Origin of the sequence: Cytobacillus sp. Hm23 (assembly GCF_051842895.1) — a bacterium.
Classification (GTDB): domain Bacteria; phylum Bacillota; class Bacilli; order Bacillales; family SM2101; genus Nanhaiella.
The window spans coordinates 1-57671 of record NZ_JBPXRQ010000026.1 but is presented as its reverse complement, the minus strand read 5'-3'; the positions used below and the strand labels follow the sequence as shown (position 1 = coordinate 57671).

At 33.7% G+C, this 57671-nt stretch carries 54 protein-coding genes, 1 other RNA gene, 1 pseudogene and 1 riboswitch (1 of these 57 running past the window's edge); of the genes and pseudogenes, 35 read left to right on the top strand and 21 right to left on the bottom strand.

The window, feature by feature from the left end; all coding sequences use genetic code 11:
• From ACSVDA_RS16155 to ACSVDA_RS16135, 5 genes are all read left to right on the top strand, one after another.
• A protein-coding gene (locus tag ACSVDA_RS16155) for a pyridoxal phosphate-dependent aminotransferase (protein ID WP_485884440.1) crosses the window boundary here: on the top strand, positions 1 to 391 show its 3' portion. The gene continues 797 nt to the left of window position 1, outside the view; only the last 391 of its 1188 coding nucleotides appear in the window; its start codon lies off the left edge, out of view; it ends in the stop codon at positions 389 to 391.
• Between the two features lie 528 nt (positions 392 to 919).
• The gene (asnS, locus tag ACSVDA_RS16150; RefSeq protein WP_485884439.1) at positions 920 to 2212 is read left to right on the top strand and encodes an asparagine--tRNA ligase; all 1293 of its coding nucleotides are present in this window, start codon (positions 920 to 922) and stop codon (positions 2210 to 2212) included.
• A 406-nt stretch (positions 2213 to 2618) separates the two neighbouring features.
• Complete coding sequence (locus tag ACSVDA_RS16145) at positions 2619 to 3314, top strand: DnaD domain-containing protein (protein ID WP_485884455.1); 696 nt, start codon at positions 2619 to 2621, stop codon at positions 3312 to 3314.
• A 289-nt stretch (positions 3315 to 3603) separates the two neighbouring features.
• A complete protein-coding gene (gene nth, locus ACSVDA_RS16140; protein WP_485884438.1) occupies positions 3604 to 4275 on the top strand; it encodes an endonuclease III in 672 nt (223 codons plus the stop codon).
• A gap of 26 nt (positions 4276 to 4301) precedes the next feature.
• Positions 4302 to 4790, top strand: a complete 489-nt coding sequence (locus ACSVDA_RS16135) for a YpoC family protein (protein WP_485884437.1) — start codon at positions 4302 to 4304, stop codon at positions 4788 to 4790.
• Positions 4791 to 5091: 301 nt separating this feature from the next.
• Here the strand turns inward: ACSVDA_RS16135 and ACSVDA_RS16130 are convergent, their stop codons facing one another.
• Together ACSVDA_RS16130 and recU are read right to left on the bottom strand one after the other, a co-directional pair.
• Entirely contained in the window at positions 5092 to 7638 is a 2547-nt protein-coding gene (locus ACSVDA_RS16130) for a transglycosylase domain-containing protein (protein WP_485884436.1), read from the bottom strand.
• A 40-nt stretch (positions 7639 to 7678) separates the two neighbouring features.
• On the bottom strand, positions 7679 to 8278 hold the full coding sequence (recU, locus tag ACSVDA_RS16125) for a Holliday junction resolvase RecU (RefSeq protein WP_485884435.1): 600 nt from the start codon (positions 8276 to 8278) through the stop codon (positions 7679 to 7681).
• Between the two features lie 666 nt (positions 8279 to 8944).
• Between recU and ACSVDA_RS16120 the strand changes: the two genes are divergently transcribed.
• The 3 genes from ACSVDA_RS16120 (at position 8945) to thiC (ending at position 11765) form a co-directional block, all read left to right on the top strand.
• Positions 8945 to 9154 (top strand): hypothetical protein, encoded by a 210-nt coding sequence (locus ACSVDA_RS16120; RefSeq protein ID WP_214481252.1) that lies wholly within the window; start codon positions 8945 to 8947, stop codon positions 9152 to 9154.
• Positions 9155 to 9261: 107 nt separating this feature from the next.
• Positions 9262 to 9630, top strand: coding sequence for a DUF1798 family protein (locus ACSVDA_RS16115; protein ID WP_485884434.1), 369 nt, complete (start codon positions 9262 to 9264; stop codon positions 9628 to 9630).
• A gap of 77 nt (positions 9631 to 9707) precedes the next feature.
• Positions 9708 to 9822: riboswitch (TPP riboswitch) on the top strand.
• Positions 9823 to 9998: 176 nt separating this feature from the next.
• Positions 9999 to 11765 (top strand): phosphomethylpyrimidine synthase ThiC, encoded by a 1767-nt coding sequence (gene thiC, locus ACSVDA_RS16110; RefSeq protein WP_485884433.1) that lies wholly within the window; start codon positions 9999 to 10001, stop codon positions 11763 to 11765.
• A gap of 91 nt (positions 11766 to 11856) precedes the next feature.
• Here thiC and ACSVDA_RS16105 read toward each other — a convergent pair whose 3' ends face one another.
• Complete coding sequence (locus ACSVDA_RS16105; RefSeq protein ID WP_485884432.1) at positions 11857 to 12024, bottom strand: hypothetical protein; 168 nt, start codon at positions 12022 to 12024, stop codon at positions 11857 to 11859.
• Positions 12025 to 12280: 256 nt separating this feature from the next.
• On the opposite strand from ACSVDA_RS16105, the gene ACSVDA_RS16100 reads away from it, so the two are divergent.
• Positions 12281 to 12820 (top strand): hypothetical protein, encoded by a 540-nt coding sequence (locus ACSVDA_RS16100; RefSeq protein WP_485884431.1) that lies wholly within the window; start codon positions 12281 to 12283, stop codon positions 12818 to 12820.
• A gap of 175 nt (positions 12821 to 12995) precedes the next feature.
• On the opposite strand, the gene ACSVDA_RS16095 is transcribed toward ACSVDA_RS16100, so the two are convergent.
• Entirely contained in the window at positions 12996 to 13193 is a 198-nt protein-coding gene (locus ACSVDA_RS16095) for a YppF family protein (RefSeq protein ID WP_214481247.1), read from the bottom strand.
• Between the two features lie 458 nt (positions 13194 to 13651).
• Here ACSVDA_RS16095 and ACSVDA_RS16090 point away from each other — a divergent pair, with 458 nt between their 5' ends.
• The 4 genes from ACSVDA_RS16090 (at position 13652) to ACSVDA_RS16075 (ending at position 19870) form a co-directional block, all read left to right on the top strand.
• The gene (locus ACSVDA_RS16090) at positions 13652 to 16822 is read left to right on the top strand and encodes a hybrid sensor histidine kinase/response regulator (RefSeq protein ID WP_485884430.1); all 3171 of its coding nucleotides are present in this window, start codon (positions 13652 to 13654) and stop codon (positions 16820 to 16822) included.
• Entirely contained in the window at positions 16822 to 17925 is a 1104-nt protein-coding gene (locus tag ACSVDA_RS16085; RefSeq protein WP_485884429.1) for a response regulator, read from the top strand. Before ACSVDA_RS16090 ends, ACSVDA_RS16085 begins: the two co-directional genes overlap by 1 nt.
• A 339-nt stretch (positions 17926 to 18264) precedes the next feature.
• Positions 18265 to 19065 (top strand): FxLYD domain-containing protein, encoded by an 801-nt coding sequence (locus ACSVDA_RS16080; RefSeq protein ID WP_485884428.1) that lies wholly within the window; start codon positions 18265 to 18267, stop codon positions 19063 to 19065.
• A 379-nt stretch (positions 19066 to 19444) separates the two neighbouring features.
• Positions 19445 to 19870: a YppG family protein gene (locus tag ACSVDA_RS16075; RefSeq protein ID WP_485884427.1), complete on the top strand. Its 426-nt coding sequence runs from the start codon at positions 19445 to 19447 to the stop codon at positions 19868 to 19870.
• Between the two features lie 159 nt (positions 19871 to 20029).
• Here ACSVDA_RS16075 and ACSVDA_RS16070 read toward each other — a convergent pair whose 3' ends face one another.
• Genes ACSVDA_RS16070 through ACSVDA_RS16060 form a run of 3 tightly spaced genes read right to left on the bottom strand, consistent with a single transcriptional unit; the run spans position 20030 to position 20760 of the window.
• Positions 20030 to 20272, bottom strand: coding sequence for an Acb2/Tad1 domain-containing protein (locus ACSVDA_RS16070; protein ID WP_320210077.1), 243 nt, complete (start codon positions 20270 to 20272; stop codon positions 20030 to 20032).
• A gap of 36 nt (positions 20273 to 20308) precedes the next feature.
• The gene (locus ACSVDA_RS16065) at positions 20309 to 20560 is read right to left on the bottom strand and encodes a sporulation protein (RefSeq protein WP_485884426.1); all 252 of its coding nucleotides are present in this window, start codon (positions 20558 to 20560) and stop codon (positions 20309 to 20311) included.
• Positions 20561 to 20577: 17 nt separating this feature from the next.
• Entirely contained in the window at positions 20578 to 20760 is a 183-nt protein-coding gene (locus tag ACSVDA_RS16060; RefSeq protein ID WP_485884425.1) for a hypothetical protein, read from the bottom strand.
• Positions 20761 to 21042: 282 nt separating this feature from the next.
• On the opposite strand from ACSVDA_RS16060, the gene ACSVDA_RS16055 reads away from it, so the two are divergent.
• Positions 21043 to 21192: a hypothetical protein gene (locus ACSVDA_RS16055; RefSeq protein ID WP_485884424.1), complete on the top strand. Its 150-nt coding sequence runs from the start codon at positions 21043 to 21045 to the stop codon at positions 21190 to 21192.
• Between the two features lie 218 nt (positions 21193 to 21410).
• Here the strand turns inward: ACSVDA_RS16055 and ACSVDA_RS16050 are convergent, their stop codons facing one another.
• On the bottom strand, positions 21411 to 21881 hold the full coding sequence (locus ACSVDA_RS16050; RefSeq protein WP_485884423.1) for an Hsp20/alpha crystallin family protein: 471 nt from the start codon (positions 21879 to 21881) through the stop codon (positions 21411 to 21413).
• 220 nt (positions 21882 to 22101) lie between these two features.
• Between ACSVDA_RS16050 and hcp the strand changes: the two genes are divergently transcribed.
• Positions 22102 to 23397, top strand: coding sequence for a hydroxylamine reductase (gene hcp / locus ACSVDA_RS16045; protein WP_485884422.1), 1296 nt, complete (start codon positions 22102 to 22104; stop codon positions 23395 to 23397).
• Positions 23398 to 23596: 199 nt separating this feature from the next.
• On the opposite strand, the gene ACSVDA_RS16040 is transcribed toward hcp, so the two are convergent.
• Positions 23597 to 24289: a Crp/Fnr family transcriptional regulator gene (locus ACSVDA_RS16040; RefSeq protein WP_485884421.1), complete on the bottom strand. Its 693-nt coding sequence runs from the start codon at positions 24287 to 24289 to the stop codon at positions 23597 to 23599.
• A gap of 145 nt (positions 24290 to 24434) precedes the next feature.
• On the opposite strand from ACSVDA_RS16040, the gene ACSVDA_RS16035 reads away from it, so the two are divergent.
• The 9 genes from ACSVDA_RS16035 to ACSVDA_RS15995 all read left to right on the top strand — a co-directional run bounded on the left by ACSVDA_RS16035 (position 24435) and on the right by ACSVDA_RS15995 (position 36107).
• Positions 24435 to 26681: a DEAD/DEAH box helicase gene (locus tag ACSVDA_RS16035; protein ID WP_485884420.1), complete on the top strand. Its 2247-nt coding sequence runs from the start codon at positions 24435 to 24437 to the stop codon at positions 26679 to 26681.
• 301 nt (positions 26682 to 26982) lie between these two features.
• Positions 26983 to 28215, top strand: a complete 1233-nt coding sequence (locus ACSVDA_RS16030; protein WP_485884419.1) for a ribonuclease H-like domain-containing protein — start codon at positions 26983 to 26985, stop codon at positions 28213 to 28215.
• A gap of 612 nt (positions 28216 to 28827) precedes the next feature.
• Positions 28828 to 29037, top strand: coding sequence for a spore coat protein (locus ACSVDA_RS16025; protein ID WP_320210085.1), 210 nt, complete (start codon positions 28828 to 28830; stop codon positions 29035 to 29037).
• 324 nt (positions 29038 to 29361) lie between these two features.
• Entirely contained in the window at positions 29362 to 29928 is a 567-nt protein-coding gene (locus tag ACSVDA_RS16020) for an SLOG family protein (RefSeq protein WP_485884454.1), read from the top strand.
• A 223-nt stretch (positions 29929 to 30151) separates the two neighbouring features.
• Complete coding sequence (gpsB, locus tag ACSVDA_RS16015; RefSeq protein ID WP_485884418.1) at positions 30152 to 30445, top strand: cell division regulator GpsB; 294 nt, start codon at positions 30152 to 30154, stop codon at positions 30443 to 30445.
• A 68-nt stretch (positions 30446 to 30513) separates the two neighbouring features.
• Positions 30514 to 30903: RNase P RNA component class B (gene rnpB / locus ACSVDA_RS16010), an RNA gene on the top strand.
• A 385-nt stretch (positions 30904 to 31288) separates the two neighbouring features.
• Positions 31289 to 32428, top strand: a complete 1140-nt coding sequence (locus tag ACSVDA_RS16005; protein WP_485884417.1) for a THUMP domain-containing class I SAM-dependent RNA methyltransferase — start codon at positions 31289 to 31291, stop codon at positions 32426 to 32428.
• A gap of 140 nt (positions 32429 to 32568) precedes the next feature.
• Positions 32569 to 34503 (top strand): ATP-dependent DNA helicase, encoded by a 1935-nt coding sequence (locus ACSVDA_RS16000; protein WP_485884416.1) that lies wholly within the window; start codon positions 32569 to 32571, stop codon positions 34501 to 34503.
• Between the two features lie 83 nt (positions 34504 to 34586).
• Complete coding sequence (locus ACSVDA_RS15995; RefSeq protein WP_485884415.1) at positions 34587 to 36107, top strand: carboxypeptidase M32; 1521 nt, start codon at positions 34587 to 34589, stop codon at positions 36105 to 36107.
• Between the two features lie 128 nt (positions 36108 to 36235).
• Here the strand turns inward: ACSVDA_RS15995 and ACSVDA_RS15990 are convergent, their stop codons facing one another.
• The 4 genes from ACSVDA_RS15990 to ACSVDA_RS15975 form a co-directional block, all read right to left on the bottom strand.
• Positions 36236 to 37885: a b(o/a)3-type cytochrome-c oxidase subunit 1 gene (locus ACSVDA_RS15990; RefSeq protein WP_485884414.1), complete on the bottom strand. Its 1650-nt coding sequence runs from the start codon at positions 37883 to 37885 to the stop codon at positions 36236 to 36238.
• Complete coding sequence (locus ACSVDA_RS15985) at positions 37885 to 38355, bottom strand: cytochrome c oxidase subunit II (protein ID WP_320210091.1); 471 nt, start codon at positions 38353 to 38355, stop codon at positions 37885 to 37887. The genes ACSVDA_RS15990 and ACSVDA_RS15985 overlap by 1 nt, the downstream gene beginning before the upstream one ends.
• A gap of 18 nt (positions 38356 to 38373) precedes the next feature.
• Positions 38374 to 38520 (bottom strand): cytochrome c oxidase subunit 2A, encoded by a 147-nt coding sequence (locus tag ACSVDA_RS15980; RefSeq protein ID WP_320210092.1) that lies wholly within the window; start codon positions 38518 to 38520, stop codon positions 38374 to 38376.
• Between the two features lie 497 nt (positions 38521 to 39017).
• Positions 39018 to 39530, bottom strand: coding sequence for a chemotaxis protein CheX (locus ACSVDA_RS15975; RefSeq protein WP_320210093.1), 513 nt, complete (start codon positions 39528 to 39530; stop codon positions 39018 to 39020).
• 876 nt (positions 39531 to 40406) lie between these two features.
• Here ACSVDA_RS15975 and ACSVDA_RS15970 point away from each other — a divergent pair.
• The 4 genes from ACSVDA_RS15970 (at position 40407) to ACSVDA_RS15955 (ending at position 45907) form a co-directional block, all read left to right on the top strand.
• Complete coding sequence (locus ACSVDA_RS15970) at positions 40407 to 44087, top strand: dynamin family protein (RefSeq protein ID WP_485884413.1); 3681 nt, start codon at positions 40407 to 40409, stop codon at positions 44085 to 44087.
• 11 nt (positions 44088 to 44098) lie between these two features.
• Positions 44099 to 44377 (top strand): YpbS family protein, encoded by a 279-nt coding sequence (locus ACSVDA_RS15965; protein ID WP_485884412.1) that lies wholly within the window; start codon positions 44099 to 44101, stop codon positions 44375 to 44377.
• Positions 44378 to 44858: 481 nt separating this feature from the next.
• Positions 44859 to 45683, top strand: a complete 825-nt coding sequence (locus ACSVDA_RS15960) for a sulfurtransferase (RefSeq protein ID WP_485884411.1) — start codon at positions 44859 to 44861, stop codon at positions 45681 to 45683.
• Positions 45684 to 45769: 86 nt separating this feature from the next.
• Positions 45770 to 45907 carry a hypothetical protein gene (locus tag ACSVDA_RS15955; protein WP_320210097.1) on the top strand — a complete coding sequence of 46 codons (138 nt, stop codon included), beginning with the start codon at positions 45770 to 45772 and terminating at the stop codon, positions 45905 to 45907.
• 144 nt (positions 45908 to 46051) lie between these two features.
• Here ACSVDA_RS15955 and sspL read toward each other — a convergent pair whose 3' ends face one another.
• Entirely contained in the window at positions 46052 to 46201 is a 150-nt protein-coding gene (gene sspL, locus ACSVDA_RS15950; protein WP_485884410.1) for a small, acid-soluble spore protein L, read from the bottom strand.
• A 396-nt stretch (positions 46202 to 46597) separates the two neighbouring features.
• On the opposite strand from sspL, the gene ACSVDA_RS15945 reads away from it, so the two are divergent.
• Positions 46598 to 46876, top strand: coding sequence for a DUF6123 family protein (locus ACSVDA_RS15945; protein WP_485884409.1), 279 nt, complete (start codon positions 46598 to 46600; stop codon positions 46874 to 46876).
• Positions 46877 to 46922: 46 nt separating this feature from the next.
• On the opposite strand, the gene ACSVDA_RS15940 is transcribed toward ACSVDA_RS15945, so the two are convergent.
• Complete coding sequence (locus ACSVDA_RS15940; protein ID WP_485884408.1) at positions 46923 to 47840, bottom strand: DMT family transporter; 918 nt, start codon at positions 47838 to 47840, stop codon at positions 46923 to 46925.
• A gap of 308 nt (positions 47841 to 48148) precedes the next feature.
• On the opposite strand from ACSVDA_RS15940, the gene ACSVDA_RS15935 reads away from it, so the two are divergent.
• Together ACSVDA_RS15935 and ACSVDA_RS15930 are read left to right on the top strand one after the other, a co-directional pair.
• Complete coding sequence (locus tag ACSVDA_RS15935; RefSeq protein ID WP_485884407.1) at positions 48149 to 48802, top strand: ribonuclease H family protein; 654 nt, start codon at positions 48149 to 48151, stop codon at positions 48800 to 48802.
• Between the two features lie 32 nt (positions 48803 to 48834).
• A pseudogene (locus ACSVDA_RS15930) lies at positions 48835 to 49032 on the top strand (zinc-finger domain-containing protein); the annotation flags it as partial.
• 241 nt (positions 49033 to 49273) lie between these two features.
• On the opposite strand, the gene ACSVDA_RS15925 reads toward ACSVDA_RS15930, so the two are convergent.
• Together ACSVDA_RS15925 and cspD are read right to left on the bottom strand one after the other, a co-directional pair.
• On the bottom strand, positions 49274 to 49543 hold the full coding sequence (locus ACSVDA_RS15925) for a DUF2564 family protein (protein ID WP_320210102.1): 270 nt from the start codon (positions 49541 to 49543) through the stop codon (positions 49274 to 49276).
• Between the two features lie 313 nt (positions 49544 to 49856).
• Positions 49857 to 50057, bottom strand: a complete 201-nt coding sequence (gene cspD / locus ACSVDA_RS15920; RefSeq protein WP_320210103.1) for a cold-shock protein CspD — start codon at positions 50055 to 50057, stop codon at positions 49857 to 49859.
• A gap of 309 nt (positions 50058 to 50366) precedes the next feature.
• Between cspD and ACSVDA_RS15915 the strand changes: the two genes are divergently transcribed.
• On the top strand, positions 50367 to 51344 hold the full coding sequence (locus ACSVDA_RS15915) for an HD-GYP domain-containing protein (protein ID WP_485884406.1): 978 nt from the start codon (positions 50367 to 50369) through the stop codon (positions 51342 to 51344).
• Positions 51345 to 51389: 45 nt separating this feature from the next.
• Here the strand turns inward: ACSVDA_RS15915 and ACSVDA_RS15910 are convergent, their stop codons facing one another.
• A complete protein-coding gene (locus ACSVDA_RS15910; RefSeq protein WP_485884405.1) occupies positions 51390 to 53558 on the bottom strand; it encodes a DNA topoisomerase III in 2169 nt (722 codons plus the stop codon).
• Between the two features lie 451 nt (positions 53559 to 54009).
• Complete coding sequence (locus ACSVDA_RS15905; RefSeq protein ID WP_485884456.1) at positions 54010 to 54141, bottom strand: hypothetical protein; 132 nt, start codon at positions 54139 to 54141, stop codon at positions 54010 to 54012.
• Between the two features lie 173 nt (positions 54142 to 54314).
• Here ACSVDA_RS15905 and ACSVDA_RS15900 point away from each other — a divergent pair, with 173 nt between their 5' ends.
• Positions 54315 to 55004 (top strand): class I SAM-dependent methyltransferase, encoded by a 690-nt coding sequence (locus ACSVDA_RS15900; RefSeq protein ID WP_485884404.1) that lies wholly within the window; start codon positions 54315 to 54317, stop codon positions 55002 to 55004.
• 143 nt (positions 55005 to 55147) lie between these two features.
• Here the strand turns inward: ACSVDA_RS15900 and yjcZ are convergent, their stop codons facing one another.
• The gene (gene yjcZ / locus ACSVDA_RS15895) at positions 55148 to 55258 is read right to left on the bottom strand and encodes a sporulation protein YjcZ (RefSeq protein WP_214481214.1); all 111 of its coding nucleotides are present in this window, start codon (positions 55256 to 55258) and stop codon (positions 55148 to 55150) included.
• A 440-nt stretch (positions 55259 to 55698) separates the two neighbouring features.
• Between yjcZ and ACSVDA_RS15890 the strand changes: the two genes are divergently transcribed.
• Positions 55699 to 55998, top strand: a complete 300-nt coding sequence (locus ACSVDA_RS15890; protein ID WP_413785544.1) for a DUF4870 domain-containing protein — start codon at positions 55699 to 55701, stop codon at positions 55996 to 55998.
• 394 nt (positions 55999 to 56392) lie between these two features.
• On the top strand, positions 56393 to 57178 hold the full coding sequence (locus ACSVDA_RS15885) for a nucleotidyltransferase domain-containing protein (RefSeq protein ID WP_485884403.1): 786 nt from the start codon (positions 56393 to 56395) through the stop codon (positions 57176 to 57178).
• Between the two features lie 87 nt (positions 57179 to 57265).
• On the opposite strand, the gene ACSVDA_RS15880 is transcribed toward ACSVDA_RS15885, so the two are convergent.
• On the bottom strand, positions 57266 to 57394 hold the full coding sequence (locus tag ACSVDA_RS15880; protein ID WP_485884402.1) for a hypothetical protein: 129 nt from the start codon (positions 57392 to 57394) through the stop codon (positions 57266 to 57268).
• Positions 57395 to 57671: the final 277 nt, after the last annotated feature.

Here is a 57671-nt window from a genome sequence, read left to right as displayed (position 1 = left end):
TACATCTAACCCAACGTCAATTTCACAATATGCCACTCTTGCGGCATATAATGGTTCTCAACAGCCTGTTGAAGATATGCGTGTAGCGTTTGAAGAACGTTTGAATATTATTTATGAAAAATTGATTCAAGTTCCGGGCTTCACTTGTATTAAACCTAAAGGGGCATTTTACCTTTTCCCTAATGCCAAGGAAGCAGCTAAATTAGTAGGTTTAAAAGACGTAGATGAATTAGCTAAAGCTCTTTTGGAAGAAGAAAAAGTTGCAATCATTCCAGGGTCAGGATTTGGAGCTCCTGACAATTTACGACTTTCATACGCAACATCACTTGACCAATTAGAAAAAGCAATTGAAAGAATTAGTCATTTTATGAAAGTGCAATGTCATGCATAATGATTTCTAATATGGACCTGAAAATATAAGCGCTTGTTAAACATTTATACTTAAGATATGAGGAATTAATATATTTATTTTATTTTTCAAAGTAAAATCACAACTGCAGAATAAGGATATTTTTTAATTTTCTAAAAAATGTATAGCTGTTTTTTGGTTGCACGAAAAGCAACAAATCATTTGAAAACGGTGAAATAAAAAAAGGGTTTGACTCAAAAAACGTGTTAGTTTGTACTTTAGCAATGTATTGTGCAAATAATAATGAGTCAGGCCCTTTTTGTTGGCGAATCATCCACTTTTATCCTGGTTGTATAAGGGCCGTTTAGGCAATGTCTTATTGTCCTACCTCAACGTAAAGTTGCTATAGGCTCTTCTGTGCTAGTAGCTAATAGCAGTGGGAATCACGCTTTTCTGCCTTGCAACAATTTTTGTCGAAATGTATAATGTAATTTGGATACATATAAAAAGAGGCAAGCAACTAGTTTACCTCTGCAAACGGATGTATTGTATTTTGGAGGGAATTTTATAGTGAAAACGACAATTACTGAAGTAAGTAAGTATGTTGGACAAGAAGTAACCATTGGAGCTTGGTTAGCTAACAAACGTTCAAGTGGAAAAATCGCTTTTCTACAGTTAAGAGATGGCACAGGATTCATTCAAGGGGTTGTAGTTAAGGCTGAGGTTGAAGAAGAAGTATTTAAGCTTGCTAAATCAATCACACAAGAAACTTCATTGTTTGTAACAGGTACAGTTCAAGAAGATGAACGGTCACCTTTTGGATATGAATTAACAGTAACTAATATTAAAGTGATACGTGAATCGGTTGACTACCCGATAACACCTAAAAAGCATGGTACAGAATTTTTAATGGACAATCGTCATTTGTGGATACGCTCGAAACGACAGCATGCTGTTATGAAAATACGTAATGAAATCATTCGTGCAACGTATGAATTTTTCAATAACAATGGCTTTGTCAAAGTAGATCCACCAATTTTAACTGGAAGTGCTCCTGAGGGAACAACGGAATTATTCCATACTAAATATTTTGAAGAGGATGCTTATCTATCCCAAAGTGGTCAATTATATATGGAGGCTGCTGCGATGGCTTTAGGAAAAGTATTTTCTTTTGGCCCTACTTTCCGTGCAGAAAAATCTAAGACTCGTCGTCATCTAATCGAATTTTGGATGATTGAACCCGAAATGGCATTCTACGAGTTCGAAGATAATTTACAAGTACAGGAACAATATGTAGCCTATATCGTTCAAGCAGTGTTGAAAAACTGTGCACTTGAATTGAAAATTTTAGGGAGAGAAACTGAAACACTTAGTAAAATTACAGCACCTTTCCCACGTATTACGTATGATGATGCAATTAAGTTTTTACACGACAAAGGCTTTGACGATGTTGAATGGGGAGATGATTTTGGTTCTCCTCATGAAACTGCAATTGCCGAAAGTTTTGATAAACCAGTATTTATAACACACTATCCGACAGCATTAAAACCATTTTATATGCAGCCAGATCCTAATCGTGACGATGTTGTGTTATGTGCGGATTTAGTTGCTCCAGAAGGATACGGTGAGATAATTGGTGGCTCTGAACGCATACATGATGCTGAATTATTAGCTCAACGTATGAAGGAACATGATTTATCTCCAGAAGCTTATCAATGGTATTTAGATTTACGTCAATACGGTTCGGTTCCTCATTCTGGATTTGGTTTAGGATTAGAAAGAACAGTAGCATGGCTTAGTGGTGTTGAGCATGTACGTGAAACGATACCATTCCCACGTTTATTAAACCGTCTATATCCTTAATTTTAGTTAACTTTTAATGTTCTCCGGCTCCTATCTCAATAGGTGGGAGCTTTAAATGGGCTATGGTCTTCACCAGAAAGTTTAGAGTGAAGGATTGGTTTCACTGTAATAAATGGTATTCATAAATAATTAAGTTAAAATATAAACTATAATGATTATGTTTGTCTGTCATTTGCGATTTAGCATATTATGTCTGACAAATTTCCTTAGAGGGTGACTCTAAAGGATCTAACTTACATTTCATCTAATATTTAAGGAAGAATCTCCTTATTGCAAGAAATTGTATGTCAGATCGTTTACTTTTGAGACATCCTTTTTGTATATATATGATGAGCTGTGAAATGGTTTGTATACGGTCATCACGTTTTCTTGTTCATGTTATACTAAGGACGAGGTGTCATAAATGATAAGTAAAGATAAAATGCTTGACTGGCTTGACCAAGGCAGTATCTCTATCCCAAAATTGCTGTTACAAAACTACGTACAGATTGGTCTTAATGAACAGGAACTTATGTTAATTTTACATGTATATTCTTTTATAGAACAAGGAAACAAATTTCCTACTCCAAATGAATTAGCTAATAGAATGACACTTTCAACAGAAGAGTGCACGGATATATTACGATTGTTATTAAAAAGAGCGTATATTCGTATTGAAGAAGGCAGTGATGAACATGGGAAAATTAATGAGCAGTATTCATTGCAGCCACTGTGGGAAAAAGTTTTAATGAGTTTTGTATCAGAGACTGCGATCGAAGAACCTAGCCAAGAAGATATAAATTTATATGTGATGTTTGAAGAAGAGTTTGGTCGACCTTTATCCCCATTCGAAGGTGAAACATTATCTATGTGGCTTGATCAGGATCAATATAATCCAATCATTATAAAGACAGCATTGCGTGAAGCAGTACTATCAGGAAAATTAAATTTTAGATATATTGATCGCATATTATTTGAGTGGAAAAAGAATGGGATAAAAACTGTTGAACAAGCTCAAAGTTACGGTAAAAATATTCGTAAGCATCAACAAAAACGTTCAAGTACACAGGAAGGGGAATATAAGCGGACCATTCCTTTTTATAATTGGCTTGAACAGCAGTGATTTTTTGTGATAAAGTAGCGAACAATCAGGTGAGCTATTTGCAGCCTGATTTTTTTATGTCCTACCTGCTTCAGTACATTGATTAACAAAACTGATCCGCATTACAAAGAGTACTACTTTACAGTGTTGTAAAATAAACTAACAATCAAACGGAGACTGTGTAATATTGATTTTTTTGAAAGATGAATAGACGTCACTAATGATAGGTTTTTTAAGTACTTATAGTTCGTAGGGAAAAGAACAATTATTGCGGAGCAGTCAATAATTAAAATTGGGTGTGAAATATGCTATGTTAAATAATACACAAATTAGGTTTTGTTTAGATAAAATGGGGGAAATGTTTCCTGATGCACATTGTGAACTAAACCACTCAAATCCATTTGAGCTTGTGGTTGCTGTTGCTCTATCAGCGCAATGCACAGATGCACTTGTAAATAAAGTAACTAAAAAGTTGTTTGCAAAATATAAGAAGCCTGAAGATTATTTGGCAGTCTCATTAGAAGAGCTACAACAGGATATTCGTTCTATTGGTTTATTTCGAAATAAAGCGAAAAATATCCGTAATCTATCTCAGTTGTTAATAGAACAATATGGAGGTATTGTTCCTAATGACCGTGACGAGCTAACGAAGTTACCAGGTGTAGGTCGAAAAACAGCAAATGTAGTCGTCTCAGTTGCGTTTGACATACCGGCGATTGCAGTTGATACACATGTTGAACGTGTTAGTAAACGTTTAGGGATATGTCGTTGGAAGGATAGTGTTTTAGAAGTAGAAAAAACATTGATGCGAAAAGTACCAAAGGATGAATGGTCTGTGACCCATCACCGTATGATATTTTTCGGTAGATATCATTGTAAAGCACAATCGCCTCAGTGTGAAGTATGTCCACTCCTAGATTTGTGCAGAGAGGGTAAAAAAAGAATGAAAAAGAACAATAAAATTACCAAAGGGGAGAAATAAGGTTGGAACTTAATATTCCTTACCATATGAAAAATACACTCTTTTTCCCTGATTCTATTACAAAACTAAATATTAACCTACATAATTCATTTGAATTGAACTTTGATATAAATTATTTTGGTTACGACATTGCCGCACATAACGATGTAGATACTATTAAGCCATGGCTGTCGATAGAGCAATATATTCCTTTAGTAATAACTAAATGGAAGGGGATTGAACCAGAGTTAACTCAACACTTTCAGCAGAGGAAAAAAACGAATATCAAACAAGCGATTGTTCAATCATTAGGTTTGTTCTTATCTATGCTTTTTTGGATGAACAGCAGGCCTGTAACGAATCTTATTAATATCCAAGAACCAATTCAACAATTTAAATACAAACCGATCAATGTAAGTGAAAGAATTGATTTTATAATGAAAAAACCACATCAATTTCATTCTTTTATACAGCTTTGTGAGTTATTTCAAGAAAGTACTAAAATATATTATAAGATTATTGCATTACAAAAATAACGTTCATACTTATAGTAGAAATTAGCTAGTAAGAAAGGCTCTTCTCTTTTCGTAAACTTTGTTGCTATTGTTACAGGATTATACATAGTTATCATCAACTTACATAAGAAATGATGTCACGAGTGATAGGTGTATACGTGAATAACGAAAAACTATGATCTATGCGAAAACAACTTTAGTTAAAAACCTTCTTTCTACAGGTCAAATTTTATAAAAAAATGACTTTTGTTCAACCTCCATTTGGACAAGCTTCCCCACAAAAAAACAACAGGCTACCTCTCATAGCCTGTTGTTTTTTTATTTATTCTTCATTATTATCCTCTTCACTTGGAGGTGGTTCAGGTGGACGTTCATCATGGTCACCTTCATCAATCAATGGGTCTCCAATTTCTCCTTCATCATCAGTTCCCGGCTCTTCATCAAATAAGTCATCAAACGGATTTTCTATTTCTTCCTCAAATATCGGAATCTCAACAGAGGCACTTAATGGGTCACTTCTATTTTCTGGATTGCTGTCACTAACTGCTGAGATCTGATAAGAGTAGATAGCCCCTTCAATCGGATCAGGAACTAGGTAACTAAACTCTTTTGTAGTACCTATTACTTCATACGGGCCTTCATCAATTGATTGTTTAATTTCAAATGATATGTCACTTAACTTTTCCTCAGGTCCATCTAACGTGTAGTCCCACAATAATTGTAATGCATTAGCTCTTTCATCATATAAAGCTTCAAAACCATTAGGTGGGTCTATCTTATCGTATTTTTCTGAGACCTTAGTTGGTTCTGTGCCTTTCACAAAGTATTCGTAGACAATTTCATTTTGTGGTGTGAATTCACTAGGTAATTTTGCGGGATTTGACCCTTTTTCAACCTTTTGTTGAACAACACTGTTAGGTACAGTGAAATCAGCAGATTCACCACCTGATATGTGGGTGAATAGATTTTTAAATAGTTTACGCGCAATTTTTTCTTCATCTACGCTTTTAAAATATGCATCTTCACTAATTCGATTAAATCCTGTCCATATCGCTGCTGTATATTCTGTTGTATAGCCTGCAAACCATACGTCTTTCGTTGCATTTTCTGGTAAACCGTATTTTTGTATTTCTTCTATAGGGTAGTTAGTAGACCCTGTTTTACCGGCAACTGGGACTGCATTGCTAACAAAGGCATCCCGACCTGTCCCATTGGTGACAACCGATTTTAACATATCAGTTATCATAAAAGCAGTGTAATCTGACATTGCTTCTTCAGTTTCTGGCGTTAAATCTATTTCCCTTCCATCAGGAAAAACAATTTTAGTAACAGCATGAGGTTGATTATAAAACCCTTCATTACCAAAGGCACTGAATGCACCTGCCATGTCTAATGTAGATACACCAGTACTAAATCCACCTATAGCATATGGTTCGTAAATTTGTTTTTCTAGTGGGATTCCTAACCCAACCGCAAAGTCTCTTGCTTTATCGAGACCGACTTCTCTCAATGCTTTAACTGCTGGAACATTAACTGACTGTTCTATAGCGTATCTCATAGACATCCAGCCTCTATATCCATCATACCAATTATATATTTGTTTATTAGAATCAGCATATGTCATTTGTTCGTCATTAATTTGTTCATATGTCGACCATTTTAAATGTTCAATTGCAGGACCATAATCAAGAACAGGTTTTATGGAAGATCCAGGTTGTGCTTTTGTATCTATAGCATAATTCCAACCTCTTGCAGCGTCTTGGTTACGCCCACCACCGATGGCTCGTATTTGACCTGTTTTCGTATCAAGTAATGTAATTCCTGCTTGAAGGTTCTCGTTTGGGAAGTTGACAACATTATTCGATTGTAACAGCTCATTAGTGTATTTTTGTGCTTCTGTATCTAACGTCGTATAGATTTCTAGGCCACCTGAATATAGATCGTAATCTCCAGATTCATTAATTTCCTCTATAACATAATCTAAAAAGGAGTCATAAGGTTCGGATTCTATTGTTGTTACATTCAGTGATTCTTCAACAGGTATTGCTTTGGCTTGTTCAGCCTGTTCAGCTGAAATAAAGCCATGTTGAGCCATTAAAGATAGTACAACATTTCTTCTTTCTTCTGCTGCTTCAGGATTTTTAATAGGATTGTAATTATTTGGACTTTGAGTCATTCCTGCTAGTAAAGCAGCCTGATGTAGTTGCATTTCATTTAAATTATCTTTATCAAGGCCGAAATATACTTCAGCTGCTTTGCCTACTCCGTACGTACTTCCACCTAAAAAGATTTTATTTAAATACAGTTCTAATATCTCTTCTTTTGATTTAATTTGTTCAAGCTTATATGCTAACCATGCCTCTTGAACTTTTCGACTAATTTTTTTTTCAGATGTTAACACATAGTTTTTGACAACTTGTTGTGTAATTGTACTGGCCCCTTCAGCACCGAAGCCTTCTGTAATATTAGCAAGAACAGCTCCACCTATTCGAATGGGGTCAATTCCATGATGTTCAAGAAAACGAGCGTCTTCAACGGCTAGAAATGCATCTTGAAGTACTGTTGGAATTTCGTTATATTTTACATACGTGCGTTTCTCTATCCCAAGCTCAGCAAATTCATTGCCATCTTTATCAAATACCTTTGAAGAGAATGAGGCTTGAAATGCTTGTTCATCTAATGGAGGTACATCTTTAATGATTACATAAAAGGCGATTGCTCCAACAATAGCACCAATAATACCTAACGTAAAAAATACTAAAATAAGTTTCTTAATAAATTGAAAGATACTTTTTTTAGGTTTTTGTTTACTTTTATGGTTACGTTCAGCTTGTTTACGTGCTGTTCTTGACTGTGATTGACTTGCCATGTGGTATTCCTACCTTTCAACTTAATAATTCGTAGCATAGTTATGAGAAATAAATATTATCTAATATGTTAAGATAGTCAATACGGGGCTTATAGCCTAGCGGGACATCATGACCTAAATCCACTATCTCTTGTTTTGTTATTGATTTTCTATCTCCTTTTTTCATACGGTCCCAAAAACTTAACAGGTGGGTAGCTTCTAGCAGAAAGATCTGCTCATTTTTAGTAAATCGTAAAATGACAAAACACAATCCATTATGATTTATTACATCACGCATATGTTTAATTTGATGGTCGTGAAAGTTTTGCAAAGGGAATGATGTTTTGTTTCTAGTTTCTTTAGCTTCAAAATCTATATACCTACCTTTGTAAATACCATTATAGTCAGTAGTTGAAGCTTGCTTAAAATACGCTTCTTTAATAACAGCAGCACTTCTTTTCGGATAGTCAACTTGTACGATTTGAACTGGCGTTGGCTTTTTGTGAATAACCGCTATATTGTGTAGTAAATAATAATTATTAGAGTCATTAATATCCTCTTCCAAAGTCATACCACGATTACTGTATGAAGCTTTTTTAGCGGTATTAGTATCTTTATTTTGATTTTCTTTATATAATTTACCATTCGGATAGCGAATCACTGATTCATCCTCCTCACCTAACTTCACCAACTATCATAACAAATAATAAAACTACATTGTAACGATTTTAACAAAGTGTCATCATAATGATGTTAAAAAAAAAGTATAGGTGTTTTTTTAAGTTATGGCAAGTGATAAACTTCTTGTTACACGTTATTTAGCCTCAAACAATTAGACGAATGAACGTATAAAAATGTTACAAATATAATTTTTGAGTGAGGTAAACTATTGGAGAGTGTACTATGAGGACATGTATTTGAGGTGATTCACACGTAATATATTAAGATGAGGGAAGGCTAGCCCTCATCTCTTAGTTTCAAGTTAAGTAGCAGGTTTATTAGGGCCTTCTAGTTTTGGGTTACCATATCCCGTTGCTTTCTGTTTATTTTCTCGCGTATTTTGCTGCTGTTTGTTTTTATTTTTGGCCAACTAAAACACCTCCTAACAATTAGTGTAAACAATCCTGCTATTTTCATGCGAACTGCGTTGTCGAATTGTTGCAAATATAAAATTGTCGACTTTCTTTGTTGAATTACTTCTAGTTTTGTCAATCGTGGAGGTGTAGAGCTTAACATCACGAAACTATAACGTATAAGTCAAAGGAAGATATGTTTAGTTCAATGATTGTAAGTAAGTTAAATATACTGACGAGGAGGAAGAAAATAAATGGAATTGACCAATAAAGAATTGCAGAATTCGGTGTTTGATGAATTGCTTGACTATCTTGAATTAATAGATCAAAAGCTAGTTAATCATGTTGAAGAACACATAGGTATATATGTTGAGCAACAACAAAGGAATATTAAAACTATATCAAATAACCTTCATAAAATAGAAAATATATATGACCATAACATCATCGACATTGCACTCTAATCCCACAAAGAAATTCAGCAAAAGATACCCTCGCTATCCTTTCAATCAATCCATTGAATTGATATAATAATACTGGAAACTTAAGTAGATTAATTGGAGAAAATAATATGGAAAATTACGAAAAATTAATAAAATTAACAAATATGTTAAAGACATTTAATAATAAATGCATAGATATACTGGAGCAAAGAAAAGAGCTTACTCATGTTGAAGTTGATTTTTATCGTGAGGTATATCCGTTTGCTAATGAAGTTAATAAAATTCTTGATATGTGGAAAATCAGTGCTTTGCAATGGATTAATGAACAAAACCCTAAATATATTTATCCATTGCAAATTGAATCGACTATTGAAAATTTACAAACATTGTCTGTTCAAGCTTTTTATAATGAAGGTAAGGGGAAGCGTTTGTTAAACCTTCATCAATCAGTTGATTATTTATTGAATGCGATGATAAGTGAACTTAAAGAAAAATAATAATAAATTGTATAATTTCTTTTTTCTCTATTCACAACAATATTAATTGTGTTATAGTATTAACGATAACAACATATGTTCACTACTAGGGGGGTCCAATAGCTTGGACTGAGAGAAGAGCGCGGTAAAGTTCTTTGACTCTTAGAACCTGATCTGGCTCATACCAGCGTAGGGAAGTAGAATTCGACCAGCTTATTATTACTTTAGCTATGTCATAAATTACTTTCAACAAAAGGGTTCTCAATTTTGAGAACCCTTTTTTAGTTGGTATGGGTTAGCAATTTCATAAGATAGTTGGAAGATGTATACTTCATTCAGACCGACTATCTGACAGTTGATTCATTCATATTATTGAGGAGGAATTTTCAATGACAAAAGAAAGTATTGCACAAAATATGACATTTCCTTGTAGCAAGAAGGTTTATGTACAAGGGCACCAAGCTGGCGTAAAAGTTCCGATGAGAGAAATTGAGCTTCACCCTACTAGTGGCACTTTTGGCGAGGAAGAAAATGAACCTGTGAGAGTATACGATACGAGTGGACCGTATACAGACGTTGCATATGCTGTCGACATACGAAAAGGTCTTCCAAAGCTACGAGATGACTGGATTAATAAACGAAATGATGTAGAACAGTATGAAGGCCGTGAAATACAGCCAGAGGATAATGGATATTTAGAATCAGATCCTCGTTCAAATCTTGAACAATTTCCACATATTAACAAGCAGCCTCTACGAGCAAAAAGTGGCGGATGCGTTACACAATTGCATTATGCAAGAAAGGGTATAATAACCCCTGAAATGGAATTTATTGCTATACGTGAAAATATGAGCCCAGAGTTTGTACGAGATGAAGTAGCTAGTGGACGTGCGATCATTCCAGCAAATATTAATCATCCAGAAAGTGAACCGATGATTATAGGTAAAAACTTCCACGTGAAAATTAATGCGAATATTGGCAATTCGGCCGTCTCGTCATCCATCGATGAGGAAGTAGAAAAAATGACATGGGCTATTCGTTGGGGTGCAGATACGATGATGGACTTGTCTACAGGGAAAAATATACATACAACGAGAGAATGGATAATTAGAAATGCACCAGTTCCAGTCGGTACAGTTCCTATTTATCAAGCGCTTGAAAAAGTAAATGGCATTGCGGAAGACTTAACGTGGGAAGTATATCGTGACACATTAATTGAGCAGGCTGAACAAGGTGTAGATTACTTTACGATTCATGCAGGGGTACTTTTGAGATATATACCAATGACTGCAAAGCGTACTACAGGAATTGTTTCTAGAGGTGGTTCCATTTTAGCGCAGTGGTGTTTAGCACATCATGAAGAAAACTTTCTATATACTCATTTTGAAGATATTTGTGAAATCTTAAAAACATATGATATATCAGTTTCTTTAGGAGATGGTCTCCGTCCAGGTTCCATTGCTGATGCGAATGATGAAGCGCAGTTTGCTGAATTGGAAACATTGGGTGAATTAACGAAAATTGCTTGGAAGCATGATGTTCAAGTGATGATTGAAGGACCTGGTCATGTTCCGATGCACCTTATAAAAGAAAATGTGGATAAACAACAAGAAGTTTGTCACGATGCGCCATTTTACACACTAGGACCATTAACGACAGACATTGCACCTGGCTATGATCATATTACTTCTGCAATAGGTGCTGCAATGATAGGCTGGTTTGGAACGGCGATGCTATGCTATGTAACACCTAAAGAACACCTAGGCTTACCGAACAAAGAAGATGTTCGCGAAGGAGTTATTGCTTACAAAATTGCTGCCCATGCAGCAGATCTTGCGAAAGGACATCCTGGTGCTCAAAATCGAGATGATGCACTTTCTAAGGCACGCTTTGAGTTTAGGTGGCACGATCAATTTAACCTTTCGTTAGACCCAGAGCGAGCACGTGAATATCACGATGAAACATTGCCTGCCGAAGGTGCTAAAACAGCCCATTTTTGCTCAATGTGTGGGCCTAAGTTTTGTTCAATGAGAATATCTCAAGATATTCGAGATATGGCAAAAGACCAAGGTAAAAATGAGTCTGTAGTGATAGAAGAAGGAATGAAGCAAAAGGCAGAGGAATTTACGCAAACAGGCTCTAATATATACGGCTAAATCTTCTATATAGTGAGAAGTAGGCGAATAGCGCTTACTTCTCATTTGTTTTTACTATGAACTTTCATTAACAGACTATTTCTAACAAAACTTATTCTTTTTCCACGTGAATTGAAACTGGACGATCTTTCCTCGTAGCTACTGTTTCGATTGCAAATTCTGCTTCTTCTTTATGTTTTGCTGCTACATTTTGTCCGAATTTATGTTTGGTGTTTTTATAACCTTTCCGTTTATGATTAAAATGCTTACCACGACCCATCCTTAATTCCTCCTATGTATAGTTTTCCATCTTTATTACTATTGGGTAAAAAGGCGATAAATATAACTTTTATTCAAAATAAAATGGAATTTAATGATAAAATAAGATCAAACTTCATTAATATCCATAAAAAGAAAAAAATGAAAATATTTCCTATGGATCTTTTGAACTGATCTCTATAAGTGGGATATATTTTAATGATGTTAAGAAAAGTGTATTTTTAACTTGAACGTATTAACTGGAATGGAGTGGTGAGGTGAAAAAAGAATGGTTAATTATTCTATCGGGGCCGATCATTATTTTAATAACTGTTGGAGTGATTCTAACTATCAATTTATACAAGGATTTTAAAGAAAGCGGGTTTTCAACATGGAGCCACACGTGGATTCCACTAGAATCATTAAGAGATAATGACGCATTCCATTTGTCATATGGCATGAAATGGAATGGTGTAGGTAGTCCAATTATAAAAGAAATTACAATAATAAAAAGTGATGGTACAGCATTAAATGAGAGTGATAGATTATCAGCTATACCTTATATTTATGTAAGTGGATCTTATGGAAGCTTAGCTGAAAATGAGGAAAGGAAAATAGATACCGTATATCGAGATATTCAAGACTATCAACCTGATAAAGAAAGGTTTGTATTGACATATGTACTAAGAATGGAGGAATTTGATCAATCTTACAAGACGACTGAAATTAAGAAGTTGAAAATAAAATATAAGCTTTTTGGTATAGAGCGTGTTCAGTTCATTGATTTTGATGGTTTTTTTAGGAAAATTGATAGTTAGTAGCTTAGGTATTGGATAAAAATAGAGGGGATTATAGTATCCCCTCCATATTATGTCTTATAATATGATGTCATAGTTTTTTAGATGAATAGTAAGAGATTAGCCAATTATGTTTTATTATCTGGAGTCAAATGAACGTGAAAGCCCATTTTGACTTGCAGCTCGCATATATCGTTTAGACGATTTCATCTACAACATACTCAGGCTTCTGCGCTCCATCAGTCTCTAATTGACGTACAATATTTCTGTAATCTCTAATGGGAAGGTTTCCATGCAAGTAGATTTGTCTTGCGAAATCAAGCAATTCATTACCATCAATAGGTTCATATTTCCTTTGAGAAATAAAGTGGTTACGCAATTCTTGAACATTCATGAGAACCCCTCCGATTAATATAATTTATTTATATGGTATCACGAAAAAGCACTCTTTTAAAAAATTTTAAATATTGAGAATTCCGACAATTACTTACATTTATTTTATTTTTTTCTAATTAGCTATTTTTAAATAAATTGTTTGCTTTAAGTACAAAAATATGCACATAAATATATACACTATTAGCTGTCATTCCTTTATAAATATGGTGTTAACCGAATAAAACCTTTTCTTACTGCTAATTTATTTCAAAAGCAATACAGTTTAAGAAAAGTGTTGCTGTCGTTTTTTTCATAAACATTACGCGTATACAACTAGTTTTCAATAGAAATTAGATCAAACTATTACTAATAGTGACTTAATGATACACATTAAAAAAAGATTCTTTTGTCACGATATTGTGTAGTATAATTGTTTATTCTGTTATTTATATAGAATTTTTTATTAGGAGAAATTAGATGAGTAAGCATGAACGTCAAATGATAATTATTGGGTTAATATTAGCTATACTTTTTCTATACTTTTTAAATCCGGTGACTAATTCTAATCCATCTGCTCCAACTGCTAATAAAGGTGTAATCGACCTTACCAATTGGAACTTTAAAAAGGATGGCTTAGTTAGTCTTAATGGGTATTGGGGATTTTATGAAGATGAACTATTACAACCTGCTATTTTAGATAAGAACGAATTTAGTTATAACTATCAAAATGTCCCGAATGTTGGTAATCAAGTACGAGATACGAGTGTAATAAATATAGATGGTTTTGCTACATATCGACTAAAGGTATTTTTAAATGAAAAACATACTGACCAACTTTTCGGACTTAAAATTAATGATATACGCATGGCACATAAATTGTTTATTAACGGTTATTTAGTAGGACAGAGTGGGGAGCCTACCAACAATGTTGAGACGCAACAAATCGGTAATATTCCTTATGTAAAGTATTTCCCGCTAAGTCAAACCTCTTTTGAAATAGTCATACAAGTATCTAAATATGATTATTATGATGGGGGTATCATTGACGATATAGAATTTGGCCTTCAAGAGGACATATCTAAGTTACAATTAATCTCTTTTGGTACAGATTTAGCAATTATTTTTGTTTTGTTGTTATTTTGTGTATACCATTTGTGTATTTATTTTATGAAAATGAAAAGTAACAAGTTTTATTTCTACAATGGATTATTTTTCTTATGTTTATTAATCTCTTACTCATGTAGAAGTGAGAAGCTATTTATGTTGTTTTTTCCATCAATTTCAATTGATACGGCCTATAAGATTCAAGATATATCAGCATATAGCGCAATTTTATTCATATTCCTATTCCTTCATACGTTAGATTCGACTTTACTTTCTAAAAGAGTTGTGCGTATTGCATGCTCACTCTTAATGGTGTATCCTTTAACAGTTTTGCTGTTACCTTATGATAAATATACTCATATGGAGATGGTCTTCGTATTTATTAGCGGAGGTTGTTTAAGTTTTATTTTCTTTAAGTTAGTGTGGGTATTTTATAAAAGAAAATATGATGATGTAGAGAAAAGAGAGCTATTACTATTTTCTAGTATATTTATTTTTCTGTTCTTTATGTACTTCGGTACGATTAATTTCTTTGATATTATGGTAGCTTTGACAGGAGAATATATTCAATGGGAACCGATTATAAAAACTCGATCTCAAATTATTTATGATTTAGGGCAATACAGAGAAATAAGTATAGTTATCTTTGTAGCGGTGATGTATATTTTATTAGCTCTTCGATATACACATACTTTTGGCAAGCTTGAAAATTTATCAAATAAGTTAATTTCAATGAACAAAATGAAAGATGAGTTTTTAGCAAAAACTTCTCATGAATTAAAAACACCATTACACGGTATTGTTAATATTTCTTCATACTTGCTAGAGAAAAAAGATCAAATGTCAAATAACGATAGGAATAATCTTACACTCATTCACGACACCTCAGTTAAGCTATCCAATCTAGTAAATGATTTAATTGATGTCTCCAGACTGAGAAATGGACAATTGCAGTTACACATAGCAACTGTAGATATTCAAGTATCAACTCAAATCGTGTTTGACGTTCTCGCATTTGAAGTGCAAGGGAAAAATATTGACTTAATAAATAATCTCCACGATTATCCGCTAGTAGAAGCTGACGAAAATCGTTTACGCCAAATCTTGTATAACTTAATTCATAACGCGATAAAGCATACAGAGCATGGAGAAATTACTGTTTCTTCTCAAAAAATAGAAGAAACTTTATACATATATGTAGAGGATACGGGAATAGGAATCCCAGATGAGAAAAGAGAAGAGATATTTAGTTATTACGAACAATTAGATCAATTTATACAAGTTGATGGCTATCAAAGTATGGGTTTAGGGTTATATATTAGTAGGCAATTAGTAGAAAAGATGAATGGCCATATTTGGGTTGATTGGACTGAGGTTGGTATAGGGTCTAGATTTTGTTTTACTCTACCTATTGTTCAAAGTCCGAAGCTAGTCGAAGAAGTTGGATCAAATACAACTACATCTACACTTAAACAAAATGAGGATTTACAAAACGATAACGACAGTACTTCTAACTCTGATCAAACGATCCTCATCGTAGATGACGAACGTGCCAATATTCAAGTGCTTCAAAATATGTTATCAAAGCAACATTTTAAAGTAATAATTTCATTTTCAGCTAAAGATGCTTTAAGTAAACTCAATGAACATCCTCATATTGACCTTGTTATAACTGATGTAATGATGCCACAAATGTCGGGAATTGAGCTTTGTCAAAAAATAAGAGAGTCAAAATCATTCATAACATTACCTGTTTTGTTAGCAACAGTGAAAGATATGCCAGAAGACATCGCTCTTGGATTTAGTGCTGGAGCGAACGATTATATTACGAAACCCTTTGACTCCAACACAATATTAGCGAGAATTCAAACATTGCTTGCTATGAAAACATCGATGGAGAATGCTTTCAATAATGAACTAGCTTTTTTACAAGCACAAATAAAGCCACACTTTTTACATAATGCTCTAAGCACAATTGCATCTCTATGTTATACAAATGTTGATGATGCTATTCGTTTGCTCAAAATGTTAAACCAATATTTACGTATCATTTACAACACAACTCCTCAAACGATGTTTATACCACTAGAGCAAGAATTACAGTTAATAGAGGCGTATGTGGAAATTGAAAGAGTTAGGTTTAAGTGGCTTAACTTTACAGCGACCATAGATGATGGGTTAGATGGAATTTATATTCCTGCATTATGTATACAGCCTTTTGTTGAAAATGCGATTAGACATGGAGTATTTAATAAAAAAGGAGAAGGAAACGTTTCATTATCAATTATAAACTGTAAAACATCTATACTTATTATTATAGAAGATGACGGAGTGGGATTGTCCGAGGAAGCATTAAAGCAGTTTAAAAATGGAGAACTGAAAAATGCAGGGATAGGTATGACGAACATAAGAAGAAGGTTAGCATCTTTGAATGAAGAGCATATACAAGTTGATTCAAAAACAAACTGTGGAACTAAGATTACATTGGAATTACGAAAAAGAGTCAAGGGTGACTTGTATGATACTGAATTGGAGGGCTTGTAATGCTTAAAGTGATGATTGTAGAAGATGAACAACCAACGTTAGATTTGATGAATTTATTAATAAGTCAACAACCTCAATTAACTGTTGCTGGAAGCTATACAAGTCCAATAGAAGCATTGGAAATGTTCGCTGTCATTCGACCTGATGTAGTTTTTCTTGATGTAGAAATGCCCGAAATGAATGGCATCCAATTGGCAGAAAAAATAGTACAAATCGATCAAGATATCCAAATTGTATTTACAACAGCATATGAACAATATGCTGTTCAGGCATTTAAAGTTTATGCAGTTGACTACCTTGTAAAATTTGTTACTTCTGACGATATTAATAGAGTGACTTCCCGTTTACTAAAAAATCATTTGGACAAAACAAAACTAGCACAAATAAACTTAACAACGAAGACATTAATACAATGTTTAGGAAAATTTGAAGTAAGAGGTGAAGATGGAACAGTTGTAAAATGGCCTACAAGGAAAACAGAAGAGCTATTTGCGTATTTCCTCATCCATCCAAACCAAGTCATTAATAAGTGGAAATTGATGGACATGTTTTGGACGAAAAACGCAACTGTAAATCTCCACACGACTATTTCTAGATTGAAAAAAGTGTTGAAGGAAAATAATATGAAGTTACAAATTCGTAACTTAAACGACGGTTATATACTGGATGTCGAAACAGAATATTGTGATCTACTAACTTTTAAAGCGTATTTTGCGCACAATGACAAGGTAAATAAAGACAATCTTAAAATTAGTGAAAGAACCTTCCAAGTATATAAAGGGCATCTATTTGAAATGAAAGATTATTTATGGGTTTTAGGGGTTGAAGAAGAGCTGACAGTGATGTATGAAAAACTAACACGTGAATTAGCAAATTACTTTATAAAAGAAGGGGATATTAATCGCTCAGAAGAAGTTGTGAAAACATTTTTAACTTTATACCCTCTGCATGAAGAGATGACTATATTTCTTCTAAATATATATGCTAGCCATCATATTTATGAAAAAAGGTTAAAAGAATACTATAAAAACTATGTCAAGTTATTAAGGGATGAGCTCGGAGTCGAGCCTTCAAATGAAGTAAAACAGTTCATCCCCAACTAAACATAACTGAGTCAAGAGTGTTGTTTGAAATCTAATTATCAAACAGTACTCTTTTTTTTATACCGTAACCTTTATTTTATCAAACATATATTATTGGGGATTTTTCCATAATGATACGTCTAAATACCCTTAATCTTTGTAAGAAAATTGTAAGCATCGTTTGTTAATATCTTTTTGAAAGGCCGCTATCGTAAACTTTGTTGCTATTTTATATCTTATATGGTTGGCATAGTAATCTGAAATAAAAGCTGTAAGAAACTCAATGTGTATACATGTTTACTAACAACAAATCATTGCGATAATAACCTTTTGACAAACAGTGATTATAGGGGGAATTTGATGAAGAAGTTAAGTGCTTTACTTGTATTCATGTCTGTATTATTACTATTTATGGGATGTTCTAATGAAGAAAAATTATCAGGAGCGAGCGGAGGTTCGGCTACACCAACAGAAGATAGCAATACAGAAGAAGTTGAAGAAACTTCTGGAGTTAGTGTAGTTGAAGTTGAAGAAGAAGAAGCTGAAGTAGAAAATGTGAGTCTTGAAATTGTACAAGATAACGGTATAGCTTGGGTTGATTCTATAGGTACTATTTGGTTGCATTCTGCAGCAATTTATGAAAACACGGGTGAAGTACCTATTAAGATTGGTGAAACACAAATGAACTTTAAAGACCAGGAGGGAGGGATTTTAGGTACGGCAACGTGGATATATGCAGTACCAAATGTAGTTTTACCTGGTGAAAAAGCATTTGTTTCAGAAAGTGCAATTATTGATGGTATTACTGATGCTAGTCTATACAAAGAAACTACATATAATTTTGAGTTTAACGAAACAACTGAAGATCCTAATTTAATGGAAGTATCAGCAATTAAAGGGCTAAAAGGCGATGAATGGAACCCATATAAAGTAACAGGCATAGTGAAGAATACGAAGGACGAAAAACAAGAAAGTATTAGTGTCGCAGGTGCTTTATATGCAGAGGATGGAAAATTACTAGGTATTTTAAATGATTATATTGATGTTGGTTTAAATCCAGGAAGTGAAGCAGGGTTTGAATTATTATATCCAGATATTCCAATTGAATTTGCTGATCAAGTAGCTACTATTGAAGTGATGGCGTATGGTTGGAATGATTAAAATATTGCTATTTTGCAGTTAATATTCTTTTTTTGGTCTTATTATAGAAATTGTTGTTTTCGTAATTAAATTAGATAACTGAAAGGGCATTGTAACTGTCATTTTTAAAATAGATTGATGTTGTTAATATTACACATTTTGATTCTTTCCTACGATAAACACCATTTAATCGAAACCAGACTCATTCTAATAAACTAATCTTATAATTGATCCCCACCCTTACAGGTGGGGTCTTTCAATTTGGTGAAGTAGCTGTGTTTAGGCTCGTATCCTTCAATCAGAAATGAGGCTCTTTTCTCCACACGAATTTCAGCACAACACATCTTGCTTTGACATACATTATTAAGGCCAATATTAATTCCTATGGAGGGAAATAGCAATGAATGTGATGCATCAAAGAAACAATAGGTACCCATTCCCGCCAGTTTGGCGACCACCATTTCCACGACCACCATTTTCGCAAGGGCCTTTTGTACCTTTTCAACCTACTAGTCCAATTCCACCTACGACACCATTTGCACCATTTTCAATTTCACCAGGAATTCCTGCCGCTCCTGTAACACCGTTTCGGCCAAGGCCAAGGCCAAGACCAAATACGTTTCAGCCGTATCCAACACCATACCCATTACAACAACCGAATATGCAGCAACCTCAGCCTGGTTTCGGATCTATCATGAATCATTTCAAAAAAGATGACGGTTCTTATGACTATAGTAAGATGATGAATACAGCAGGACAAATGATGGGGGCGATGAATCAGTTTAATTCTGCTTTTAAAGGTTTTTCATCATTAATAAATCTATAACCATCTTTGTCACATAGAAATGTTTCTCACGTAGTTTGAACCTTGTGAAAATGGTTAACTGCTAATTGAAAGGATGACTCTTTATGTAGTGGGCAGAAGCTATCTTGAGAAGCTATATTGGTTCGGGGAATTTCTGCCCTAGAAGTCATCCTCTTAGCTCTAATGTTTTTCTAATTCAACCCTTTCACGTCTACAATGTAAAGCATAGTTAGCTGCTTCTAAGTTTGAAATGGCTAGTGAATTCTCCATGCTGTGAAAATCGCCATTTTGAAATGCTTTAAGCTTATTAATTAAGATAGGAAGAACGTCTTCTACTTGACAACCGTTTATCCCATTCTTATCGATAGCACCATCTTGAAATTTAATATTAATAAAATTATCATTGTTGCGTGTCAGCTTCATCACCCCATGACCTTTATTATTGGCTACTCATTATTACTAATACAGCAACTCATAAACCTCATTCAATTGCTCTACACGTTTGAAATCTTGTTCATCTAAAGCATATATTATTTCATCAGGTAAAACCTCATCTAAAAAAGATATTTCTTCTTCATTTAATTCCTTAACAAAATCTCCTTCACTGCGATACGTTTTTGCAAGAAGTTTTTCATATATTTGTTCCGATATATTGTGTTTCTCTAAATAGTTTGATAAGGTTTCTTGTAAATATCTTAATGTCTTATCCATAATGTTTGACACACCTTTTATGTTTGATCAAAATACTTTGTAAACTCCTCAACATCTTTCACATTTTCACTATAATAAGGGTTTTCCTCAACACTCGTTTCAGGATCAAGATTTGTTTTGATTACTATTCTTGGCTCTTTCGATGGGTCTAGATGAGTATCAGTTTGTATATGTTCTGGATTTTCATTCTTATTATTCACTACATCCACCTCCTACATATAACTTGCTTTTAATTTTTAAAAATATGTAATTTATAGTATGAAATATGAAGTGTATAATCTTTTTTCATGCGTCACAGACTATGTATTGGAGCATAGGGTCATGTCAATTCGTTGCTCCAAATGAATTGAAAAAGGAGGAGCATAGGTGACAAAGAAGCAAAATAAACCACAAAAAACAAACATGGAATTTGGAAACCAATTTACACAAAAACGTCCTAAAAAGGAAATGAATAATAAGAACAATAACTAGGAGGAATATGAATGACTAATCGAAACAATAACCGCAAGAGACAAAATAAATATCCGAACAATAGGAATGAGACTGAATTTGCTAATGAGCAATCCATTCAACATGATTCAACTCCAGAAAATAATCCTAAATACGGAAGTGAATCTCACAAAAATTCCTAATGGAATACATAAAAAGCAGCGAATGAATATTATCCTTCGCTGCTTTTTTATATAGTATTAATTTTTACTCCCGTTTTTTGAGATAAATACGTATAAACCTATCGTTCCTGGCACTTTATTTAGTCTTAAAATTATTGAGTTCTCTTTACACTCATCATTCTGTTCATTTTTAGTAAGAATAGGCAGTAAGGTTTACGAAAGAGCTATTAATGAAAGTTCTATTCCTGGATGGATATCCGCTTGCGTTGTTGGCGTGGAATACGTATATCTAGTAGGCCATTCCTAAATGTTGCAGTTACGTTTTGTTCTGGGATCTTGTAGGGAACGTGAATGGTTCTTGAAGCCTGTTGGAATGTATGCATTTTTTGGTATGTTTGTTGTTTATCATTTGACTCTTCGATTATTTCACTATTATTAAGTGAGATTGTTACATAATGTTCGAAGAATTCAAGATTTATTTGCTCTCGTTTAACACCAGGTAATTCTGCATTAATAACATACTCTGTATCTGTTTCAAATGTTCGTATAGGTATTTGTTGAATGAAGAGTGGCTGGCTAAGGAGGTCATCAAGTGACTCAAATATTCGTTTAAAAGGATTTTCGCCAATGAATTCATTCATCGATTTGATTAAGCCATTGAATTCGTTCTCTAGATTTCTAGATAATTTATTATTATTGTCTGAACTCACAACTTTCACCTCAGTTAAAAAAGTTTATTCGCTATAACTTATGCACTTCGTTCGGAAAGGGCACAAAAAATACACAGAGTATCTCATGTCATGTAATGAAAAAATGGTATAAATGTGAACAATTTGTAAATTATCCAAAAATGTGATTGAAATCACAATTGATAGTATACGAAAGATGTATGCTAAAACATGAAAATTCCGTTTTAAAGGGGAGATAGACATGTTTTGTTATCAATGTGAACAAACTCCATCAGGAGGGTGTAAAGTGGTTGGTGTATGTGGAAAGGATGAAACGATTGCAAGCTTACAAGATACAATCGTATTTGGTTTAAAGGGTATTGCTGCATACCGTACACATGCTAATCAACTTGGATATACAGATCCATTTGTTGATGCTACGACTCATGAAGCGCTTTATATGACGTTAACGAATTCAAATTTTAATGTTGAAGAACATATTGATATGGCAATGAAGGTAGGGCAAGCAGCAGTTCGTATCATGGACGTACTTGATAAAGCTCATACTGAACGTTTAGGTATACCCCAACCAATAACAGTTTCTCAAAATAAAATTGAAGGAAAGTGTATCGTAGTAACTGGTCATAATTTATTCGCTTTGCAAGAGTTGCTTGAGCAAACAAAAGGGAAAGGGATAAACATATATACTCACTCAGAAATGCTCCCTGCACATGGTTATCCAGAACTAAAAAAATATCATCATTTAAAAGGGAATATAGGAAAAGCATGGTATGATCAACGTAGATTATTTGAAAAGTTTCCTGGTGCTATATTAGCAACCACAAACTGTGTGATGCCAATTAAGGGCACGTATGCAGATCGAATGTATTCATATGAAGTGGCGGGGTTGGAAAATGTTCAAAAAATAGAGAATGATGATTTTACTCCTTTAATTAATAGAGCGCTCCAATTACCCGATGCAAACATTGAATCAGAACAAACATTAGTAACCGGCTTCCATCATGAAACAGTATTAGGTTTGGCACCTGAAGTTATCCAAGCTGTTAAGGATGGCAAAATTAAAAGATTTTTTGTTATAGCTGGTTGTGATGCTCCAGGAAAAGGTGGGGAGTACTACCGAGAGCTGGCTACATCTTTGCCACCTGAAACAGTGATTTTAACTACATCTTGTGGGAAGTTTCGTTTTAATGATGTAGACTATGGCACAGTACCAGGGACAGACATTCCTCGCTATATTGATTTAGGTCAATGTAATAATTCAGGCTCAACGGTAAAAATAGCACTTGCTTTAGCTGATGCTTTTGAATGTGAAGTAAATGATTTACCGATCAGTATTGTTCTTTCTTGGTTTGAACAAAAAGCCGTAGCAATTTTACTTGGGTTATTTAGTTTAGGTATTAAAGATATTCGCATTGGACCTAAGCCACCAGAGTTTATTTCTGAGGGAGTGCTGAACGTTTTACAAGAAACATTCAACCTCCAATTAATTGATAATGCTCAAGACGATTTGGAACAAATGTTATCATTAACCGTTTAATTAGCTAAAATAATTTTGTTTTTTGGTGTGACCATTTTATACTGTCACTCTATGTAATAACAGTTTATGAAAATGAAAAATGAGTTGCTGCTCTAGCAACTCATTTTTTGGCTGTTCTCACATTAATTGTTGTTTTTCGAAAAAAACTTTATCTTATTGTCCATTTTCATAAAATTTGAAAAGAGCTTTTGTTTTTAACTCACAAGATTTCTGATTCGAACTTATTTACATCAATAACAAGATTGCCATTACAATCCACTGTAATACTTCCTTTTTTCTTAAGCTTTGTAATCGTTCTACTAATCGTTTCCCGTGTTGTACCAATCATATTAGCTAATTCTTTATTGGTGAATTGGGTAGATAGCACTCTTGTGTGGCTATCAACTTCTGTTCCGTGAGTTTCTGATAGTCTTAGTAACAATTTAACGATTTGCTCATATGTATTATTTAAAATTTGTTCTTCAAGTCTTTTTTGTAAATCTATAATTTTTTCACCCATCACTCTAAAAAGTTTAATACAAACTTCTGGATGTTGTAAAAGTAACTGTTCAAAATGAGAAATCGAAATTGCTACAACAGCAGTACTTTCAACAGCGAATGATGAAGCTGGATAATTCCCTTTTCTAAAAAAACCTACGTGTGGAAACATATCTCCATCACTTAATACTGATACAATCTGTTCTTTTCCTTGAATATCATTTTTATATATCTTTACTTTACCAGTATGTATAAAATACACATAATCTAAAGGATCCTCATGCATGAAAATATGAGTCCCTTTTTGGTACGTACGGGTAATTGCAATATTTACAATTTCTTTTAATTCAGTATTTATAAGTTCTTTAAATAAAGGTACATTACTTAAAACGTCTTCAATAGTTTGTTTATTCATTTCTTTCCACTCCACAGTATTTTCATTATATATATATTAACAGATTTTATTATTTGGCGACTATAAATAAAAACTTTCATTACGAACGTTTATTCGTTACAATAAAATAGATGTGATATTAATTTAAATAGGCGGTGAACAGGTAGTGAAAAAGAAGTCGCTGTCCGATATTATTGACGAACTAAAGGTAAATGATAATATTATACATTGGCATGAGGTAGAGCCGAAGGAAGCAAAAACAATGAGTATTCCTGACAGTGTTGACTCCAGAATTAAAACAGCTTTACATAATAGGGGGGTAAACGCATTATATACACATCAATGTACGGCATATGAAGCAGTGCAGGATGGTCAGAATATTGTAACGGTGACCCCAACTGCATCTGGTAAGACATTGTGTTATAATCTTCCAGTTCTTCAAGCTATTGCACAAGATGAATTGAACCGCGCATTATATATTTTCCCTACTAAAGCTTTAGCGCAAGATCAGAAGAGTGAATTAAATGAGATCATTTCAGAAATGGGGATTGATATAAAAAGCTTTACTTATGATGGTGACACTTCTCCCACGATTAGACAAAAAGTAAAAAAAGCTGGACATATTGTTATCACCAACCCTGACATGTTACATTCAGCTATACTTCCTCATCATACAAAATGGGTTAGCCTCTTTGAAAACTTAAAATATATCGTTATCGATGAATTACACACATATCGCGGTGTGTTTGGAAGTCATGTCGCGAATGTCATACGCAGACTTAAAAGAATTTGCAATTTTTATGGTAGTGATCCGATCTTTATTTGTACTTCAGCGACTATTGCAAACCCTAAGGAATTAGCTGAAAGGTTAACAGAAAGCACAATGACCTTAATTGATGATAACGGGGCACCAAGTGGCAGGAAGCATTTTGTTTTTTATAATCCTCCTGTTGTAAATAAACCTTTAAACATTAGAAAAAGTGCAACTGTAGAAGTAAATGATCTTGCACAAAGATTTTTAAAAAATCATATTCAAACAATTGTTTTTGCAAGAAGTAGAGTACGTGTTGAAATTTTATTAAGTCATATTCAAGAACTAGTTCAGAAAGAACTCGGTTCAAAATCTATTAGAGGATATAGAGGCGGTTATTTACCGAAGCAACGAAGAGAAATTGAGCAAGGTCTACGCAATGGGAACATAATGGGTGTCGTGAGTACGAATGCTTTGGAATTGGGTGTCGATATTGGACAGTTACAAGTGTGTGTCATGACAGGATATCCCGGAAGTATTGCAAGTACTTGGCAGCAAGCTGGACGTGCAGGTCGTCGTCACAGTGAAGCAGTTATTATTATGGTAGCTAACTCTAATCCAATTGATCAATATATTGTGAACAATCCAAACTATTTTTTTGAAAGATCACCAGAATCTGCAAGAATCAATCCAGAAAATTTAATTATACTAGTTGACCATCTAAAATGTGCAGCTTATGAATTACCCTTTAGGGAAAATGAACAATTTGGCAAACAAGATGTGATGGAAATAATGGAATACTTGGTGGATGAAAACGTGTTGTATCGTAATGGTGAGAAATTTTATTGGGCGAATCAATCCTTTCCAGCGAGCAATATTAGCCTGAGGTCGGCATCACAAGAGAATGTCGTTATTATCGATCAATCAAATATTGCTGACGTTAAAATCATTGGCGAAATGGATCGCTTTAGCGCTATGACACTTTTACATGATGAAGCGATTTATATACATGAAGGGATCCAACATCAGGTAGAAAAACTAGACTGGGAACATAAGAAAGCGTACGTAAAGAAAGTGGATGTAGAATATTACACTGACGCTAATTTAGCTATACAATTAAAAGTGCTGGAAATAGATAAAACAACGAATAGAAAAACAACTACAATGAATTATGGAGATGTTACAATCAATGCTCGCCCTACGATATTTAAGAAAATTAAATTGTCTTCATTTGAAAATGTAGGATCTGGTCCAATTCATTTACCCGAAGAAGAATTACACACGAGTGCTACTTGGCTGGAAATCCAAAAAGTTGACAATAACGAAGATGAAAAAACGTTGGAGCAAATTCTACTTGGGATTAGAAATGTATTTAGCCATTTAATACCTATCCACGTCATGTGTGATCGTAATGATATCCATGTAGTATCACAAATTAAAGCTACACATACAGGAAAACCAACAATATTTATTTGTGATCATTACCCAGGGGGGATAGGGCTAGCAGAAGAGGTCTATAAAAGTCAGGACTTAATCATTAAAGCATCGAGAAACCTAATATTACATTGTCCTTGTGAAGAAGGTTGTCCGTCCTGTATTGGCATCGAAATAGGGGGTAAAGACCATAAGAGAGAGGTGCTTAACATCCTAGAAAAACTTTAGCCTATAACTCTTTCATAAACTTTATTGCTATTTTACTAAAAATGGACAGTAAGATGAGCTTTATGAGAGTTCAATAATTGTAAAAGTAGAATAGGTGCCACGAACACGTACTGAAAACGTGCCATCGCATAGAACGAAGAGCAACAATCAATGCGAAAACAGCTTAAGTCATTGATTTTTCGTGTGACTTCTAGAACATACATGGCTATGTTAGTAATAGAAATGAGGCAGGTGAACATACGGTAATAACATGAATCAAATGGTCATTCATTTGTTTACGTTGTTATAAGTACTATTATTTATGTCTATTAAAAACAAACTTAATTTATATAAGAAACACCTTGTCAACGAAAGTGAGAAGAATAGCCAAAGTTTAAAAACAGACGATCATACTATACCGTTTCTTGAACAATGGACTTCTTTTTCGGCAAATCCATATTTTTTTGATGATCAATACTGTCTTATCAGAGAAGTTTCATATCCAATTGGGTATAAACATGGTCAACACTCGTTTGCTGAGCTCCATGAGGTAACTGAGATGTGGCAAAGCCATCACATTCAACACCCTCTCTCAGCAAAAAATAAAGAACCACATGATTTGTTCTTTTTTGATACAGAAACGACTGGATTAGGTGGTGGAGTTGGAAATACGATATTTTTATTAGGATACGCTAGAGTGTTTCAGGATGAGGTAAAAATAAGACAACATTTTTTGCCTGCTCCTGGAAATGAAGTTGCTCTTTATCAAAGCTTTCTTACAAATGTAGATTATACTACATTAGTAACATATAACGGTAAAGCTTTTGATTGGCCACAGGTGAAGACACGACATACATTAATTAAGGAGTCTGTTCCTAAATTGCCAGAGTTCGGCCATTTTGATTTGTTTCATGGATCACGAAGGTTGTGGAAGAATGATTTGGAGAACGTAAAGTTAACTACAGTTGAAAAAGAAAAACTTGCGATTAACCGAGGGAAAGATACTCCCGGATATTTAGCACCTTTGCTGTACTTTGACTTTTTACAAAATAAAAACCCAACAGGGATTTTCTCTGTGTTACACCATAATGAAACAGATATCCTTTCTTTAATTTCATTATATATACACCTCTCAAAAAAAATATTAGCTAATTACAAATTGAGTAACCCTAACGAGCAGTTTGAAATTGCCCGTTGGTTAGATACTTTGGGGGAAAAGAAAAGCGCTAGTTATAAATATAAAGCTATTGCTACTAGTGAAGATGAGCATTCTGATAAAGCTAAGTTCAATTTAGCCATGATATATAAAAGAGAAAAGAATGTAAAAAAAGCAACCGACTTGTGGAAACAATTAGTCGAATCAAATGATATGTCATTACAAATACAAGCTGCTGTTGAATTAGCAAAAGTACATGAGCATCAATTTAAGGAAATTGATGTAGCATTAAAATATGCGAGGTTTGCATATAAAATCACTTGTGAGAAAGAGTATAAAAAATACAAGAAAGCTGAATTACTAAAGCGTATTAGTAGGCTGGAAAAGAAGGGGAAATAACAAACACATTTATTTCCACGGAAAGCGCAAAAAGAGAGTTTATTCGGCATTATAAATAAAACAAATCGACAACAAATTTATGGTATAGTAAACATTTGTCGTAGCTATACATCTAGGGAATTAATCACCTTACTTAAGACTGTTGTGTTCATGTTAAAACATGATAAAATATTCATTAATAACTAACGCTCTTTTCACTTATTATGGTTATCAAATAAAACTGAAACAGATGAAGCTGTTTCAGTTAGAAAATATAGCAATAAAGTTTGAAAAGAGTCTAGCCTAAAGACAACATAGAGCTTTAAAAAACATAATGGAGAGAATATGAATAATGTATAAGAAAATCGTTTATTTATTTTTTGTTGTAATATGCTTGACAGTCATAATTATGAGCAATTTTAAAACAAGTCTACTGTGACTTATTGCTAATTTTGGATAAATATAGACATACATATATTCTAGAAGCATATATGATCATGAGTTATGTGGATATTTTAGTAAGTTAAATCTTTTTAAAATATAGGGATAAATTAGGTGTATTCATTAGTACATGTTTACCCATTTTTTCATAGGCTGTTATTGTAACATATGCATATGAAAGGAGATAAGGAGATGCAACCTAGACCAATTGTACAGCCACCGATTGTTCATCCAACAAAATGCTGTGTCCAACATCATTATTGCACATTTATTGTCCCGCACATTCACCCTAGTCACATACAGCATGTAAATCATGTATTGTATCAGCATCAACATTATTATCCACAAACAGAGTCTGTAGTTAATGAAGTTTCTAATCAACAATTCAATTGTGGAAGATAAGAACTTGAATAGAGTAAATTATAGGGACGGTGCTATACCGTTCCTATTTTTAAAGGTCGTTGATGTTTGCTCATTAATTGCTGTTAATCCTACTTAGAAATAAATACTATATAACTCCAGGTGTCTTTTTTTAACACAATACATATGTAAATAGCCTCGTTTTGTTGTCAATATTTGATTAAAAAAATTAAAGTTGAAAAAAAGCCTAACAGCAGCTTTTTTATAGTTATAGCAATATGGTGCTATTTTAATAGGCAGTCATTCCTAGTCTCATTATTAAGTGATCATAGAAATGATGTTTTTCCTAAAGGAGAATGAATTTTGATAAAAGTCATAGTCGTTTCAGGTTATAAGCCCTATGAAATTGGTATTTTCTCTAATGATCATCCCGCGGTAAATTTTATAAAGAAAGCACTTAAAAGTCGTTTAGTTTCACTTCTTGATAATGGACTTGAATGGGTGTTAATCAGTGGTCAGCTCGGTGTTGAACTATGGGCTGCGGAAACAGTGTATGCTTTACAAGAAGATTATCCACACCTTAAGGTTGCAATTCTTACACCATTTCTTCAGCAAGAATTGAATTGGAATGAAGCAAATAAAGAATATTACGAATATATTTTATCTCAAGCTGACTTTGTCGAAAGTATTTCAAACAGAACATATGAAAGTCCTAGTCAATTCCGACAAAAAAACCTTTTTTTGGTAAACAAAAGTGATGCATTACTCGCTGTATTTGATGAAGATAAGCAAGGAAGTCCTACATATTTGCTGAATGTTGCAAAAAATAGAAGAGATACGGACAACTATGATATAATTATGATAAATTTTGATGATCTTCATTTAGTTGCTGAAGAAGAATCAATGAATGAACAGTGGAATGAAGAATTGTAGAGAAGCCTTTGGACTACAATTTTGTTGTTACTGTTTCTAAATTTGAATAGCTATAAAAGGTATTTAACAACAACCACGAATGCTAATTGAAGTCCATGTTATTTTTATTAGTGCAAAAAAATAACTAATACGAAATGACATATGCAAAAGACAAATTGACAATTGCTCTTTCATTTGAAAAAATAGAAGTGGTAGAATGGGGAATTATGTAGAGGTGAATACAATGTTAGAACGAATTAAACTAAATGCTAAAGAAATTTTGGAAAAAGAATTTAAAACTGCGATGAGAGGCTATAAACAAGAAGAGGTAGATAAGTTTTTAGACTTCGTCATTAAAGATTACGAATCATTCCATCAAATTATTGAAGAACTACAACAAGAAAATTTACGCTTGAAACGTCAAGTAGATGATACATCTAAAAAACAAAGTGTACCATCTGGAAATACTAATTTTGATATTTTACAAAGATTATCGAGTCTTGAAAAGCATGTGTTTGGTAGTAAATTATACGAGTAAATGATTACCATATAAAAACTATTGCTATTTACAATGTTATTTACTATAATTAATGTTACGCGTTAATAACGTTCGGGTAATCGCTGCACATGTTCATGTGTAGAGGAAAGTCCATGCTCGCACGAGCTGAGATGCTCGTAGTGTTCGTGCCTAGTGAATAAATAAGCTAGGGTAGTTAGTGTAATACTAACTAACGGCAGGGAAATAACCTAAGTCTTCCTAGATATGGTTAGAATACCTTTAAAGTGCCACAGTGACGAAATCTTGCAAGAAATTGCAAGAGTGGAACGAGGTAAACCCCACGAGCGAGAAACCCAAATTATGGTAGGGGCACCTTCTTTAAGAAAATGAACGAGAAGAAGGACAGGTAAGGAAATTTGCCTGTAGATAGATGATTACCACCTTGGTACGAGGCGTTGGCCGTTTGTAGTACAAGGAACAAAACATGGCTTACAGAACGTTATTAATGAACTGAGTTAATTAGATTAGACTTAACAGCTCTCCTTTAACATGGAGAGCTTTTGTTATGTCGATGACCTTAAGAAAAAAGTACTTTCGTATTCAGTTGCAATCTTAAAAAATTATTAATGACCAACATTGAGAATTTCATGTAACTTTCTCCAAATGTACAAATTTTTTAAAAATAGCAACAAAGTTTGCGTATAGAGCATATGTAGATGTTATGATAATGAAGAAATTTGGATATGATCAATAAGAGTTATTTAAAAACGGCTCATCCAATAGGTTGATTAAACTACCGAATAACTTAGCTGTTGGAAGGGCAAAGTAATAAATTGATTTTAATTGTACTAAGCGAGTAATTTGAGAAAATAGGGTGATGACATGAACAATACTTATACACTTATTGCAACCGCTGCAATGGGTTTAGAAGCTATCGTTGCAAAGGAAGTACGTAGTCTTGGCTACGAATGTACAGTAGAAAACGGTAAAGTCATTTTTCAAGGTGACGAAAAGGCTATATGCAGATCAAACTTATGGCTACGTACCGCTGATAGAATTAAAATAAAAGTTGGTGAGTTCAAAGCGACTTCTTTTGAAGACTTATTTGAAGGGACAAAAGCATTAAAGTGGAGCAACTTTATACCTGAAGATGGTGAATTTCCTGTAAGTGGTAAATCTGTAAAGTCAAAGCTATTTAGTGTGTCTGATTGTCAAAGTATCGTGAAAAAAGCTATAGTTGAAAACTTGAAGGAACATTATCGATCGGCTGGTTGGTTAGCAGAAACTGGACCATTATATAAAGTCGAAATTGCTATTCACAAAGATATCGCAACGCTAACAATCGATACGAGTGGTTCTGGACTACATAAACGTGGATATCGTGTTGGACAAGGTGATGCTCCGCTGAAAGAAACTTTAGCAGCTGCATTAGTGATGCTTACAAACTGGGAGCCTAATAAACCGTTTGTAGATCCAGTTTGTGGCTCTGGTACTATACCAATAGAAGCTGCATTAATAGGGCAAAATATTGCACCTGGTTTCAATAGGGACTTTGTTTCTGAGCAATGGGATTGGATTGGTAAAAGTACTTGGAATGATGCACGTCAAGAAGTAGAGGACCGAGCAAATTACGACCAACCACTGCATATATTTGGTCATGATATAGATCATAGAATGATTACTATATCTAAAGAAAACGCTGAAGAAGCTGGACTAGGAGATCTTATTACATTTAAGCAAATGCAGGTAAAAGATTTTACGACTAAGGATCAACATGGTGTGATCGTTGGTAACCCACCCTATGGTGAGCGCATAGGTGAAAAACAAGTAGTGGAGCAAATGTATAAAGACATGGGCGAGGTATTTGGTGACCTTGATACTTGGTCAAAGTATATCGTTACTTCCCATCCGGAATTTGAAAAATTATACGGGAAGAAAGCTACTAAAAAGAGAAAATTATTTAACGGTTTTATTAGAACTGACTATTATCAATATTGGGGAACTAAACCCCCAAAAAAATAATAACTTCTGACACTGTTCTCCTTCTATGAGAAAAGATAAATATCTATAAATGGTGATGATAGGTGAGTAATCAACATATGCATATTATTCATTAAATTATCGTTATCGTTGTAACATTTAATATCGGAGGAATATAATTAATGATTCGTGAACGACTACCTTTTCAAGTATTAACGAATGATAACTTTTTTGATAAATTAAATGAATGGATTGGCGATGTATTTTATGACATACTACCTGAAGCAGGTTTAGAGCTTAGAGATGAACAAATTTTCATGGCATTTCAGCTTGAACGTGCATTTAAGGAAAAGAAGATAATATTAGCTGAGGCTGGTGTTGGAACAGGAAAGACAATCGTATATTTATTATATGCATTGTGTTATGCAAGGTATACAAATAAACCCGCAATTATAAGCTGTGCTGATGAGTCATTAATTGAACAGCTTGTTAAAGAGGAAGGAGACATTGCAAAACTTCGAAAACTATTAAATATGAATATTGATGTCAGACTGGCAAAATCCCCTGATCAATATTTGTGTTTAAACAAACTAGATGATGCAATGACTTTTTCAGAACATGACAATATTAATGATGTTTATGATTCACTACCGAAATTTGTGAATAATCATGCAGCCTTACAACAATTTACACCTTATGGGGATCGAAAACAATATCCTCTGTTGTCTGATGAGGAATGGAACATGATTTCATGGGATGTTTTTCAAGATTGCTCAAGTTGTGAAAAGCGACATCGATGTGGACAAATTTTGTCTAGAGATCATTATCGAAAGGCTGCAGATTTAATTATTTGTTCACATGACTTTTATATGGAGCATGTCTGGACGAAAGAATCACGTAAGAGAGAAGGGCAATTGCCGTTACTACCTGAATATAGCAGCGTAGTTTTTGACGAAGGGCATCTATTAGAAATTGCGGCACAAAAGGCGTTGACTTATAAAATAAAAGCAACATTATTAGAAGTATTATTAACTCGACTGCTTGAAAATGAGATAAGAGAAGAGCTTGCGTTGTTAATAGAAGAGACGATTGAAACAAATCAGTTATTTTTTGATTCAATAGTGGAGCAAGCTGTGCAAGTACAAGGGTCTCATCGAATGAACCTTGCTTTATCCGACTCTATTATTAATTATGCTAAACAATTAAACGAAAAGTTAATTGCTATTGGAGATGCACTAGTTTTCGAAAGTGAAACATATACGATAGAAGAGTATCAATTAAATATTGTTGATGAATACATCGATCAAGTGCAATATTCTTTGCAGCTAATGGTTGAAAATGATGAGGCTATAACATGGGTTGAAGCAAACGATGATGAAACAACTGTTGTTATTATGCCAAAATCGGTGGAGAATGTACTTGAGGAAAAAGTTTTCTCAAACAACATACCGTTTGTGTTTAGCTCTGCAACACTTTCAAATAACCAATCATTTGAGTATGTTACAGCTAGCTTAGGTATTCGTGATTATTTATCGTTTTCAGTGGAATCTCCATTTGATTACGCTGAACAAATGAAGATAAAGATGCCAATCCTACAAGCCAATGACAACTTATTTCAGCAAAAGTTTACGTATACAATGAAAGAGCTACAGAAAACAAATGGAAGAGCGTTAATATTATTTAATAGTAAACACGATTTACAGTTATTTAAGGAACACTGTAGTGAGCAAACGGAATTTTCATTTTTATTTGAGGGAGATAGAGAAATTAGTGAACTAGTTTCAATATTCCAAAATGAAGAACATACTATACTTTGTGCGCAGCATCTTTGGGAAGGTTTAGATATACCTGGCCCAGCTTTGTCTAATCTTATTATTTGGTCGTTGCCTTATCCTCCAAATGACCCTGTGTTTAATGCAAAGCGTAAAGCAACTGAGGATCCCTTTTGGACAATTGATGTTCCTTATATGATGCTTCGACTACGCCAAGGAGTTGGACGGTTAGTTCGTTCTCATCATGATAAGGGTGTTGTGACAATTTTTTGTACAAGTGATATTGATAAGGAATTAATCACAAAGGTAGAAACAAATCTTCCTACTAATGTTACAAAATCTTAAGAATTTTTAAATGTAAGATTTAGAAGGATTTATTATAATTGTATAGAATTATAGTAAATGAAAACAGTTTAAGGAGGAACAACATGAATCAAGATATATTAAAACTAGAACAACAATTTCTAGATTATGTAAAAAAAATAATAGGCTATAATGAAGCTGTTGGTTTAATGCATTGGGACCTACGCACAGGTGCTCCAAAAAAAGGAGTGGCCCAACGTTCTGAGGTAATAGGAACTTTATCATCTGAAATCTTTGAAATGACTACTTCTGAAGAAATGGCTTCCTATATTGCGAAGCTCTCGTCACAAGGTGTCAAGGAGCAGCTATCTGAAAAAACTATTAAAACTCTTAAAGAATGCAAAAAATACTATGATAAGAATAAAAAAATACCTGCAGAAGAGTATAAGGAGTTTGTCATTCTTAAATCGAAAGCTGAATCTGTGTGGGAGGAAGCAAAAGCAGCATCAGACTTTTCTATGTTCCAGCCTTACCTAGAAAAATTAGTCGAATTTAACAAGCGATTTATTGAATACTGGGGTTATAAAGATAACAAATATGATGTTCTACTTGACGATTATGAGCCAGGTATGACAGTGGACATTTTAGATAAGGTGTTTCATGAAGCCCGTGAGCGAATTGTCCCATTAGTAAAAGAAATTGCTACAGCAGAACAGCCTAAAACGAGCTTCCTGTTTGAACATTTTCCTAAAGGTAAGCAGCGTGAATTTAGTTTAGCAATTCTAGAGCAATTGGGCTATGATTTTGAAGCTGGTAGATTAGATGAAACAGTGCACCCATTTGCGACAGGCTTAAACCCAGGAGATGTGCGCATCACGACAAAGTATGATGAAAAGGATTTCCGTACAGCGGTTTTTGGAACAATTCACGAGTGTGGTCATGCATTGTATGAGCAAAATATATCAACGGACTTAACAGGCACGCCTTTATGTTCAGGAACATCAATGGGGATTCATGAATCACAATCACTGTTTTACGAAAATTTTGTAGGACGCAATTATTCTTATTGGAAAAAGAATTATGATTTATTAAAAGAACATACTAATGGTCAGTTTGATTCTGTAGAGTTAGATGACTTCTATAAAGCTATTAATGAATCTAAGCCTTCATTAATCCGTATCGAAGCAGACGAATTAACATATCCGTTACATATAATGATTCGATATGAGATTGAAAAAGGATTGTTTAACGGTGAAATTGAAGTGAAAGACTTACCGGAAGTTTGGAATAATAAATATGAGGAATATTTAGGTGTACGCCCTTCAAATGATGCCGAAGGAGTACTACAGGATGTACATTGGGCAGGTGGAATGTTTGGGTATTTTCCATCTTACGCACTAGGGTATATGTATGCAGCCCAACTAAATAAAGCAATGCTTGTAGATATTCCAAATTTTGATGAGTTAATGGAAAAAGGGGAATTAGAGCCTGTTCGCGAATGGCTCACAGCGCATGTACATCAATTTGGTAAACTGAAAAAACCACTAGAAATCCTACAAGATGTAACAGGTGAAGGATTAAATGCAAATCACTTGATCGAGTATTTAGAAGAGAAGTATCGTAGAGTCTATCAAATTAACAGCTAATGTTAGTTTAGCACATTAAGTATTGCAAAGCCTCCTTTGTCATTTTACAAAGGAGGCTTTGCTATAAATAAAAGACATATAAAAAGCACCTTGTTAAATTACTTCACAAGGCGCTTGTTGTTACATTGTTACCATAACCTATACCCTTTTGAACCGACTGGAGCATTTTGAATCATGTCTATGAACGGAATTGTATAAGCAAATAATATTAACAAAACAGTAATTCCGATCCATAGTTTCCAGTTTTCAAGAACCATTGGTGTTTTTTCAGCATGCTCAGTAACCTCTGCAACTGGGAATTCTGTTTCACCTTTTGGTGCAAAAAATGCTAAATTAGTAATAATAATTAGTACTAAGATGATACCGATGAATAAGATAGAACCGCCAATTGCTTGCGCGATTTGATAAGGTATCCATTCCAGTGCTTGTTCTGAGCCACCGTATGTTGAATAGTCGGAACGACGTGGAGCACCTAGTAGCCCAGCAGCATGCATTGCTCCTGACATAAATGTCATCCCGATAGCCCATACAATAGTTTGAATGATTGCTAGTTTGTTCATAGCCTTCGTCATTACTCGCCCTGTAATGTGTGGGATTAACCAATAGGCTGCACCAAAGAACGTAAGTAAAACAGTTGTTGCTAATGTTAAGTGGAAATGCCCTGTTACCCATATGGTGTTATGGACAACTTGATTTAATTGATTACTTGCGTTAATTAAACCACCTGCACCAGCTGGAATGAAGAACAACATTCCTATAAACGGTGCAAAAAAGCGTGCATCTTTCCAAGGTAGCTTCTTAACCCAGCCGAATAACCCAGTTGCACCTTTTGACCGACCATACAATTCGAACGTTGCAAACATAGAGAAAGCCGTCATTAAGGATGGTATGACTACTAAGAATGTTAAAATGACTTGTAAAAACTTCCACGCTGGATCAATTCCTGGCTCTGTTAATTGATGGTGAAATCCAACAGGGATAGAGAATAGTAAGAATAAAATAAATGACATTCTAGCTAGAGCATCTGAGAAAATTTTAGTACCTAATACTTTAGGAATAACAACATACCAAATCATATATGCTGGTAACAGCCAGAAATATACGAGTGGATGTCCAAAATACCAGAATAATGTACGACTGACCAACACATCAATCGTTTCAACAATACCTAATGACCATGGAATAAATTGAACTAACACTGTAGCAGCTAAGCCTAATGTTGCTACTAACCACAATATCATGTTAACGATAGACATAAAGCTTAAAAGTGGACTAATCTCACCTGGATGTTGTTTACGCCACTTTCTGTAATGTGCAAACATAGCAAACCCAGCTACCCAGCTACCTACAACAACTAAAGTTAATCCTATGTAAAATCCTGGATGTGCTTTTAAAGGAGCATAGAATGTATAAAGTACTGATGCTTCATTTAATAAAATAAATACTGCGGCAATTGCTGTACCAATTGTCATCATCCAAAATCCGATCCAACCAGTTAAACGAACCTTATTGGATAATGCACCTGCTGTTCTACTTAGGCTGGCAAATTGAAAGCCGATAATAAAGAATGTAGTTAAAACAAGACCAAGTAATACGCCGTGTACAGTTAAAATTTGATAATAGCCAAGCCATGATGGGAGCGTAAATTTCCCAGAACGAACAAGGGTTTGTAATAATCCTGCTAATCCTCCGAGTGCTAGTGCAATAAATGCGACATAAATATGTGCCATTGCCAATTTTCCATCGCGTCGATCAACTTTCGTTTCAACAATACTCATTATTCAATCACCTCGATTGTTGCAGTCATACTAGTATGACCTATTCCACAATATTCATTACATAAAACTAAATACTCCCCAACTTCATCAAACGTAGTTGTTACTTCACTTATATACCCAGGTTCAAGCATCATATTTGCATTTGTACCTGCAATTTCAAAGCCATGAATAACATCTTTCGTTGTAGCTACGATTTTTACTTTCGCACCCTTTGGTACTTGTACTTTCGTTGGAGAGTAACTAAATGCAGAAGCAACAAAAGTTAATTGATATTCATTGTCCCCGATTTGTACTAACCCTGGATTATCAAATGGTGCTGTTTGGTCAACCTTTTCTGGATCAATTGTTGTTAAACAACTAGGAGGTTGGTTTCCTAAATAAAATGCGCTAATACCTATAACAGTTAAAAAGACAAGTAGAGTTCCAACTCCAAATAACAACCATATTTTTTCAAACTTGTGCATGTGCATCGACTAATTCCCCTCCTTCTATAAGCGGTCTACAAATAAAAAATAAACTCCCAACCAAGTAATGATTAGAAAGAAACCCAACAAAAATACTGAAGCTAACGCTCCTTTTAATGAAGGTTCACTTTCTATTTTAGTTTTTTGATTTTGAAGCTCAGTTTTCGGCATCTCTCTCACTCCCTTCGTTATTGAACAAATTTCCTATTATTACACTATTATCTTACTAGACTAATGTGTAAAATCCATACAGTTATTAGGGTTTCACAAATTGTTCATATGTAATATAAACACTATGATAATAGTGATAAACTAATTTATCAGTGATAAATATCACAAAAAATAAAAACAATTTGTGAAAAAAATGTGAAATAGTAAAAAGATTTGATGTGTCTGCTTGTGACTTTTGTCATAAGGAGATAGTTTTCGGGCTGGAAGTGAAATTAAATGGCTCTTTTCGTAAACTTTAATGCTACTTTTACTAAAAATGGACAAAAGGATGAGCATCATGAAAATTCAACGATTGTAAAATAGAAAAAATACCGCCATAACTGATTTAAAGGTGCTTATATCTTAGAACAAATAGCAACAACCAATGCGAAAACAAGCAATGAAAAACAAAAAACAATCGACTAAATGTCGATTGTTTTGCTTGGCTGTGTATTTGATTACATTTCAATCATTAAAATGATTTGCATTTCTCCCATTGTTTCCACTTGAATAGGAACTCTAAAGGCTTTTTCGAAGCCATAGATCTTTGTTTGACCAACTAACACTGTAGGAGGTGTAATATCAATATTGATCCCTTTTTGAGAAAGTTGTGTAGACAAATTACCTGCAATCATATTACCAAACTCGCCTGTAAATGATTCAAGCATTTCTCCCTCAAGAGGCATACCGAACATGATTTCACCAACTCCACCAAATACAGTTGGGTTTCCCTCTATTATTAACCTTCCTCTTATATCCCCAGTTATACCAATTAATACGCCCATTGAGGATTGCAGTAACGGTTGAGTGAATAACGCTGGTTTATCAATTGTTACATCTATTGGTACTACTGTTTTAACTACATGAATTGTGCTGTTTAAAACACCTGTTACTTTTGAACTTAATGTGGCCAAACTGAATTCACCTCCATCATTTATTTCAGGGATTGTAATTGGGTAAAATATACCCATTACTATTTTACCTCATAATATTGATTTGTGTAATGACCTATACTGTTATTTAATAAATTTAATAGATTTCCTCGTACAATTCCAATAATTGTGTGCTGAACGTTATGATTTTTAGATTTATAATAATAATGCACAACAACAACTCCTTTAAAACGTTCGACTTCTCCAAACAGGGGAAGTCCTTTTTATTTGAAATCCCCTTCACAATGATCATCTCTTTCATTAGTAGTAAGAGTTACACACATTTAACTAGCGTTACATAGCTTGATTGAATAATTCGTTGAAATTGTTCAAAACATTTCTTTAGATGCCTTATCTTTGTAATAAAAGGAACAAAATTATATGAACGATGTTCATCTCCTTGTTTAACAGCTATTACATGTTTGGCTTTTTCGAAGAGCTATATACGTATATATGTAATGCTCAAGGTACTTGTTATTTGACACTCTTTTTGTAAACTATGCTGTTATATATACAAAATTAAGATAGTAGCAGTCTTATGTGATTATGATTATGTTAATGAAGAAAAGATACTAAGGAACTAAGCTAAGAAAGAAAATAAGTTATTTCATCTTATGAGTCAACTTATAAATCGATCAACTAGATTAGTATTAAATCAACGTTTACATAGCTCGTTCTAAACATGACTACAAAGCATGTTCCTTGCAAAGCCAATAATTTCACTACCTATTTCATATGAGGCCAGTTAAGAGATGGGAAAATATATGTTCAAATGATATGACTTTAGTACTATTTTAAAATCGTTATGGCGCTGGGGTTTTTCTGAATATTTTATAGTTTTACTATGAAACATCCTATTTAATATTGTAAAATAAGAAAATAACTAATCAGTCAGAATGTTAAGGGGTATTGTATATGGGGCAAACAGGGGTTAAGAAGTACACAACTCAAAATATTACGAGCGGATTGTTCGATATTTATCATAAAATTAATGGTGAAGGTGATAGCCAAACCGCGTCGAAAATTGTGCAATTAATGAAAAAACTTCAAAGTGATGAATTTACCATAGGTTTTTGTGGCCATTTCTCAGCAGGGAAGTCAAGTATGATCAATGAATTAATAGGTGAACAGCTATTGCCTACTAGTCCAATTCCCACAAGTGCCAATCTTGTTAAAGTAAAGAGGGGAAACAAGTATGCACGGGTTTACTTTCATAGTGGTGAAGTGGTGCAATATGAAGGTCCGTATAATTATGAACTTGTAAAATCTCTTTGTAAGGATGGTGATTCAGTCGCATCTATTGAACTTAGTGTTGAAACAAATTCCATTCCATTAGGGGTATCAATTATGGATACTCCTGGGATCGACTCAACTGATGATGCGCATCGTTTGGCGACTGAATCAGCTCTTCACATCGCAGATACGATTTTTTTTGTAATGGATTATAACCATGTACAATCAGAAGAAAATTTTCTGTTTGCAAAGGAATTAAAGGATCGTGGAAAAGAAGTATATTTAATCATTAATCAAATTGATAAACACCAGGAACAGGAAGTTAGTTTTTTTGATTTTGCAAACGGTGTAAAAAAATCTTTTTTAAATTGGAAAGTTGAAGCAGATGGTATATTTTACACTTCTTTAAAGAAAAAGGATCATCCATTAAATGAATTAGCTAGCGTCAAGAAGTTGTTACAGGAAAAAATCAACGAAAAGGATAGCCTCCTCGTAACAACTAGTTTATTAGCGGCTGAAAACTTACTAAATGAACATTTGCAATATTATGTAAACAAAACTTTAGATCGGCAAAATATATTTGAAAAAACTCTTTCTCAGTTACCTGCAAATGAACGAGAAGATCTTCTATCAAGCATAAATAATGTACAACTAGAAATCGATGAGAAACAACAAGCATTGGAAAGTGCAGAGCTAAATTGCAAAAAGGACATACAGGCTATTTTAGATAATGCATATCTTATGCCATATTCTACTAGAGAACATGCAAGAGCATTTATTGAAGCTAGTCAAGCTGATTTCAAAATAGGATTATTCAGCCCCAAAAAGAAGATTGCAAAAGAACGGGAAGATCGCTTAGGTGTACTGTTTGAAGATATAAAAGATAAGATTTCTTCACAACTGGAATGGCATATTAAAGATTATTTTTTAGAATTCTGTAAAAAACAGGATATTGGGGAAGATGAATTGACTAGAGACATTCAAACTTTCTCCATTACACTAGAACCTTCTATGTTGGAAAACATATTAAAAAAAGGAGCAAGATTAACTGGTGATTATGTCCTGACATATACGAATGATGTAGTTCAAATGATTAAGAGAATGTGCCGCGATGACACAAATGAAATTATTAATAACATAATCATTGAGTTGAAAAAGCATACAAGTACACAAATTGATATGTTACAAAATATTCTTAAGCAGCAGAACAATTTGATGGAAGCTAAATCAGGGCTTGATCAATTGGTATCGATGGAAGAGAGACATAGAAAATCTCTAAATAACCTTCTTCATAGACAAAATGAACTGCCTCAGGATAATGAAGAGTTGAAAGCCTTATTGGAAGAACATATTGTCTTTACTTCAATGGAAGATACAAATCAAGATAGTGAAGTAACTAATAGCCAAGTAATTCAAAGCAGTTTAGATAATACAAACTTGACACTACGTAATAATCGTAATCAAGGGGATCGCGTTAACGAAACGATTAAATACTTAAACCATGTTTGCAATCAAATATCAGCAACACCTGGGTTTGCAACAGTTGCTAATGAGCTACGTGAAAAGTCTGAAAGGCTTAAAAATAGAAACTTTACAGTCGCATTATTTGGAGCTTTCAGCGCAGGTAAATCATCATTTGCAAATGCTCTCTTAGGAGACAAGGTATTACCAGTTTCACCAAATCCTACAACAGCAACGATTAACAAAATTATCCCACCATCGGATGAATTTCCACACGGGACGGTAAAAGTTAAATTAAAGACTCAGCAACAAATATTTGAAGATGTGCAACAGTCATTAAAAATATTTAATTTGAAAGCTAGCACTTTGGAAGATGCGATTAAGTTATTGAAGCAAGGTAAATATCATCAGCAGGTTATTGATAGTAGAGATCAATCACATTATTCATTCCTTCACGCTGTTTGTAGTGGATATGATACAATGTTCAAAAATATAGGCTCTGTCATCACGACTAGCCTTGCTGACTTTTCCGACTATGTTTCTGTGGAAGAAAAGGCGTGCTTTGTTGAATGGATTGAGCTAGCCTTTGATAGTGAGTTAACAAGTCAAGGTATATCATTGGTAGATACACCAGGCGCAGACTCAGTTAACGCTCGACACACTGATGTAGCCTTCGATTATATTAAAAATGCAGATGCTATTCTATTCGTCACTTACTATAACCATGCATTTTCCAAAGCAGATAGAGAATTTATTATTCAGCTTGGAAGAGTGAAAGATACTTTTAGTATGGATAAAATGTTCTTCGTAGTTAACGCATCTGATTTGGCTCATTCAGAAGAGGAACTCGGTTCAGTTATGAACTTTGTAGACGAGCAACTTGTCTCTTACGGTATAAGGGACCCACGTCTATATCCAATCTCTAGTCATAAGGCGCTAACATCAAAACAAAATGGATCTAATGATACTGATTGTGAGATGAAAGATTATTCAGGAATCTTACGTTTTGAACGAGATTTTAAAACATTTATCATAGAAGAACTCGCAGAGATAACTATAAGCTCTGCTTACACGGATATAGAGAAAATAAAAAATATGTTAGATGACTATATCAAAACAGCAACTACAAGCAATGAAGAAAAAAATAGCAAGCTGTTGGCAGCAACAGATGAACGAGAAAGCATTCGGTCTATTATTAGCACTTACCAGATCGACAGCCAAAGGCGGTCAATTGATCAAGAAATAAAAGAATTAGTCTATTATATTCAACAACGGAACTTTTTACGTTTTTCAGACTTATTTAAAGAAAGTTTTAACCCTTCGACCTTACGTGAAGATGGTAAAAATATTCAAGTGAAATTGGAAGGTGCATTAGAGGAATTACTGTCCGCAATATCGTTCGATTTAGAACAGGAAATACGGGCAACTAGTCTACGTGTTGAAGCATTTTTACGAAAACAAGTTGCTGAAATATTTGAAGATATAAATACTCGTGTTACGGGAATAAACGATCATTTACAATTTAATATAAATAGTGAGTTTGAGTTTCCAACACCAGCTTTTCACTATCCTTTTATTGGAGATGAAATCAACAAAAATAAAGTAATAGGGATGTATAAAAACGCAAAGACATTCTTCGAAAAAAATGGTAAACAAAAAATGAGTGATGAAATAGTTAAGCAATTAGAGGGGCCGATACCTAGCTTTTTAGAAACTATGAAAACTCAAGTGACAAGCCATTACCAGTATAATTTCGAACAGTATGTACAAGCATCTCTACAAAAGTTATTAAACGAAAATGATGATTATTATGAAGGAATAATTCTTGCATTATCAGATAATGTAGATGTATTCTTGTTACAGGAAATACGCCAATCTATAGTGAGTAATATGGATATTTAGGAGGAACTCTCATGTCAGAAGTACACAAAGCAATTTCGAGTCATTCACAAAGTCAACATCGCCATATTCAGATTTTTGTACAATTAGACAATCAAAGAGAAGCTTTAATTGAAGAGGCACTTGAATTGTGTAAAGCGAATCAACCTTATTCTGTTGATGGCATTAACGAAGTAACTACTCAAATAAATGCACTTGCCAGTAAAGGAGTCAGTCCTACGAGGAAATATGTTACTAACACGATGGTGAAAGAGTATGCACAAAAGCTCGTTTTAAATAAATGGGGTCAGTAATTCGTTGTTGTTACGGAGAAGCAGTTTTCGCATTGATTGCTGTTTTTCGTATTAAGAAGTAAACACGTACACAAATAGAGTTCGTAGCATCTTTTCTTCTGTACAACAATGACTAACAATATAAAACCACTTTTTATAGAACTAATTTGAAAACAAAAGCAACAATGTTTCGAAAGAGCCTACGGAAGTGACAATTTTTAAGGTAGTTTGTAAAAGTTTTTTCCTATAGATGAACAGAATGTTGATAAGCGCTTACCTACATTTATTAACCAAGAGCTATTAGCAAAAGTTTAATCAATGCGAATTGTTTTAAGGTAGAAATAGTACGAGTAATGAACAATAGCCTATGTAATTGACAACATGTTTAAGTTCATTAACTGATTTCCTTTTTTGAAGAAGAGAACTAATGGAGTATAACTTTATGCTTATTTTACCCATTAGCTTCTATGACAAGTTTATATAAATGGAAAGGAGAGAGGACATGAAACATATTGTTGAAGTTGATTGGTTACACAAACATATTTCCAATGTTCGAATCATTGATTGTAGATATCACTTAGAAGATCCTACAGCAGGATTAAATAGTTATTTACAAGGGCATATCCCAGGAGCATTGTATTTTGATTTAGATAAGGACCTATCAGGGCCTATTGAAAATCACGGTGGCCGTCATCCACTGCCAAATATTGAAGAATTCTGTGAAAAATTATATGCAGCAGGAATTGATCAACATACGAGGGTAGTAGCTTATGACGATCAAGGAGGAGCCTTTGCATCACGTTTTTGCTGGATGCTATTATATGTTGGTTTACAGCATGTACAAATTTTGAACGGTGGATATGCAGCATGGAAAGAAGGACATATGCCAATAACAGCGGATATACCAACAGTAACAAAGGGTTTTTTTACTCCTCGTATTCAGCATGATATGTTGGTAACTATGGAAGAAGTTAAAGTACATAGCCAACTTGAGGACGCTATTATTATTGATTCGAGAGAAAGTAGTAGATATGCAGGAATTGAAGAACCTATTGATCAGCTTGCCGGACATATTCCATCAGCTATTAATTATTTTTGGAAGGATAGTCTACATTCCAATAGTATGTGGAAAACGGGTGATGAGCAGATTAGCAGGTTCTCACAACTCAACAAGGATGAAAATATAATCGTCTATTGTGGGTCTGGCGTTACTGCATGCCCAAATTATTTGTCTTTAAAGGAAGCTGGCTATAATAATATTAAACTCTATGTGGGTAGCTGGAGTGATTGGATATCGTATGATGACAATGAATTTGTAAAAAATTAATAAGTATATGTTCGTATAAATTTCCTATACTAAGCTTGGAGGTTTGATTGACCTCCTAAATAGCTGTAAAGGAGTACGACGATAAAATGGGAAAAACAAAAGCAGGTAATGCAAATGCACAAAGAAATAATAACGCTAAACAGAAAAATGACTATAACAATGAATTTGCGTCATATGCAGAAGTTGAATCAAACAAAATGAAAAACCGTAAAAAAGAAGAGTAAATGTAATACAGTAAGCATAAACACTTAGTTTTAATCATTTATTAACCCCAAAGTCAGCAATTTGTAATTGATACATAAAATGCTGACTGTTGGGGTGCCTTTATTATTATAGATACCATACCGAATGCTTCTATTATCATATTGTTATTTTGTGTTTTTCATCTTTGCAGCATTCTCTAGTTTGCTTTTTGGAAAATTGTTTGCTGCTGAATCTTGTCCATAACCTTGTGGATTTACTCCTGAACTAACTCGCCCTCTCGTTTTACTTTGTTTAGTCAACAACTTCACCTCCATCTAATATTTTATCCACTTCATTATTTATTATGAATTGACCTCTCAACAAAGTCTCTTTTCATTAGGCTGTTTTCGTTTGCATTGTAGCTCTACGATCTAAGATGTAAGCTACTTATAGATGTAGTGTTAAGGGCATCTTTTCTTTTGTAAATCAATGACTTCACGTAATACGTATTCTAGTTTAGGAACGATATTAACAATTACGAAAAGAGCTATTCATTCATTTTGTTGTATAATGTCTCCTCAGTGTTTATTACATCATCATGTATACAACATTGTTAGAGCATAACGTTGAAAAAACGAATAGATATTTTAAGGAATTTACGTTAATATAAGGAATGTGTTATCCAAACTTTTTGGTGGATTCGAAACAAATCAAGATAGGGTTGAGGCATAATGATAAAACATAAGTCGTTTACAGTTGATGAATACATTCAATACTTAACTAATAAAGGCTTTCATTTCCGAGAAGATGCGCTAGGATTTATTACATTCGGTCAGCAATACACAAAATCAACAGATGAACTAGTTAATTCAGCGATAGAAATAACATTGAAAGTACAAAAGGAGTTTGATGGAAGTTTTTTTGTCTCTTTACTAGAATCTTTCAAAGAGAACAACATTAAAACTCGAGAAGAAGCCGTACAATTTGCCTACATAAAAAACCTTATGTAATTTCTTATAGGCTAAAAGTTAACACATAAAGAAAACAGGAGCGTTTTTACTCCACTCCTGTACTACATTTCACTTCTTTATTTTTCCTTGCAGGTAATTCTGATAGCACCATACCACTAAAAATGCAAATACAGCCAATAATTGCAATTCGGCTTAATTGCTCATTTGCCCAAAGAAATCCAGCTAAGGATGCAAATACTGGTTCTGTTGCAAATATTAACGCAACTCGAGTTGGAGTAGTGGATTTTTGGAAAAAAGTTTGTCCTAAAAATGCTAATGCTGTTGCAAAGATTGAAGTAATTACTAAAGCAAAAAATACTTCCTTCTGAAGTAAAATGTTTATTTGTAATTGATTTGTCCAATCTTCAAAAAGAAACGCCAGTAATAATGATAAAAAAGCCACCGTTAAGATTTGCGTGACAGTTAGAATTAAACTCGGGAAACGCTTCGTGTACTTACCTGTTAATATAATATGCATCGCAAATGATATGGCACAAAACAGTACAAGAATATCACCCCGATTAATTGACACTTCGTCACCCATCGTTAGCATATAAAGACCTATAGTTGCTAGTATAGCACCAGCTATTCCGTTACGTGTCATGTTATTTTGTAATAAAAAAACCGCGAATATTGGAACGAGTACAACACTTAGACCAGTAATGAATCCAGCCTTAGATGAAGTTGTGTACAATAAACCAAATGTTTGAAATGCGTAACCTAGAAATAGCCAAATACCTAATATTACTCCAGAGATGAACATAGGTGCATTTAGCTGTTTTAATTGTTGTTTATTAAAAATAATAAGCCAGCTCAATAAAAATATTCCTGCTATAAAAAAACGAATACCATTGAAGGAAAATGGATGTAAAAAAGAAATAGCATTTTGCACGAGAACAAAAGTGGTACCCCATACGAAAGCTATAAGTAATAGAGCACCATCTGCAACTACGGACTTTCTCAATATTTCTTTCTTCCTTTCTCAAGCTAAATAAAAATCTAAATTGTAGTGTATCATACATACTACAAAATAGGGAATACAAAAATTGTGTTTATGTTTGATTATTTTCCAATTGATTGCTGTTTTTCGGACTGTGAAATAAATACGTAAATATGTAACGTTCAATGATCTTTGAATGTATCTTTGATGCGGTTTTACAAAAACCTCTCATCTAAATTGAACATTTTTTAATAACACAGTACATTTAACGAAAAAAGCCTTACGAAAAGACATTTCAACATTTGAACAAAACGGAGGTGAAAGGGGAAAAAATGAAAGTTAAAATAGAATGGACATATAAGGCAATCAATAAGCAAGTAATAACGTTAACATCTGAGGAAATTAGTGTGGAAGCTGCTCTTTCAATCAGTGAAGACTTCGAACGTACTGGACGAACAAACGAGTTATTTTTTTATGATGAAAAAGATACAAAATGGACGAAGAAGGAATTAATTAGACTTTCTAAAGAACTAGAAACTGAACCAAGCGATATAATTGTATATTTTGATGGTGGTTATGATAACAATAACAAACAAGCAGGGCTTGGTGCAGTTATTTATTATAGTCAAAACAACAAAAAATATCGTTTAAGGTCCAATGCGTTATTTTCAGAAATTGAAACAAATAATGAAGCTGAATATGCAGCGCTTTGGTACTTACTTGGGCAAGTAGAAGAGTTAGGTATTCACCATATCTCTGTTACATTTCGTGGAGATTCACATGTAGTACTCAAACAGCTTTCAGGTGATTGGCCATGCTTTGATGCAGCATATAATACATGGTTAGATAAAATAGAGGATAAGATACGCCAATTAGGTATTCATCCTCATTACGACCCAATTTCAAGAAGGCAAAATGGTGAGGCTGATCAGCTTGCAAGCCAAGCGTTGGAAGGGATAGTCATTCACAGTAATGTTGAAATTTAAAACTTATCATAACATATATATGTATTGTAGTCATGACAAGGAGGGTGGATACTTTGGAAAGAAAACTAATTATTGAACAGATAAGTGAAATCCTCGATACGTACTGCCAAGATTGTTTTGTAAAAAGTAATTTTAGAAAAGAATACGGGAAAACGTATGCACAATCATTTTGTATTCATACTTGTACAGTAGGTAGCTTATTAAAGAAATATGGAGAGAATTTGTCACATGGTCAAGTATATCTAAGTGGGAAAGAAAATAATGAAGGACTTGAACGTAATATGCCAATTCTTGATAGGGATTACTAGCTTAATCATTTTGGAGATGATGGCTAATAAGCCTACGAGGAAAAAACCGCATAATTGCGGTTTTATATTTATCTTAGTTACGTTAAATGGGGGAATATCCTAGTTTGTTATGTTGAGCCTTTCCAATTAGGTGAAGTAAATACTCAAGCAAAAATGATTTGAATTACTGCTTTGCTTCATTGAGCTGCTCTTCACATTGTGATAATAATTTCTCTGACTGTTGTAAAAATTCATTATCAAAACCAGTTGAGTTTGCATTTGCATCTACAAGCTTAGCACGTGCTTCTGAAACAGCCTGAGTAGCTCCTTCTAGTTGTTCTTCATCCATACTCATTGTGGCACGTCCTACTATTTTCTGTGCACTTTGAATTGACATGTTAAGATCTTGTATATCATTATAACCTGTGTATACTTCATTTTCTTCCTTAGTCAATACATACACCTCCTGACTATATAGTTAGTCGGAGAGTAGACGATTATTCACTATAATTGAATATTTTTATATAAGACGATGTTGTAAACGTTGTTACCACAGGACTAAGGTTAGCATAGTAACTTTATGAGACCAGCATCGTAGTATCAGAGTTAGGGCTACGAAGAGTAGCTTGTGAAATCATATTATAGTTAAAAGCAACTATTTATATAAGAGCAATTTGTTCATAAAGTGTGAGGGCCAATTTACAAAACAAAAAAGACTGTATGATTCAGTCTTTTTCAAAAAAATTTTATGTGAATGAATGCTAAATTTATAGTTTTTCAACATTGGCTGCTTGAGCCCCTCGGTTTCCGTCAACAATTTCAAAGGAAACTTCTTGACCTTCCTCCAATGATTTATATCCATCACCTTGAATAGCTGTGAAGTGAACGAATACATCATCGCCACCTTCAACTTCAATAAACCCATAACCTTTTTCATTATTAAACCATTTTACTTTACCGTTTTGCATAATACTATTTCCTCCTAATACTTCCTGCACAAAAGTGCTACAAAATAATTTATTATCAATTAACGGAATATATTAAGCTGAAGCTTTGTAATATCAATAGCTGTCTAAGATGATGAAATCTTACATTCTGCTAAATGATGTCTTAAATATACACCAATGAAATTATTGAGTCAAGATAAATAGACAGAAATAACAGAAAAATAAGAACATTACATAAGTATCTTATATTGTAAAAAAAGTTCTTCTACTCTGTTAATGATAGGAAGGGTTTGGAAATTATGATACAATCAAATATAGAGAGGTGTTATAATGAGATCATTTGTACAAAAAGAGAATAGGCTGACACCACTAACAGTTCAAGAAATAGATGAGATGCTCAGCAATTTAAGAAATACACAATCATATGCTACTAAACTTCGCACTGACTCGATATATGACAAAAAAATCACAGTTGTTTCCCGTGAAATTGATGAAGTGGTAGACCAAGTAAAGGATATTTTTACAGAGGTAAGAAATTCACATAAGATTCCTCTTTATGAAATTAAAAGAGACATCATTCCAACGATACAGCAGGCTGCAGAAATTCCTAATCTTTTCTATCTATTTAATGAATTGCATAAAAAGGATGACTATACATATCGACACAATATCGGTGTTGGAGTGATTGCAACATTGATCGGGAAGTGGCTGAACATAAATGAACAGGAGTTACATCGTCTTACACTTGCAGCAACGTTACATGATATTGGCAAAACGAAAGTTCCATTAGACATACTCCAAAAGCCTAATAAACTTACCGAAGATGAATATGAAGAGATAAAAAACCATTGTATATACGGCTATGACATGTTAAATAATACTAAAGGTATTGATGAGCAAATTAGTTTAGTTGCTCTTCAGCACCATGAACGTGAAAATGGTGAAGGTTATCCTTATGGGATAACAGGAAATAAAATAGATTATTTTTCCAAAATTGTTGCTGTTGCTGATGTTTTTCATGCGATGTCATCCAATCGTATTTATCGTGTTGCATCCCCGTTCTATAAAGTGATTAAGGAAATGAATGATCATATTTTCGGTAAGTTTGATCCAAATATCTTATTTGTTTTTCTATTTCACATGATGGATACAACAGTCGGACAGGGTTGTTATCTAACAGATGGTCGACAGGCAAAAATAATTATGATAAATCGCTTTGATCCAGTAAATCCACTAGTGCAAGTGCAAAATGAAATGATCGATTTAAGTAAAGAAAAAGATTTATTCGTAAAAACAATTATAACTTAAAGGACTTGAAATGGCAGGGAGTAGTACCTACAGCCATATCAAGTCCTATTTCATATATTTAAAGACGATCCTCTTGTCGCGATCACTCCATAAAACTATAGCATCAAACGTTTTACCATCTTTTTTGAAGTTTTTTATAACGTTAGTTTCACCAGTTTTTAATAGCTTTTTTATGTTTGTTTGAGATACCGTTTTGCCTAAGATTTTCTTAGAAATTGTAAATTTACAGTCAGATTTTTTATAGTTTGTACAACCGTAGAAATTTCCGAAGTCTAGAATGCTACCATTGCACATTTTACATTTACCGAAAGATATTTTTTTCTTATTAAATTTACGTTTTTTCTGCTTCGATCCGACCGTCTCAATAGGAATGTTTGTAAATGACCAACTGTGACTGTGCTGCTGAGCATCTTCTACTATATTCTGTGATAATTTTTTCACTTGTTCAATAAATTTTCGGGGTGAAGCAGAACCTTCACCTATTTCTGAAAGTCTTTGCTCCCATTTTGCTGTCATGCTTGGGGAGGCCAATATACTATCTCCTAAAGCTTCTATTAGTAGCATGCCCTTTGCGGTAGCTATCGTTTGGTTTTTGTTAATGTCTATATAATTACGATTCTTTAATAGGTTTATAATTCCCGCTCGTGTTGCCTCGGTACCTAGCCCTTCGGTTTTAGCTAATACATTCTCTAACTCAGTATCATCTAAATGTTTCCCTGCTGTTTTCATTAGGGTAATCAAGTTACCTTCAGTATATCTCTTTGGTGGCTTTGTTTGTCCTTTTTTTACATTTACTTTTGCAACGGTGCCATTTGTGTTCTTTTCTATGATCGGGAGAATTTGATCTCCACCATCCGACTGGTTATGTGGATGGTTTATAACTTTTTTCCAACCTTCTTCAATTTGTTCTTTACCTTTTGCGATGAAAGTAGCACGGTTGTCTACTAATATATGTATAGTAGTATAATTAAAAATAGCATTGTTATAAAAGGCACTTATTACTTGTCTTACGATTAAATCGTAAATTTTAGTCTCTTCTGAACTTAACTTTGTAAGATCAGGTATCTGTTCGGTAGGAATGATAGCATGATGATCAGTTACTTTCTTTTCATTTACATACCTTTTATTATTAATTATCGACCCATTTGGTGGGGGTAATAAATTTTCATATCTCTCTATACCTTTTAAACGAGATAGTACAGTTGGTAGAACTGTAGCTTCTTCTGTTGTTAGGTACTGTGAATCTGATCGAGGATACGATATATTTCCTTTCAGATATAGTTTTTGTAATATATCTAATGTTTTCTGTGGTGAAAGCTTAAGTGTTTTATTTGCTGTTGCTTGAAGTGTAGACAGATTGAATAGAAATGGAGGCTGATACTCTTTTCTTTCTTTTTTGACATCTGAAATGATACTATTTTTATCTTTACAAAATTCAGCTACAGCGATCGCTTGTTTTTCATTAAAAATCTTAGTTTCGTTTTTCTTATGCCACTTAGCTTTAATTGACTGTCCTAAAAAGTTAAACTGAGCTTCGACCTCCCAAAAATCTTCTGGTTTAAAATTAGCTATTTCATGCTCTCTTTTGACTATTAAAGCGAGGGTAGGTGTTTGAACTCTCCCGATAGAAAAAACATCTTGGATCCCTTTTTCTTTTAGTAGAATCGTATAAATTCTTGAGGAATTTATACCAATCAGCCAATCTGCGCAGGCGCGACTTAAAGCTTCAAAATAAATATGTCTCGTATCTTCTTCTGTAAGTAAAGAGGAGAAACCTTTCACGACTGAAGCCTGAGTTAGTGAAGAAATCCAAAGCCGTTTCATTGGTATACTTACTCTGCATTGTTTGATGATTGTACGTATAATTAATTCACCTTCACGTCCAGCATCTCCAGCGATAATGATTTCTTGAACTTCAGCACGTTTTAATAAATTTTTAATAATATTAAACTGTTTTAATTTAGATGTAGTTACTTTATATTCAAATCTATTAGGTACCATCGGAAGTGTAAGTTTATCCCATTTTTTCCATGTTGAATGGTACTCCTCAGGTGATTTTAATTCACAAAGATGCCCAATCGCCCAGGTGATAACTGCTCCATTTGGGAATGTAGTATTTGGTTTCACCATTAAATAACCATCATTTTTAGCAAAGGAAAAAGGAGCAGCTAATTTAGTGGCTTGGTCTGGTTTTTCGGCTATAACTACTTTCATATTTCTTCTCCTTAATTTTGATCGCTCTATGATTATAACAGTAGATTATGTGAAAGGGTATGTTGAACTTCGAGGATACGTAAAAAAATCTATCGGTTAAAGAGATTTAAGCTTTTTTCATGTTTATTTAGAGAATGATATACAGTTAAATCTAGATTGAATATTAGAACAAGATTAACTTTAATCATGTATAATCGACATCATAGATGACAGGAGCATTGATAAAAAAGAAGGATCTTTTCGTAAACTTTGTTGCTATTGTTATCAATTTTAGTACCCAAAAAGTGTTTTTATATTGTTAGTCATCGTTGTACAGAAGAAAAGATGCAACAAACTCTAGTTGGTTACGGTTTATTTCTTAATACGAAATACAACAATCATTGCGAAAACCGCCAAAAAGAAAGAGCTTGAAAACGATGTTCAAGCTCTCATTCGATCATATCAACTTTTGTTATTCGTACAAATCTGATTTGTCTCTTTGGTCTTTATTCCGTTTATTGCCCTTACTATTATCACCAGCTACTATTTTACCGGGTACTTCACTATTAGTTGGTGAATTTTGATTCTTGCTCCCGTAATTCATTTTTTTAGTCATCATATCAGCTTCTTTCTTACTATTTTTGTGTCAATTAGTTGATGTTCTCCTTCAGCTATATACTTGCAATTTTAGTTTGTACAGCTAAACCTTTATTAATCAAGGAATTATAATTAAATTGGCGAATAATAATATAACAGTAATTATAGGAGGTTTATGTAGTGGAGGATTTTAATTGGCATCATCGATCTGGTCAAGAATGGGATAAAAAAGCTGAATTTTGGAATAACAGAAGTGAACAAATGTGGGAAGATGGTAGCAGGAAAACAATTATCCCATTTGTAAAAAAGTACTTTAAATTGGGTGGGGTAGTTGCAGATATTGGCTGTGGAGACGGTTATGGATCACAGAAGCTAGCGAAAGAAAATTATCAAGTGGTTGGTGTTGATTTATCGAAAGAGATGATTGAGAAAGCAAACCTTTTTAATAATGAGGAAAAGGTAACATTTATAAAAGCTGATGCTAGAGAACTTCCTTTTACATCTAGCTCAATAGATGCAATTATCGCAATTAATTGTCTTGAATGGACTGAAGACCCAAAGCATGTGTTATTAGAATTTCAGCGTGTCTTAAAACCTAAAGGCTTTTTTTGTGCAGGTATATTAGGCCCTACTGCTGCTCCTAGACAACATAGCTATCCTAGACTATTTGGAGAAAAAGTCATATGTAACACGATGATGCCTTGGGAATTTGAGAACTTAGCAAAGGCACATGATTGGGACATTGTAGATGGTCATGGGATATACAAAAAGGAGATTCAAGACGAACAAATTAGCAGCTTACCGAAAGAGTTAAAGCAAGCTCTGACTTTCATGTGGGTATCGATGCTAATAAATAAAAGTGAAAAATAATGCTGTTAAAACGGGTTTATAAAGCCTCTGTTATGTAGAGGTTTAAGCCATCCAATAACCGAGGTAATAAAAAACAGGTGGCTGGAAATTACTATCCACCTGTTGTAGCTTGCCCATACTTTCTCACTTTTCTGGGAATCTTATTAATACCCGTAACCAAGCCCACCGCCACAAGCGACGCCAATGATAATTAACAGTACGAATAAAACAATTACGAGTGCAAATATTCCTCCTGAACGAACACCATCAACCATGTTATCACTCCTTAAATTTAATCATATGAGGATGGATTCCATTCCCTCATCAACATTAACATATTCATGCACTGTCAAATTGCTTGTGTATTATTCCTATTTAGTCTCAAAAGTTCAAATTGGTGAGTTGTTCCTATTTTATTCAAAGCTGTTTTCGCATGCATGGTTCCTTTTTATCATAGGGGTTTTATGGCACCTTTTCTCTTTAAGGCTATGAAAATCATATCATAAAAATCAGTTACTCCATGTAAGTTCAAAAAGCATTATTGTTTATAAAAAGGCTTGATTAATTTACAAGATGAATAAGCTTTCTATTTGTTCATAATAACTTGAATCAATAATTTTAAAAAAACATATTTTTGTAACCAATTGAATATTCATACGTATGTAATATTGAATAATATTTTGGAGGTGACAACTTGCCATCAAATGAAGATCGCATGTTAGCAGCAGTAATATACGTTATTAGTTTTTTTACAGTGTTTTTAGGTCCGTTGGTTATTTGGTTAATTAAAAAGGATGAATCATCTTTTGTTGATTACCATGGAAGGATGTATTTTAACTTTTTCATATCATACACTATTTATAGTTTAATAAGTATGCTATTAATGCTAGTCATTATAGGATTTTTAACTATATGGTTGGTCGGAATTTACATTTTTATTTTTACAGTTATAGGAGCTATAAAAGCATATCAAGGAGAAGAGTATCAAATTCCTTTTGCGATTCGATTGTTATAAGCAGTACTTGATTAAGGCCACATGATTGTGGCCTATTTTTATTGATGTTAGAAATTAGTTCACTGAATATTTAAGCGTAGCCATATCATTTAAGTCGGATTTGTCCAAATGTGATCGTTTAATTCTATTGATAGCTATCATAATAATGGTTAAAATGAGCTTGTATTTTTGTAAAAGCTAGGTGATTTTGTTGCGGAACAAAAGGCATATGATTATTAAATGTTGTTTTATCATGTAATCAAATGGTTGTTAGGGATTGATTGATATTATTGGTATTAAGAAATAGAAGTGGATACCACTAAAGAGTGTATATTTCTTTCAGAGCATTACTGTGAGAAACAAATTTCAAACAAACAGCTATAGAAAATGATCTATTAATAGAGGAGTGGGACTAATGTACGAACATCATAAAAAAGCAGTACAAGTACTAAGTGAACAATTTAAAGATGACCGCAAAGTTCGAGCACTGTTAATAGGTGGCTCAGTTGCCAAAGGGTACGCTAGTGAAAGTTCGGATGTAGATATAATTATAATAGCTACAGATGAAGAATTTGAAAGACGTAAGGAGCAGCATGACTTATTTTACTGGTCTGGTGATGAATGTAATTATGAAGGTGGCTATGTAGATGGCAAAATAGTAAATCTTCAATTTTTAGAAGATGTTGCACATCACGGAAGTGAGCCAGCAAGATTTGCATTTCAAGATGCCATCATTGGCTTTTCAAAAATACCTCAATTAGACATGATTTTACAACAAATAACAACATATCCAGTACATGAACAACAAAAGAAGATAGAACAATTTTATGTGCAATTTGAAGCAGCAAGATGGTATGTCGCAGAAGCTGAGAAGAGGAATGACAAATATTTGATGATGCACATCGTTTCATCACTCGTCCTATTTGGTGGAAGGTTAATATTGGCTCAAAACAAAGTATTGTATCCTTATCATAAATGGTTCATGAAAGTGTTAAGTGAACTTGACAACAAGCCTACAAATTTTATGGAACTAACAAAAGAGTTACTGTCTTCCCCAAACAGTGAAAATGCCGAGCTTTTTTGTAAAAGTATAGAACAATTTGCAGATTGGCCTAAGATAAAAGAAGGGTGGCCAAACCGCTTTATGGTTGATACAGAATGGAGTTGGATGAATCAACGAACACCTGTGGCAGATTTATAAAGCCTTTAGTTATATGACGGGTTAGATTACACGATGATAATTACCAGGCTCAATTGCATTACTATATGCTTTTGAGCCTTATGATAATTAAATATGCCAACGCCAGTATGCTAATTGTTTTTGCTTCATTTCTTCTATTTTCTTCTTTATAGCCTCATTCTTTACTCTTTCTTCAGGAGTCATTTTAAAAAGTGTAAATAATTTCAATATAGACATTTCTCGATCTTCCTTTCTTTTTTATTACGACATGATTTATATATTCAAAAGGAAGATTGTTGATTAATGAAAAAAGGTAAAAAGGTAAAAAGGCACAAAAAGTAAAATAATTAATAAAATTCAGAAAAAATAAAAAACGGACGATCTCGATAGAAAAGTGAACTGCACCCCAATTGTTAGACAAAACTAACAACGGGGGTGCAGTTTTTTATGACTAAATATTCTTTAGAAACTAAATTAACAGCTGTGAATGCTTACCTTAACGGTTCAGAATCTT

Coding starts and splice junctions, on each gene's coding strand:
- ACSVDA_RS16080 (WP_485884428.1), top strand. CDS start 18,265: ATGAAGAAGTTAAGTGCTTTACTTGTATTCATGTCTGTATTATTACTA.
- ACSVDA_RS16055 (WP_485884424.1), top strand. CDS start 21,043: ATGACTAATCGAAACAATAACCGCAAGAGACAAAATAAATATCCGAAC.
- yjcZ (WP_214481214.1), bottom strand. CDS start 55,258: ATGGTTGATGGTGTTCGTTCAGGAGGAATATTTGCACTCGTAATTGTT.
- ACSVDA_RS15880 (WP_485884402.1), bottom strand. CDS start 57,394: ATGTCTATATTGAAATTATTTACACTTTTTAAAATGACTCCTGAAGAA.
- ACSVDA_RS16065 (WP_485884426.1), bottom strand. CDS start 20,560: ATGGATAAGACATTAAGATATTTACAAGAAACCTTATCAAACTATTTA.
- gpsB (WP_485884418.1), top strand. CDS start 30,152: ATGTTAGAACGAATTAAACTAAATGCTAAAGAAATTTTGGAAAAAGAA.
- ACSVDA_RS16130 (WP_485884436.1), bottom strand. CDS start 7,638: ATGGCAAGTCAATCACAGTCAAGAACAGCACGTAAACAAGCTGAACGT.
- ACSVDA_RS16090 (WP_485884430.1), top strand. CDS start 13,652: ATGAGTAAGCATGAACGTCAAATGATAATTATTGGGTTAATATTAGCT.
- ACSVDA_RS15985 (WP_320210091.1), bottom strand. CDS start 38,355: ATGCACATGCACAAGTTTGAAAAAATATGGTTGTTATTTGGAGTTGGA.
- ACSVDA_RS16095 (WP_214481247.1), bottom strand. CDS start 13,193: ATGAATGTTCAAGAATTGCGTAACCACTTTATTTCTCAAAGGAAATAT.
- sspL (WP_485884410.1), bottom strand. CDS start 46,201: ATGGAGGTGAAGTTGTTGACTAAACAAAGTAAAACGAGAGGGCGAGTT.
- ACSVDA_RS16135 (WP_485884437.1), top strand. CDS start 4,302: ATGAAAAATACACTCTTTTTCCCTGATTCTATTACAAAACTAAATATT.
- ACSVDA_RS15975 (WP_320210093.1), bottom strand. CDS start 39,530: ATGGGTATATTTTACCCAATTACAATCCCTGAAATAAATGATGGAGGT.
- ACSVDA_RS16040 (WP_485884421.1), bottom strand. CDS start 24,289: ATGAATAAACAAACTATTGAAGACGTTTTAAGTAATGTACCTTTATTT.
- ACSVDA_RS15915 (WP_485884406.1), top strand. CDS start 50,367: ATGAGATCATTTGTACAAAAAGAGAATAGGCTGACACCACTAACAGTT.
- ACSVDA_RS15935 (WP_485884407.1), top strand. CDS start 48,149: ATGAAAGTTAAAATAGAATGGACATATAAGGCAATCAATAAGCAAGTA.
- ACSVDA_RS15885 (WP_485884403.1), top strand. CDS start 56,393: ATGTACGAACATCATAAAAAAGCAGTACAAGTACTAAGTGAACAATTT.
- ACSVDA_RS15965 (WP_485884412.1), top strand. CDS start 44,099: ATGTCAGAAGTACACAAAGCAATTTCGAGTCATTCACAAAGTCAACAT.
- ACSVDA_RS15960 (WP_485884411.1), top strand. CDS start 44,859: ATGAAACATATTGTTGAAGTTGATTGGTTACACAAACATATTTCCAAT.
- ACSVDA_RS16000 (WP_485884416.1), top strand. CDS start 32,569: ATGATTCGTGAACGACTACCTTTTCAAGTATTAACGAATGATAACTTT.
- ACSVDA_RS16025 (WP_320210085.1), top strand. CDS start 28,828: ATGCAACCTAGACCAATTGTACAGCCACCGATTGTTCATCCAACAAAA.
- ACSVDA_RS16030 (WP_485884419.1), top strand. CDS start 26,983: ATGTCTATTAAAAACAAACTTAATTTATATAAGAAACACCTTGTCAAC.
- ACSVDA_RS15905 (WP_485884456.1), bottom strand. CDS start 54,141: ATGAATTACGGGAGCAAGAATCAAAATTCACCAACTAATAGTGAAGTA.
- ACSVDA_RS15945 (WP_485884409.1), top strand. CDS start 46,598: ATGATAAAACATAAGTCGTTTACAGTTGATGAATACATTCAATACTTA.
- ACSVDA_RS15990 (WP_485884414.1), bottom strand. CDS start 37,885: ATGAGTATTGTTGAAACGAAAGTTGATCGACGCGATGGAAAATTGGCA.
- ACSVDA_RS15890 (WP_413785544.1), top strand. CDS start 55,699: ATGTTAGCAGCAGTAATATACGTTATTAGTTTTTTTACAGTGTTTTTA.
- ACSVDA_RS16070 (WP_320210077.1), bottom strand. CDS start 20,272: ATGAAGCTGACACGCAACAATGATAATTTTATTAATATTAAATTTCAA.
- ACSVDA_RS15910 (WP_485884405.1), bottom strand. CDS start 53,558: ATGAAAGTAGTTATAGCCGAAAAACCAGACCAAGCCACTAAATTAGCT.
- ACSVDA_RS16120 (WP_214481252.1), top strand. CDS start 8,945: ATGGAATTGACCAATAAAGAATTGCAGAATTCGGTGTTTGATGAATTG.
- nth (WP_485884438.1), top strand. CDS start 3,604: ATGTTAAATAATACACAAATTAGGTTTTGTTTAGATAAAATGGGGGAA.
- ACSVDA_RS15995 (WP_485884415.1), top strand. CDS start 34,587: ATGAATCAAGATATATTAAAACTAGAACAACAATTTCTAGATTATGTA.
- ACSVDA_RS16085 (WP_485884429.1), top strand. CDS start 16,822: ATGCTTAAAGTGATGATTGTAGAAGATGAACAACCAACGTTAGATTTG.
- ACSVDA_RS15980 (WP_320210092.1), bottom strand. CDS start 38,520: ATGCCGAAAACTGAGCTTCAAAATCAAAAAACTAAAATAGAAAGTGAA.
- ACSVDA_RS16115 (WP_485884434.1), top strand. CDS start 9,262: ATGGAAAATTACGAAAAATTAATAAAATTAACAAATATGTTAAAGACA.
- ACSVDA_RS15970 (WP_485884413.1), top strand. CDS start 40,407: ATGGGGCAAACAGGGGTTAAGAAGTACACAACTCAAAATATTACGAGC.
- ACSVDA_RS16105 (WP_485884432.1), bottom strand. CDS start 12,024: ATGGGTCGTGGTAAGCATTTTAATCATAAACGGAAAGGTTATAAAAAC.
- hcp (WP_485884422.1), top strand. CDS start 22,102: ATGTTTTGTTATCAATGTGAACAAACTCCATCAGGAGGGTGTAAAGTG.
- ACSVDA_RS15955 (WP_320210097.1), top strand. CDS start 45,770: ATGGGAAAAACAAAAGCAGGTAATGCAAATGCACAAAGAAATAATAAC.
- cspD (WP_320210103.1), bottom strand. CDS start 50,057: ATGCAAAACGGTAAAGTAAAATGGTTTAATAATGAAAAAGGTTATGGG.
- ACSVDA_RS16005 (WP_485884417.1), top strand. CDS start 31,289: ATGAACAATACTTATACACTTATTGCAACCGCTGCAATGGGTTTAGAA.
- ACSVDA_RS16075 (WP_485884427.1), top strand. CDS start 19,445: ATGAATGTGATGCATCAAAGAAACAATAGGTACCCATTCCCGCCAGTT.
- thiC (WP_485884433.1), top strand. CDS start 9,999: ATGACAAAAGAAAGTATTGCACAAAATATGACATTTCCTTGTAGCAAG.